The sequence below is a fragment of the Snodgrassella alvi genome, assembly GCF_002777745.1.
Classification (GTDB): domain Bacteria; phylum Pseudomonadota; class Gammaproteobacteria; order Burkholderiales; family Neisseriaceae; genus Snodgrassella; species Snodgrassella alvi_D.
On record NZ_MEIO01000029.1, the window covers coordinates 1 to 57671 of the forward strand.

Sequence of the window (57671 nt, forward strand, 5' to 3'; positions counted from 1 at the left end):
TACTATAAGTAATGCAAACGATGTGCTAGACGGGGGTGCAGGCAATGATACTCTGTATGCGTATGGTGGAGATGACATACTGATCGGCGGTACAGGAAATGACAGACTTTACGGTGGAGAAGGAAATGATACCTATGTATTTGCCAAGGGGCATGGTCAGGATTTTGTTTGTGATAGTGATGGTAAATCAGATACGATTCAATTTCTGGATGTGAATTTTGATGAAGTTAAGTTCCGCAAGAATGGTAATACTTTAATTATTTATGGCTATAACGAAGGAGATTCAATTGAAGTAAGAGACTTCTTTTATGCAGGTGATAAATATGCCATAGAAAACTTTGTATTTAAGGATAAGACGGTTACTCTGGAACAATTTCGGAAAGGGGGTATGATATTATATGGTACCGATGGTAATAATGAAATTGATTTCACAATCGGTAAAGCAATAATTTTTGGAGGTAATGGCGACGATCTCATAAGTGGGGGAAATGATGATACTATTCTGGATGGGGGAAATGGAAATGATAGTATGCAAGTTAAAGGTGGAAATAATATTTTGATGGGAGGAGATGGCACAGATACTCTCTATACTAATTATAATGGAAATAATATATTTATTGGGGGGTTAGATAACGATTATCTTTCCGGTGGTGGTGGAAGTGATGTATATATTTTTTCTAAGGGCCATGGTCATGATTTTGTCTGGGATGGTAAGGTTACATTGCAGGGTGATAATAGCAAGGAAGATACAATTATATTTACAGATGTAAATGTAGCTGAAGTTACATTCTGTAAAAAGGGAAATACATTGTTTCTTGTGGGCTATAATGAAGGCGATTCAGTAGAAATCAGAGATTGTCTCTCTAATGATTGTAATAACTGGGCTGCAGTTGAAAAGTTTGTTTTTAAAGACCGGGTGGTGACAATTTCGGAGATAAAAGCTGCATTTAAAAATAATAATAATAAAGATGGTAATTATTATATTTATTTTGCAAGCAGCATAAAACATAATGACGAACTTGGTTATCCTTTGGTAACCAGTCAAGTTCAGCAGCTTGTTAATGCAATGGCTGGTTTAAATACAAATGCAATTGATGGTATGCAAATGTGTGAATTATTGAGTCAAAATGGCTTATTAGATAATTTTGCAACTTATTTTGATAAATAATTTAAACTCAATAAGTTAGATTTAAATTAAAACCTGTGATTAATCATAATCACAGGTTTTTTAATTTTTATAGATTTATTTATAAATACTTCATATCTAATACATAATTTGTTACTATTTAAGCAGATGAAATTCATGTGTGCATGGAGAATATGGTGTTATGTTTAATAATATAATCGTTAATATTTTGCTAATATTTGACGACCCCATTTTTTGGATAGTTAGCATTATCCTAATTATTTTACTTTTACTCTTATGCATTGCTTGGATACTAAATAAGGTAATGGATTTAGGGGAAGCGCATCCAAAGCCGGCAAAATATAGCTTGATTATTCTTGTGTTAGTATCAATGGTGGCTGGTGGCTTTAAAATACGGGATTTATATTATGAAAGACCACCGTATCATTTCTGGAGTGAATTATTAAAGAAAAATCATAAACCATTCAATGTATCACAAGAAGAATTTGAGGCTAAAAACAGAGCTGGATATTGTTGGCGGGATAGGAAATACTATAGCAAAGAAGAGCTTTGGCATAAAGCAATAAAAAGTTTAACTGGGCGAATGATATATGAGAATAATTTGTTTTGGGATAATAAAGTATTAGATGCTGAAGGTAAGCGAAGCTGGACATCTGCTGATTGCGAACGTTGGAATAGTTGTAAAGTATGGCGAGTGCCTGTAAGTTTAACTAATCAAGAGTTTAAAGCTTATATAGGAGATGGGGAGCATTATCGTGAAAAAGTTGATGGGCTAAAAAATGCTGAAAATGTGCAGACCTATATGTACACCTCGGATAAAAACTATATTAATGATGAGTTTCAATTAAAAGATTTTATTCTAATACATGATAACATTGAAGGGACTACTATATATGGTAAGAATTGTTGTAGTATATTAAATAAAACAGAATGGTCAGTGATAAGAAAAAACTATAATTTATACTTTGTTAAAAGTGAGATAGGCACATTTGTGGAAGAATCGAAAATCCCTGAAGATTTAAATATTAATTCGTGGGGAATTGGTAATTTCTATTTAAGCGTTACCAATTTTACAATTGGAGATAAACGTGAATTACTTGATAAGCCAAATAATGTCTTTTATTTAAATAATTGTGGCGATATTTTATACAAGCCATTTTATTTTACGCAATGAATTAAATTTTTTAAGTCTACTAAAATAAAGAATATTATGGTAAATATATTATATTTTAATTAATTTAGATTTTTTTATTTGTTCATCTCAAATATAACACAGTAGGAGTATTAACATGGTTTATGACGCGAATGCAGGTAAAAATTTAGTGGGTGAAGATGAGATTCTGGCGAGATACTTATGAAGCACCGTTACCTTCAGAATTAGTTGATGATAAGTGGATACGAGATGCGAATGCTGTGGGAGACGCTTTGATGATCGATGCACAGGAATATATGACGCAAAGCGTTGGGTAGTTTGTATCGACGGCTGATTTTAAATTCTAAATAGCTTTTATAAGCAATAGTTCTTTCAGTGTATTAAAGAAATAAAATTTGTTACTATTTAAGCAGATGAAATTCATGTGTGCATGGAGAATATAAAGGAATGTTTTTGATATTTGTAGGAATTATTGTAATCACTTTTTTCTTACCCCTATGTGGCGTTTGGATTCTGGTTAAACTAACGGATTTAGCAAAAGCGCATCCAAAACCGGCGAAATATACATTAATAATCATGTTTATGATATTAATGGTAGCAGGTGGCTTTAAAATACGGGATTTATATTATAAAAAATCACCATATTACTTCTGGAATGAATTAATAAAGAAAACCCCCAAACCAAACGATATTACACAAGAAGAATTTGAGGCTAAAAACAGAGCTGGGTATTGCTGGCGGGACAGGAAATATTATAGCAAGGAAGAGCTTTGGTATAAGGCGATGAAAAGCTTAACTGGGCGAATGATATATGAAAATAAATTTTATTGGGACAATAAGGTAGTTAATATTAATGATGATTTTTTACCAACTGAAGAAGAATGTGCAAGGTGGAACGGTTGTAGAGTCTTCAAAATTTCGATGAATCCAGATAAAGAAAAATTTCTTAAAGCGAATATTGAAAATAAATCTGATTTTTGGAAAGGCATTGACATATTAATTAAACATAATGAAGCGCAAAGCTTTATATTTGCATCGGATAAAAATTATGTTAATGATGATTTTAAATTAAAAAACTATATTCTGATACATAAATTGGATAATCCAGCTTATCTTTCTGTTTATGATAGTAATAGCTGCTGTACTGTTTTAAATAAATCAGAATGGTCATTGAGAAGAAAAAACTATATTTTAAAAAATGCTGGAATTGATACAGCAGCATTTATGCAAGAATCTAGAATTCCCATGGATATAAATATTAATTCTTGGGGCATAGGTAATTTCTATTTTGATGTTAGATATTCTTACTTAATAAGTGTCACCGAGTTTGTAGCTGGAGATAAACGTGAAATTCCTAAAGATACAAGGGAAGTGTTTTTGTTAAATAATTGTGGCGATATTTTATATAAGCCCTATTATTTTGTACCAAATCTTACTCAATAGTACTAAATAGTGTTTGGACTATATTATAAATAAGGTTAGAGTTTGCGCAAATATGAGGACAGGTTTTATATAATCATTATATTATTTTAATGTAGCAGAATAAAAATTTCTGGATTGATTGCTGCTGTATAAATTTTAGGTAAATAAAATATAATTTATGTTAATATAAATATATCTGCTTGAAGCAGAATCCTTAAATATTTAGTACAAGGAGTGTATACATGTTTTATGAAGTAAATGCCGGAAAAGAATTAGTAAGTGTGGATGAAATTCTGGCCAGATATTTATGGAATCAGAAAACAGCACCGTCACCTTCTGAACTAGTTGATGATAAATGGATACGCGATGCAAGTGCTGAGGGAGATGCTTTGATTATCAATGCACAGGAATATATGACGCATGGGGGTGGGCGGTTTGTATCAGCAGTGGATTTTAAATTTTTTAGAGACTTTTTTTCTTCAGAATTTTCAGCTGGTAGTTATGATTTTGTTTCTATGTGGAATAAAATGAAAACTGATCAAATTATTAAGTCAGATAAAGATTTTAAAAATATTAAAGATGAAGTATTTAAAACCTCTATTAGTCAATATGATACTGCTGTTGCGTCAAGTGATTTTGTAACCCGTGCCTTTATCTTTGGTTCAACAAGCTTTACTATTGATTTTGATTCAATAAAATTTGTGGTTAAGGAAGACGGTTCCAAGGAAATACAAGGATTAAAAATAATTCCATGTGAAGATAATTTTGACTTTGATGGTAAAGGATGGAAAGCAAATATATTTAATAAATTATATAAAGAAAAAATTGACCCATATGGAATAGGTAGAAAAGTACCAATTAAATTTACAGGAGATGTACCTGCGGTTACGGTAACAGATAAAGATTTTACTAAATTGAAAATTGAAAAATTTGTTTTTGAAAAAATTAATGATGAGACAAAAGTAGGGGGGTGGGGAGCAAATTTCGCTATAATACAATATCTTATATCAATTTCTCCTTCAGTTAGATTTATTGATTCCCGCGGTAGAAAAGTGGTTTATGATGGTAAAGATAGATTTCATAAAGGTTCCCTGACGCCGGCAGAACCTATAGATGAAATGGATATGATTTTCAATAATTCCTCAGCTTTAATTGGTGGTGGTGGTGAAGATGTTTTACAAGGTGGTTATGGTGATGATTTGTTAATGGGGTCAAGTTCTTGCTCCATTGAAAAAGATATTCTTATGGGTGGCGATGGCTATGATACTTATATCGCAGACAAAATGGATGTGATTGAAGATTCTGATGGTAAGGGGCAGATATTTAATGTAGATGGAAGTACTTCAGTTGCTAATAAAAAAATATTAACCGGAGGTTTTCATTATAAGAATGATCCTGAGCATACTTATTATGGCGGTGGGAATAAATATTACTGGGATGGTGGAGATTTAATAGTTAATGATGGATTAAGGGTTAAAAATTTTAAAAATGGAGATTTAAATATCCGGCTGATAGAAAGAGGAAGTGAAAGAGGGAAAGATGATACTCGGCCAGATATCAAGGAAGCGGCGAAAACTGTATCACCTGTTGTTATTGATATGAATGGCGACGGAGTAAAAACCAGTGCTAAAGGCAAGCATGTTTATTTTGATCATGATGGCAATGGCTTTGCAGAAAATACTGGCTGGGTAGACAGTAATGATGCGTTACTGGTTTTAGATCGCAATCAAAATGGCCAGATTGATGATGGACGGGAACTTTTTGGTAACAATACGCTACTGGTTTCGGGTAAAAAAGCGAAAAATGGTTTTGAAGCTTTGGCTGAATTTGATGAAAATCATGATGGAGTAATTGACGCTACAGATTCTGTGTGGTCGAAATTGCAGCTATGGCAGGATAAAAATCAGAATGGCGTGGTTGATGAGGGCGAGTTGTCAGCACTGAGTGCCAGCCAGATTACGGCAATCGGGGTTAATTATAAAAATAAAAAGGTCAAAGATGCGCATGGTAATGAGCACAGGGAAACAGCAAAGGTTACGTGGGCTGATGGGCATCAGACAGATGCAACAGATGTGTGGTTTGACACGGAGCCGAGTGATGCGTTTAACACTGAGAGTATTGAGATAGATAAGGATATAGCCAAATTACCTTATGTGCGGGGTTTTGGTAATGTACTGGATTTGCATTCTGCGATGCAGAAGGATGCAGTACTGAAAGATATGGTTAAATCTTATCTGGCTGCTGATGCAAAAACGCGTGATTCGATGCTGGATGAGCTGATATACCGCTGGACGGGTTCAAATCAGATTGATCCTGCTAGCAGGGGAAGTTATATTGATGCTCGGCGGCTGGTGACTTTGGAAAAGTTAACTGGTTCGGACTACCGGCAGAGTTGGAATTACGGAAGTCCAAACCCTTTGGAACAAGCTGCACTTAAGCTGATTGCTGAGTTTAATGATTTTGCCGAATATGTTTCTGCCAGTTTGTTGGCAGAAGGAGTATATAAAGAGCTGTTTTTCCCGATCATTCTGGCGCAATGGAATGCTGAACAGCAAAAAATCGGATATGACTACTCTAAGCTGAATCAGGAGATTGCAAGATTAGTTGAAAATAATCAGCTGGCTGAAGCTAGAGAGCTGATAAAAATTGATAAGAATCTGGGTAAATATAATAGTGCAATGCGGGAAAGGCGGCAAGCCAATCTATTAACAGCAGCTGGTGCTAATGGATTAATAGCTCAACTTTATGGAGAGACTGATAATATTTTTGTTAGTACAAGTGGAAACGACAGCTTTAATGGAAACGACTGGCATAAAGATCGCTATCTGTTTCGCTCAGGCCATGGGCAGGATGTAATAAAAGATTTTGGATATGTCCATGAAAAAAATAGGCGCAATGATTTATGCTTTGAAGGAGCGAAGCTGGCTGATGCACAGTTTGTACGTGCGGGCAATGATTTAATTATCAAAGCGTATGGAACGAATGATTCAGTAACTTTATTAGATTATTTTAATAACAGCAGGAATTGCGCATTTAATTTTGTATTTGATGATGAAACGATTACTTATGAAGAGTTGGTGAGTCGGTATACCTTTATTCAAAGTGGAGATGATGGAGATAATAAGATTACCGGTTGGTGGGGTAAAGATATTATTAATGGCGGAGCCGGCAATGACATTCTAGAGGGAGGAGAAGGTTACGATATCCTGATAGGGGGTACAGGCAATGATATCCTGAAAGGAGGAGATTGGCATAAAGATCGTTATGAATTTGAGGCGGGGCATGGTCAGGATGTGGTTAAAGATAATGGCCATAATTCAAAAGATTATCTAAACGATCGTAATGATCTGGTATTTAAAGGAGCCAAGCTGGCAGAAGCAGAATTTATTTGTTCTGGAATAGATCTGATTATTAAAGCGTATGGTTCAGAGGATTCAGTAACCTTACCGAATTTTTTTAACACTGATTATCAATATAGTAGAGCATTTAATTTTATATTTGATGATCAAAGTGTTACTTATGAAGATCTTTATGCATACCCACTATTGGGCGGAAATGGCAATGATATTCTGAATGGTGGAGATGGCAACGATATTATGGATGGCAGAGGCGGTAACGACACCCTGATAGGAGGAGCGGGGAATGACATTTTATGGGGTGGAGATGGCGATGATATTCTGAATGGAGGAGAAGGCAATGATATCCTGAATGGCGGACGTGGTTACGATATTCTGAATGGAGGTTCAGGAAACGATATTCTGAATGGAGGCGACGGGCATAAAGACCGTTATGAATTTGAGATTGGGCATGGTCAAGATGTGGTTAATGATTGTGGTTACGACTCAGAGTATTATCGAAAAGATCGTAATGACCTTGTATTTAAAGGGGCCAATTCAGTAAATGCAGAATTCATTCGGTCTGGAAATGATCTGATTATTCGGGCATATGGATTAGCAGATTCGGTAACCTTGCCAGATTATTTCAATAATGACAATCGTTATAGCAGAGCATTTAACTTTATATTTGATGATCAGAGCATTACTTATGAAGACATCAAAAAAGACTATTTTTTCACTGAAAATGGAGACGAAAAAGACAACATTATTACGGGATGGTCTGGCAACGATATTCTGAATGGTGGTGCTGGAAACGACACTCTATGGGGAGAGAATGGTAACGATATCCTCAATGGAGGAGAAGGAGATGATATTCTGAATGGCGGAGATGGTAATGATGTTCTGAATGGAGAGGACGGAGATGATATTCTGAATGGCGGAGATGGCAACGATGTCCTGAATGGAGGAGAAGGAGATGATATTCTGAATGGCGGAGATGGTATCGATATTCTGAATGGTGGTGCTGGAAACGATACTCTGAATGGCGGCGATTGGTGTAAAGATCGTTATGAATTTGAGGCTGGGCATGGCCATGATGTGATTAATGACCTTGGCTATGCTTCGAAGGATTATCAGAACAATCTTAATGATGTAGTATTTAAAGGAGCCAGGCTGGCAGACGCAGAATTTATTCGCTCTGGGAACAGTCTGGTTATTCGAGCATATGGATCAGAAGATTCAGTGACACTGCTGAATTATTTTGGTAGTGGTGAATATTATAACAGGGCAGCGTTTAACTATATATTTGATGATCAAACCATCACCTACGAAGATGTTTATAATAATTATATTTTTGCTTATAACGGGGATGAAAAAGATAATACTATTTGTGGTTCTAACGGAAAAGACATTCTTAATGGCGGAGCTGGCGATGACAGTCTATGGGGAGCAAACGGAGATGATGTTCTCAATGGAGGAGCGGGTAATGATATTCTGAATGGAGGAGAAGGTTACGATATTCTGATTGGAGGCACTGGCAATGATATTCTGAGAGGAGGTGATAATCATAAAGACCGTTATGAATTTGAAGCGGGACATGGTCAGGATAGGATTGAAGATGGTGGTTCCTATTCATACTCTACTAATAATGAAGTGGTATTTAAAGGAGCCAAACTGGCAGATGCAAAATTCAAGCGATCCGGATATGATCTGATAATTCAGGCATATGGATCAGAAGATTCAGTAACTTTTCCGGATTATTTCAGATATGGATCACTGCTTACCGCAGCTTTTGATTTTATATTTGATGATAGAAGCATAGGTTATTATGGCCTCTTAAGAGAAAAATTTGAAATTATTCAGGATGGCAATGAAAATGATAATGTTATGTCTGGCTGGGATGGAGTCGATATTATAAACGCAGGAGCAGGCAATGACACTTTATGGGGTGAAGATGGTGACGATGTTCTGAATGGAGGAGCCGGCAATGATACTCTATGGGGTGGAAATGGTTATGATATTTTGAATGGAGGGGCTGGTGACGATATCTTAAATGGAGAAGCTGGTTACGATATTTTAAATGGAGGTGCAGGAAACGATATTCTGAATGGGGGTGATTGGAACAGAGACCGTTATGAATTTGAAGCGGGCCATGGCCAGGATATAGTTAATGATCTAGGTTATGATATAAAAAATGCATTTGATCATAATGAGTTAGTATTTAAAGGTGCTAATCTGGCCGATGCTGAATTTACCCATTCTGGCAAAGATCTAGTGATCCGAGCGTATGGTTCAGCAGATTCTGTAACGTTACCGGATTACTTCAACGAAAATTGTGATACCAGATCATTTAAATTTATATTTGATGATCAAACCATAGATTATTTTTATTTAATAGAAAATTCTATAATTGTTCATAAGGGTAATGAAAATAATAATGTTATTAATGGCTGGTGGGGAAATGATATTCTTATCGGAGGTACAGGAGATGATGTTCTAGACGGTGGCTATGGCTACGATATTTTGAATGGCGGTGCAGGAAACGATATTCTAAATGGAGGTAACTGGCATAAAGACCGTTATGAATTTGAGGCTGGCCATGGTCAGGATGTGGTTAATGATTTAGGTTATATGGATAAAAAAAATAAAGATCAGCGTAATGATTTAGTGTTTAAAGGTGCTAATCTGGCCGATGCTGAGTTTATCCATTCCGGCAATGATCTGATTATTCGAGCGTATGGATCAGCTGATTCGGTGAAGCTGCCGGATTACTTCAATAATGGCAATAAATACAGCCGTGCGTTTAATTTTGTATTTGAAGATCAGAGTGTTTCTTATGAAGAGCTGAAGAAGAAACGTGCCTTTATTTTAGCTGGAGGCGGAAAGGAAAAATACAGTGTTAATTTTAATCTTGGCACGGATGTTGATGTGCTGAGTTATGGAAATTTTTCTGTTTTCGATGCTGGTTATGAACAGGATGTTGCTAATACTGTAGCAGGTACTTCTGCGCAGCAAGGTGGTTCTTGTGCAGGTGATTGGGATGATTCTGCTGCTAAGGTTCAGACTTTGTTATCAGCTATGGCAGGATTTACTACTGGTATTGAGGGTGGGTTAAATTCTCCAGAACAGATGTCTCATTCGACTCAAATGGCCAATATGTCAGCTTATTGGGGTAGTTGATGAGTTTTAAAGTTTTTATTTAAGAATTTATTTTCTTTAAGCTGTATTTAATTAAAAAATCCTTAAACATGATTGTTTAAGGATTTTTTTGATTGGTGGTTATGTTTTATATCAAAACCGCACAGCCTTGTGCCGGATCACTGTTGCGTGCTGCTATGGCGTCTTCTACGGTCATGCTTAAAGCTTTGGCTACACCAGTGCCATAATCTGGGTGGCAGGCATTGCAGTTGCGGATATGGCGATATTTGATGAAATCCGGTGCATCGCCCATGGCCCGTGCTGTGTTTTCATACAATACTTGTTTTTGTGTATCGCTCATGAGGTTAAAAAGGGCACGTGGCTGGCTGAAGTAGTCGCTATCATCTTCATGAAAGTTCCAGAAATCGGCATCGCCATTGATTTTGAGTGGAGGCTCTCTGAATTCTGGCTGTTCCTGCCACTGGTGAAAGCTATTGGGTTCGTAGTGGGGCAGGCTGCCGTAATTATTGTCTACACGGGTGGTACCATCGCGATGATTGCTGAATACGGGGCAGTGTGCTTTGTTTACGGGAATTTGGTGGTGGTTGACGCCGACACGGTAGCGGGCTGCATCCGCGTAGTTATATAAGCGTGCCTGTAATACTTTGTCTGGTGATACACTGATTCCGGGTACGAGGTTGCTTGGTGCAAAGGCTGCCTGTTCGACATCAAGATAGTAGTTGTCTGGATTGCGGTTTAGTTCGAATTCTCCAACTTCGATAAGCGGGTAATCGCCATGTGGCCACACTTTTGTCAGATCAAATGGATGATAGGGGACTTTTTCTGCATCGGCCTCGGGCATGATTTGGATATACATGGTCCATTTGGGAAAGTCGCCACTTTCAATGGCGTTGTAGAGGTCGCGCTGATGGCTGTCCCGGTCTTGTCCCATGATGTTGGCAGCTTCTTCGTCGGTAAGGTTTTTGATGCCTTGTTGGGTACGGAAATGGAATTTAACCCAGAAGCGCTCTTTATTGGCATTGATGAAGCTAAAGGTATGTGAACCGAATCCATGCATGTGACGATAGCTGGCTGGGATGCCGCGATCAGACATGGTGATGGTGACCTGATGAAATGCTTCGGGGAGTAGTGTCCAGTAATCCCAGTTGTAAGTAGGGCTGCGCAGATTGGTGCGGGGATCGCGTTTAACTGCTTTGTTTAAGTCGGGAAATTTACGCGGGTCGCGCAGGAAAAATACTGGGGTGTTGTTGCCAACTAAATCCCAGTTGCCTTGTTCGGTGTAAAAACGCATGGCAAAGCCGCGTATGTCGCGTTCTGCATCGCCACCACCGCGTTCGGCCGCTACTTCGGAGAAGCGAACGAACATTTCGGTTTTTTTGCCAATCTGGCTAAATAGTTTGGCGCAGGTATACTGGGTAATGTCATGTGTTACGGTAAAGGTACCAAATGCACCTGAACCTTTGGCATGCATACGGCGTTCGGGGATGACTTCGCGGACGAAATTAGCCAGTCTTTCGTTAAGCCATAAGTCCTGAGCTAATAGTGGGCCACGGGGTCCGGCTGTGAGACTATTCTGGTTATCAGATACAGGGGCACCCTGATCTGTAGTGAGATGGGTAACTGGACATTTTTTTATGTCATGGTTCATGGTAAAGCTCCTTGTTAATTTATTATTAAAAAAGGCCTTTACTACTTTTTGGCTGCGTAAAAGATTATAGACTTTATAAAAAATATTAATGTTAATAACTTGTTATTTTACATTTTATTGAAAATGACAATTATATTTAATATTTGTCAAATTTTTTATATTTGAATGTTTGCTTTTTAATTTGTTTATTTGCTATTGGTAGGCGGAAATAAATTAACCAGCCTGTTCAGGCTGGCTGGAAGTAGATGGGATTATTGTTGCTTGACAATAATCTGAATTAGTAGATTAGACTGAGAAAGATGAACCGCAGCCGCAGGTAGTGGTGGCATTTGGGTTGCGGATGACAAATTGAGAACCGTGCAGGCTTTCAGAGTAGTCAATTTCTGCACCGATTAGATACTGATAGCTCATGGGATCAATCAGGAAAGTTAAACCATCTTTTTGGATTTCAAAATCATCATCATTAACGATTTCATCAAAGGTAAAGCCATACTGGAAACCCGAGCAACCACCTCCCGTTACAAATACCCGCAGTTTCAGGTCAGGATTGTTTTCTTCTGCAATCAGATCTTTAACTTTAGTGCAGCAGCTTTCTGTAAAGATAATTGGTGTTTCAATGTCGGTATCTGACATGGTTTGATCCTTTTGGCTAATATGTATAGACTGGATTTTCCATCTTGCTGGCAATTTATGGCAAGAGGGGAATAAGTTTTAATCCGCTGGTTTCATCCAGTCCGAACATGATATTCATGTTCTGGATGGCCTGTCCGGCTGCGCCTTTAACCAGATTGTCAATCACAGATAAGATAATCCATGTGTTATTCTGGGGAGCAGGCTGTACGCTGATGCGACAGAGATTAGCTCCGCGAACGGAGCGTGTTTCTGGCATGCTGCCAGCCGGCATTACATCGATGAACGGGCTGTTACGATAATAGTCGGCAATCAATTGATATGGATTGTGACTATCTTTGGTTTGTATATATATGGTGGCATGCATGCCGCGAATCAAGGGGGTAAGGTGGGGAATAAAAATGAGGTTGTTACCCATCTGAGGCTGTAAAAGATTAAGAGTTTGTCTGATTTCGGGTAAGTGTCGATGACCACTGATACCATAAGCCTTGAAGTTGTCGCTACATTCAGCAAACAGATTACTTGTGTCTGCTTTGCGGCCTGCACCGGATACGCCAGATTTGCAATCGGCAATCAATAGCTGGTTATCTGCAAGGCACTGTTGTTGTAATAAAGGAAGTAAGGGTAAGCTAACGCAGGTGGGGTAGCAACCAGGATTAGCTACGAGCTGAGCCTGAGCTATGGCGGTACGATTGAGTTCGCATAAGCCATACTCAGCTTTTGTTACCCATTCAGGGCTACTATGGGTAAATGGATACCATTCTTGCCAGAGTGCTATATTCTTGATGCGGTAATCTGCGGATAGATCAATTACTTTTACGCCCTGAGCCAGTAGGGGCGGAGCCTCCTGCATAGCGATGCCGTTTGGTGTGGCAAAAAATACGATGTCACACTTATTGAGGCTGGCTTGTTCCGGATGTTGAAAAACAAGATGATTATAACTACTACGCAAACTGGGAAAATAGTCGCTCAGTGTTGTTCCTGCTGCACTACGGCTGGTAACTGCGATTATTTCTGCGGCCGGATGTTGTGCCAGTAAGCGTAATAATTCTACACCGGTATAACCTGTGGCGCCGACAATACCGATTTTGATACTCATATATTTTCTTTCATAGTTTTTACGGTTAGCTTTATTAGTTAAATAACTACCTGTGCACCCAGTTCGACTACACGATTGGCTGGAATATGATAGTAATTACTTGCGGTGGCGCTATTTTTATACAACCATTTGAAAATTCGGGCGCGTAAGCGACCCATGTTGCCATGTTTGGTTTTGGCTGCGACCACGATGCTGTCATGGGAAAGGAAGAATGATGTCTCCATGGTATTGAGGGTGATACCCTGTTCAGCCATTAAGGTCAGAATATGGCCGATATTGGCTGTTTCTTGAAAGCCATAGTTCGCAATTACTCGGGTAAAGCGCGGGCCAATCTGTTTCATGGCGACGCGTTCATTGTCGGTAATATGAGGCACTTCTTTGGTTTTGATGCTAAGTAAAACATTGTAGCTATGCAATACTTTGTTGTGTTTGAGGTTATGCAGTAGTGCCCGAGGAACGCTGAATGGGTCAGATACCATGAATACGGCATTGCCAGAGATAATCTGTGGCGGATAATTGTGTAGATTTACGACAAAGTCATCCAGTGAGAATTCTGTGTTCTGCTGGGCTTTGTGTAGTTGTAACTGTCCGCGACGCCATGTGGAAAATAATGTGACTACAATCAGAGCTATCATTAATGGGAACCAACCGCCGTGAATTAGCTTGAGCAGATTGCTGCTGAAGAAAACTAAATCGAAGCACAGGAATGCTGAGGTAAGCAGCAGTGCCAGTGGAATTGGCCAGTGCCAGTTTTTAATCATTACTACACAAAACAGGCAAGAGGTGATTACCATGGTGCCGGTAACGGCAATTCCATAGGCTGAGGCCAGATGTTCTGAGTCGTGAAAGACGAAAACTACTAAAGCTACTGCTACAAGTAACAGCCAATTAACCAATGGCAGATAAATTTGGCCAACTTCTTCGTTATTGGTATGAATGATATTCATGCGTGGTGCAAAGCCAAGCTGAATTGCCTGACGTGTCAGGGAGAAGGCGCCCGCAATCACGGCCTGACTGGCAATGATGGTCGCAAAGGTAGCCAGTATGATTAAGGGAATCAGTAGCCAGTGCGGGGCACTCAGGAAAAACGGATTATTGATTGCTGCCGGATTGTGCAGAATGAGTGCACCTTGTCCCAGATAGTTGATGATAAGGCTGGGTAAAACTATTTTTACCCAAGCGGTTTGGATGGGCTGGCGGCCGAAATGCCCCATATCTGCATATAAGGCTTCTGCTCCTGTTACGGCCAGTACGACACAACCTAGTCCGATAAAGCCATCCCAGCCGTGGCTGATAGCAAACTTAATGCCGTAATAGGGGTTGAAAGCGAGAATAATTTTAGGAGCCTGCACTATCTGGTACAGACCTATCAGTGCAACGGCGCTAAACCACAGCAGCATAATCGGGCCGAACAGTGTACCAATTTTATGTGTGCCTTTTTTCTGAATCAAAAATAGTGCAAACAGAATCACCAGTGCTATTGGCATTACATATGGCCGGAAGCTTTCCTTTATTACGGTTAGGCCTTCTGCGGCTGAAAGCACGGATACGGCCGGAGTAATCATGGCGTCACCGTAAAAAAGTGCAGTACCTGTAAGCCCCATCATCATTACAATCCATGCAGGTTTGCCTTTCAGATGCCGCATTGCTTGCTGCATAAGTACTACAACACCACCCTCGCCATTGTTATCTGCCCGCAGGATAAATAAAACATATTTGAGAGTAACAATCAGTAGCAATGACCACAGGATTAGTGAGATAAAACCTAATACGTTTGCCTCTGTGGGTGCTATTGTAGAAGCGCGAAAGCTTTCTTTTAAGGCATACAGCGGGCTTGTGCCGATATCGCCATAAACAATACCCAATGCAGCAAGTGTCATTGCAGTATTGGCAGAAAACTGTATACGCATTTATTTGCCTCTTCATATGGTTGTTAGGTAATGCAGTTTAGTCTTAACGTTAAGTTTAGCCAATCCCTTAAATGTGGGTTTTTATAGATTTTTTTTGTTTAGTAGCCGTGGCTGATGGTGGCTGATTCAGGCGGTTTTTGCGTGTGTGTATTGGTGATGAAAATACCATTTTACTTTTAGATGAAAGTAAAATGGTGTGTGATGAATTTCATTAAGGAATATATTATTCATTATATTATTGATTAACAAGTGGTTATAATAATGGTGTTGGGAATAAGTATACAGAGTGGTGGATGCAATTGATTGATATGTTTACGCTAATCAATATTAATGTTTGATATAGATAATGGCGGGTGGTTTCTTTTTTTTCAACAATGGGTTAAAATAAAGAAATTTTTCGAATTATTGAGAAATGGCCCTGAGGCCATTTTTTTGTTTTTACGGAGCACAGATGGATATTCAGGGCATTTTAGAAAAAACTTTGCCGGGTCTGGGCTATGAGCTGGTGAATTATGAATTGACTGCGCAGGGGGATTTGCGTGTCTTTATTGATAAGGCAGAAAGCGGTATTTCTCTGGATGATTGTGTCGCAGTCAGTAATCATTTAAGCCGGGTATTGGCGGTAGAAGATGTTGATTATCAACGTCTGGAAATTTCTAGCCCCGGTTTGGATCGTCCGCTAACCAAACCGGCTGATTTCAGGCGCTTTGCCGGACAGTTGGCCAAGATTAAAACTCGTTTGCCCATTGATGGGCAGAAAAATTTTATTGGCCGAATTAATGACATAGACGAGAATGATTTGATCAGTATCACGCTGGAAGAGGCTAATGAAGTACGTCGAGCCAAGCGTGCTGCGGTTGCCGCAGGTAAAACAGTTTTAATTGAATGGCAAAATGTAGATAAAGCACGTTTGAAGCCAGAATTTGATTTTTAAATTGAATTTTCATATTGTTGTAAGCACAGGCTTGCAAGGAGAATTAAATGAGTCGTGAAATTTTGCTACTGGCTGAAGCTTTGGCGAGTGAGAAAAACGTAGATACAGAAGTGGTATTCAGCGCACTGGAGTTTGCTCTGGCCAGTGCGGCAAAGAAGAAAACTGAGCGTGAAAATATGGATGTGCGGGTGATTATCGACCGCAATACTGGTAGTTACAGCAGTTTTCGCCGCTGGCTGATTGTGGCAGACGAGGACTATACCTATCCAGATATTCAGAAAACCATTGAAGAGATTCAGGAAGAAATTCCAGAAACGACATTGCAGATTGGTGAATATTATGAGGAACCAATTGAAAATGTGGAATTTGGCCGGATTGGAGCTCAGACTGCCAAGCAGGTTATTTTGCAGCGTATCCGTGACGCCGAGCGTGAGCAAATTTTAAATGAATTTTTGCAACGCAAGGATAGTCTGGTTTTAGGTACAGTTAAACGTGTTGAGCGGCATGGTGCAATCGTAGAAATTGGTCGTCTTGAAGCATTGTTGCCACGCGACCAGATGATTCCGCGGGAAAACTTCCGTAATGGTGACCGGGTGCGGGCTCTGTTTTTGCGGGTAGACCAGATTGGTAACCGTAGTCAGGTAATTCTGACCCGTATTTCGCGCGAATTCCTGCTAAAACTGTTTGAAATGGAAGTGCCGGAAATTGAAGACGGCCTGCTGGAAATCAAGGAGGTAACCCGTGATCCGGGCCTGCGTGCCAAAATTGCGGTGAAATCTAATGATGCCCGTATTGATCCGCAGGGTACTTGTATCGGGGTGCGTGGTTCACGTGTGAATGCAGTAACGGAAGAGCTGGCTGGTGAGCGCATTGATGTGGTGCTGTGGTCGCCGGAAACTGCCCAGTTTGTGATTAATGCACTGAGCCCGGCTGAAGTAACGCGCATTCTGATTGATGAAGATAATCATTCAGTTGATGTGATTGTGGCTGAAGATCAGCTGGCACTGGCTATCGGACGCGGCGGACAGAATGTACGTCTGGCAGCGGAACTGACTGGCTGGCAACTGAATATCATGACTGTGGACGAGGCACAGGAGCGCCACGAAGCAGAAGATAAAGCAGTACGTGACCTCTTTATAAATAATCTCGGCGTGGATGAAAATGTGGCTGAGGTACTGGTGCAGGAAGGATTTACCAGCCTGGAAGAAGTGGCGTATGTGCCTGTTCAGGAAATGCTGGAAATTGAGGGTTTTGATGAAAGTACGGTAGAAGAGTTGCGTAACCGTGCCCGTGATGCCATTTTGACCCTTGCCATTGCTTCTGAGGAAAAGCTGGAGCACATGGACGAAGAGCTGAAAAATCTGGAAGGTTTGGATCAGGAAATGCTGCATGATTTGGCCAATGAGGGGATTAAAACCCGTGATGATCTGGCTGAGCTGTCAGTAGATGAGCTGATTGAGATTACAGGCATTGATGAGGAAACCGCCAAGAAAGTGGTGATGGCAGCACGCGCCCACTGGTTTGACGAAGTATGAGGGTACGCGAATGAGTAATCAAATAACTGTAGAACAATTTGCCTTGGAGCTGCATTTATCAACTACAAGGTTGCTGGAGCAGTTGGCCGAAGCTGGGGTACATAAACAGGCAGCATCAGATAAACTGACTGCTGCTGACAAAAAACAGTTGCTGGTTTATTTAAAGCAGTCTAATGGTAGTCAGTCTGCCGGTCCCATCACGCTGAATCGTAAAAAGCCGGCTGAGAAAAGTACGGTTGGTGGTGTTGAAGTTGAAACCCGCCGGCGGCGGCGTATTGCCGTGCCGCCTGAAGAACTGGAAGCCAAAACGGCAGAAGAAAAAATGACATCTTCTCAACCAGAATCAGAGCCGGTAAAGGCAGATACTGAAGCTGAGGAACAGGCGAAAAAAGCTGCTGCCGAGCAGGCTGAAGCGCGGCGCAGGGAAGAATCTGCGGCCGCAGCAGCAGCTGAGGCCGCACGTTTAAAAGCAGCGGCTGCGGCCAGTAAAACCGAACAGAAAACGAAAGTGGAGTCTGTGCAGACAGAAGTGGTAAAACAGGAAGTGAAACAGCAACAAACTGAAAAACAGCAACCGACTGCTGCAACTAAGCAAACAGCTGAAGTACCTGCTGACAAAAAAGCAGCAGACAAGAATGAGCAGCATAAATCTAAACGCAACCGTAACCGTAATGCGAAAAAAATTGATTTGGCGGCATTGGTGGCAGAAGCGGCTAAACCTATTATCAGTCCTGAAGAGCAGGCTCAGCGCGATGAGGAAGCACGACGTGCCGAAGCTATGCGCGCGCATCGTGAAATGTTGCTGAAACAGAAGCAGGAACGTCAGGCACGGCGCGAAGCAGCCAAACAACAGGCTAAGGAAGACAGTAAGGCTGCCAGTGAGCAGAAAACTGCCGAAGTACGCTCAGCTAAGCCGAGTGAGAAAAAACCGGTAACCAGTAGTAGTACACCTAAGGCTGCTGAATCGGCTGAATCAGCCGGACGGCGCAAAAAGGAAGAGCAACGCCGTCAGCGTGAAGATGATATGCCGAAAGGAAAATCTGCACGTGGTGGTAAAAACCGTCGTTCAGCGGATGTGGTTAATGCAGAAGACAGTCGCAGACGTGGTGGTAAGAAAGGTGGCAAGAAGCAGCTTAAGCTTGAACCAAATCAGCATGCTTTCCAAGCGCCTACCGAACCTGTAGTACATGAAGTACTGGTGCCGGAAACGATTACTGCTGCCGAACTGGCACACAAAATGGCGGTTAAGGCTGCGGAAGTTATCAAAACCCTGATGAAGATGGGTATGATGGTTACCATTAATCAGTCATTGGATCAGGAAACAGCACTGATTGTTGTGGAGGAAATGGGGCATATCGGTAAAGCGGCAGCAGCAGATGATCCTGAGGCATTTCTGGATGAGGATACAACTGTTACTGAAGCAGAAGCCTTGCCACGTCCACCGGTAGTTACAGTAATGGGCCATGTGGATCATGGTAAGACTTCTCTGCTGGATCATATTCGCCGTGCGCGTGTAGTACAAGGTGAGGCAGGTGGTATTACCCAGCATATTGGTGCCTACCATGTTGAAACTCCTCGTGGTGTAATTACTTTCCTGGACACTCCGGGACATGAAGCGTTTACGGCTATGCGTGCCCGTGGTGCTCAGGCTACAGATATCGTTATTCTGGTAGTTGCTGCTGATGACGGGGTAATGCCGCAGACTATCGAAGCAATTGCTCATGCCAAAGCGGCTAAAGTGCCATTGGTGGTGGCCGTAAATAAGATTGATAAAGAAGGCGCCAATCCGGAACGTATTCGTCAGGAATTAACGGCACACGAAGTAGTGCCAGATTCCTGGGGTGGTGATGTACAGTTTATTGATGTTTCAGCTAAACAAGGTACCAATATCGACGCCTTGCTGGAAGCAGTATTGCTGGAAGCTGATGTGTTAGAGCTGAAAGCACCTGTAGATGCTGCCGCTAAAGGTATTGTGGTGGAATCACGTCTGGATAAAGGACGTGGTGCAGTAGCTACTTTACTGGTACAAAGTGGTACTTTGCATAAAGGTGACATAGTGCTTGCAGGTACAACTTTTGGACGTGTACGCGCTATGGTGGATGAGAATGGTAAAACCATTACTGCCGCAGGTCCGTCTATTCCGGTAGAGATTCTGGGTCTGTCTGATGTACCTAATGCTGGTGAGGACTTCATTGTACTGGCAGATGAGAAAAAAGCTCGTGAAATTGCTCTTTTCCGTCAGGGCAAATATCGTGATGTACGATTAGCGAAACAGCAGGCAGCCAAACTGGAAAACATGTTTAACAACATGGGTGAAAATCAGGCACAAAGCTTGCCGATTATTATCAAAGCTGATGTTCAGGGTTCCTACGAAGCTTTGGCAGGTAGTTTGCGAAAACTGTCTACTGATGAAGTGCGCGTTGATGTACTGCATAGTGGTGTAGGTGGTGTGAGTGAGTCTGATGTAAATCTGGCGATTGCTTCTGGTGCTGTTATTATTGGCTTTAATGTACGTGCTGATGCAACTGCGCGTAAGTTGGCCGAACATGAAGGAATTGAAATCCGTTATTACAACATTATCTATGATGCTATTGATGATGTGAAAGCAGCTTTAAGTGGTATGCTGGCACCAGAGCAAAAAGAAAATGTGATTGGTATGGTGGAAATCCGTCAGGTCATTACGGTATCTAAAGTTGGCAATATTGCTGGTTGTATGGTAACGGATGGTTTGATCAAGCGTGATTCGCATGTTCGGTTAATCCGTAATAATGTGGTTATCCATACAGGTGAGCTTTCTTCATTAAAACGCTTTAAAGATGATGTCAAGGAAGTACGTCAGGGCTTTGAATGTGGTTTGATGCTGAAAAACTTCAATGAAATTATGGAAGGCGATCAGCTGGAGGCTTTTGAAGTGGTTGAGGTTGCCCGTAAGCTTTAAGGGTACCTGAAAGTGTTATCAGGCAGCCTGAATATTTTCCGGGCTGCCTGAATTATTGGCCATCACAGAAAGGAATGATTATGCGTAAACCCCAACGTGGTTATGCACGTCAGGATCGTGTAAAAGAACAGATTATGCGTGAACTGGCCGAACTGGTGCGTATTGGCCTGAAAGATCCCCGAGCAGGTTTTATTACGATTAATGAAGTTGAAGTTACTCGTGATTACAGCCATGCCAGTATTTACTATACAGTATTGGATGATAGTACTCGTGCTGTTACTGAAGAAGCACTGGAACATGCCAAGGGCTATTTACGCAGTGAGCTGGCACGACGAATAACTTTATTCCGTACACCTGAGTTGACATTTATTTATGATGATTCTCTCGAACGGGGCATGAGTATTTCGCATTTAATTGATAAAGTAGCTAAAGAAAAACCAGTTGATGATTAAAGTAGATAATTAAAAAAGAGATTGATCAATTATGATCAATCTCTTTTTTAATTATGTTGCAGATATGGCTAAAATTAAAATGCCATATTAGCGTCCATAGTAAACTGTAATGGAAGCCTGAGCAATGGCATGGCTATTAACCACGAATCCTGTGTAGCTGGTAGTTACATCTGTAGGCAATTCAATTTTGTCGGTGTCTAAGGCATAAATGGTAAAAATATACCGATGTGCCGGGGTGCCTTCCGGCGGGTAGAAACCGGAATAACCTAATGTTCCAATCTCATTGCGCAGCTGACGTGAACCGGCGGGTAAATTCTGGCCATTTTCAGCTCCAGCATTTCGTTTCAGCTCGGTTAAGTCTTTGGGCAGGTTGATAGCCATCCAGTGCCACCATCCAGCGCCGCCAGTGGGTGCATCAGGGTCATGACACTGAATCGCAAAACTTTTGGTTTCCGCTGGTGCGTTTTTCCATACTAGAGCAGGGGACTGATTATCACGGTCACTTTGATAGGAGGAATCAACGGTATCACCATTTTTAAATTCTGGACTCGTTAAGGTAAATGTATTTGTCATTGTTTCCTCAAAAGCAATCGATATTATTGATGGTAGGTTAATTTTGCAATATGAAATGTGTAAAGTCAATGTTACTGTGTTAGCGATTTATAAAAATTAAAGGTGCTGATACAGTGATTTGTTAGGTCAGTTGCACTGATATGGGGCAGTTACCATCTCAAAAATATTTATTCATTTGACTATGTAAAATGTAGTAGTTTGATTTTGTTTAAGTCAGTGTAACTGTCTTCTAAAATAGTACAGCATAAAAGTAGAAAATTCTCTTTATTAACCCACTGAGGATTTAAACATGCAAAAAAATGACTGAACATCAGATGTAGCTATTGTAAAGAAGCTGAAGCCGGCGTTCCTGTTAAAGAGCTTTTCCGTAAACATGGTATGGGGAATTCAATTTTCTATAAATGGTGTGATGAATACGGTGGTATGGAAACCTCAGATATCAACACTTAAAGCAACTAGAAGCTGAAAATCATAAGCTTAAACAGATATTTGCTGAACTGGGTTTAAAATCACAGCTTCAGGAGGAAATCATAAAAAAGCTATAGTGCCAACTCAAGCACGTAAAGCCTGGGCTGTACAACTGCAAGAAAGTCATTCTGTTACTATTTGCATGGGCTGTGCTATTGTTGGCTAAAGCCGCTGTGCTTACTATTATCAGCGTAAGTTACCGGATGATTCGGTGATTATGTCTGTACTAACTTTGGGGTATTTACAATTGTTTTGCTAGGTAGGCTTCATTAATCTGAATGGCAATTTATTTAATATTGAGCTGAGAAGTGAGAGTACACATTTGAACTGATTCTATCGCAGGGTGATGCACTAAAAGTTAGATTTATGTTGATTCCAAAGGCAAAGTACATGGGCAACTTGTAAAGGAAGCTTTAATTTAGGTATGTATACAAAGCATTAGCTGAAAATTATCGGAAACTGGATCTAATAGCCGGTTTAACTATGGAATATTTTTTATTTATATATATTTGTCAGTATTTATCATTTTGCCGGTAGAAAGGTGGGGTAGTTCATATTATGCTGTTATTGCTAAAATATAAAATATTATTAATTATTTAATGGTTGTATTGAGATTATGATGACTAAAGAGTTATTACCTTGGGTGTGTATTTCTGGTTTTATGCTGGATGAAACGTTATGGGATGATATGTTATCCAGTCAGGCTGCACCCCAGTCTGTGAAATGTGTTTCATTGGCAAATGGGGACAGTATTGCAGCAATGGCAGATATTATTGCGGCTAGTGCGCCGGAGAATTTTGTGTTGGTTGGGTTTTCGCTTGGAGGGTATGTTGCACGAGCACTAGCAGCCAAATATCCGCAGCGAGTAAATGCTTTGGTATTGATTGCTACATCATTACGCGAGGATACACCTGAGCAACGGAACGCTAAGCTTAATTCTTTACAAATTCAGCAACATCTGCATTTTCGCGGTTTAGGAAAGAAGGCCATTGTTCAGACCTTACGGCCGGATAATCAAAATAATCAGGTGCTGATAAACCGAATCCGGCACATGAGTGAACGTTTGGGGTTTGATGTTTTAAGCAGGCAATCGCTGTTAAATCGAGCAACACCAGATGATCAGAAAATTTCCTGCCCGACTCTGATTATTGCAGCTGCACAGGATCAAATGCGTTCTTTGGATGAGGCACAAGAATTACAGGAATTTATACCGCAGGCGAAACTGAAGATAATTGAGAATAGTGGGCATATGTTGCCATTAGAACAACCAGAAGTATTGGCAGAAACAATATCAGGCTGGATACAGCAACTTTAATCTGGCTGAATTCTAAACAATCAATCGCCAGATCTAAGCTTAGGTGCAGCACTGCTTATGTCCGGTATATTATTGATTGTGGTTGATTAGCTATTATTGTCGAATACACTTGAATTTTGCACATTTTGTTTCAGCCATTTCTGTGCTGTCTGTGTGTCATTAAAATATTTAGGTCTTTGCAAAGTTAACAGATTAGCAAAGCGGGCACCGAACCGAATCCAAATATCACCAGTGACAATGGCAGTACGACCAAAATCGTGCGCATGCTGGCGTAAAAATCTAAGATGTTCTAAAGCCATATCAACGGTAAAATCTTTCATTTGGCTTAGATCAAGCAACAGATTGGGCAATTGTGCTTGCTCAATGGCTTTTAATAAGGCTTCTTCTAACTGCCGAAAGTCTTGTAGTGTAAATTCGTTGTGTAGAACAACATGCAAACCGTAGCTCTGTTCATGAATAGAAATCATATATTTGCCTTTGATGATTGGGGCACTATTACTGCGTTAGATTGACTATGTTGAGCAATATCATACTAACAGATAAATATATTGGCTATGATTCTTTTGTTTATGGCTTGATTTTAGGCTGAAAATGCTAATGTCTGTGACATATATGCAACCAAACTATGGAAATTTGAATATTATTAGTTTGTTTCAATTGAAAGTCTGAAATAAACAGTACTATAGTTTATTGACGTAAAATAAAAAACAGCTTTCAGTAGTGAAAGCTGTTGATTTTATGAAGTGCCAGAGTCGATTATTTTTTGGAAACGGTTTCCGGATTATCTGTTATGGTTGCAAGAGTAGCTGAGGGAACAAAACGGTAAAATACTTCACCATCCTGTATATACCCCAGTTTGTCGCGTGCCATTTCGTTTATCGCATCTTTCCCGTTCGCAAGGTCTTTGATTTCAGCAGTCAGGGCACGATTGCGCTGTATCAGGGCTTCATTACTTGCATTTTGGGCAATAACGCTGTTTTCCAGTTTCCACATATCATGCCAGCTACCGTGCCCTATCCACAAGTTGTATTGTAAACCGGCCAGTGCGAATAACAGTACCCAAGTTACCCACTTCATTGTATTTGCCTATTAATATTGCCTGTAGCCGGATTAGCTAAGCTGATAGAACGCTTTTTTGCCCGGATAGTAGGCAGCAGTACCTAGTTCTTCTTCAATCCGTAGCAATTGATTGTATTTAGCGATACGGTCAGAACGAGAGAGTGAACCGGTTTTAATTTGCATACAGTTCGTACCCACGGCAAGATCGGCAATGGTACTGTCTTCGGTTTCTCCGGAACGATGACTCATTACGCTGGTATAGCCTGAACGTTTGGCCAAATCTACTGCTTTAAGTGTTTCAGACAAAGTGCCGATCTGGTTTACTTTAACCAGTAGTGAATTGGCTAATCCTTGAGCAATGCCTTCATTCAGAATGGCCGGATTGGTTACAAATAGATCATCACCGACTAGCTGGACTTTTTTACCTAAACGTTCGGTTAACAGCTTCCATCCTTGCCAGTCGTGTTCGCTCATACCATCTTCAATAGACACGATTGGATATTTGTTAACCAGTTCAGTTAAGTAGTCTGCGAACTCGGCACTGGTCAGTTTTAGACCTTCCGCAGTTAAGGCATAATGTCCGTCTTTATAAAATTCGCTGGATGCGCAGTCAAGAGCCAGTACAATGTCTTTACCGGGAATGTAGCCGGCTGCTTCTACCGCGGATAGAATCAACTTGATTGCATCTTCATGGCTAGCTAAATCTGGGGCAAATCCGCCTTCGTCGCCGACACTAGTAGACATGCCTTTATCATTGCATAATCTTTTCAGGTGATGGAACACTTCGGCACCACAACGCAAGGCCTGACGGAAAGATTCCGCACCCACAGGCATAATCATGAATTCCTGAATGTCAAGACTGTTATTGGCATGTGCGCCGCCATTAATAACATTCATCATAGGTACAGGCATGGACATTGGACCGGCACCACCGATATAACGATATAACGGTAATCCAGCGTCTTCGGCTGCCGCACGCGCCACGGCCAGTGATACAGCCAGAGTAGCATTGGCTCCAAGACGGCCTTTGTTATCAGTACCATCCAGATCAATCATAATCTGGTCGATGTAGTTTTGTTCGCTGGCATCTATGCCAATAAGCGCCTGTGCAATTTCATTATTAACGTTTTCTACAGCTTGTAATACGCCTTTACCCAGATAACGCTGTTTATCACCATCGCGCAGCTCCAGTGCTTCTTTTTCACCGGTAGAGGCGCCAGAAGGCACAGCAGCTCTGCCCATTACGCCTGATTCAAGCAGAACATCGCATTCAACGGTAGGATTACCACGTGAATCAAGTATTTCACGCGCAAAGATGTCAATGATTGCACTCATGCAAGTCTCCAGATTTTTTAGGTTTTATATTGTTGTGCAGTAAATGGTACGAACAATAAGCCTGCCAGACAGCATCTTGGCTAGGTTGTTAAACTTTGTATTATACCGAAGGCTGAGTATGTGAACAGGGTAATTTACACTTGGTTTGGGCAGGATACTGCAAAAAAGCAGCTATGTGTTGCGCTAATAAATTAAAACGGTTGATAGTGTGGTTAGATTACCAAGTAACTGGCCTGAGATTATTAAATGTATGGGTGCTATTTAGCTTGACTGTCTGGGGTTTGACTGGTCGTCATTTGTTATCAGATTAAAGATGGCAAAATATCTGTTGCTATCTTAGTTAAAAGTCTTTCGTAAGGTAGGCACTGCTGTAGCAGACAATATTAATTATACTCAACCTTAGAGGCTATGCTGAAGCCCAGCAAGCAGGGGCTGATGGTGATTATGCCTGATGCAACCGGTTAAAAGGAAGATATTGTCGATTTATCAGAGAATCCATGTCTAGAGTGATAGATGGTGGTAAGGATTACTGCTGGCAGAATAGTCTTATGAAGACTGTTGAATCTAGTGTACTCACTAAAGCGTGTGGAGATGGAGGAAATAAAGTGTGGCAAAATTTTATAAAAGAAAATGCTGAATTGACTGCTCGTGTTGCTAAAAATATTAATATTGCCTCAAATGATTTAGTGGTTGTAGCTTAATTTGATACTGGCGGCACTTTCTATCCAAATATCCGCAATTCAAAATATTCAGCAACTGATGTAATTCTTATGGCTGATAGCGAATGAAATGGGGAAAGTGTCATGAAACGATTTACGACCAGTTTGGCGAACTCTTTTGATGAATAAATGAAATTTACTGAACAGTATTTTAGGGGGAGAAGAGTTGATGGTAAAAGAAAACGGGATATTGCAGATATTTATACTGCTGTAACGGGCTATAGACACAAAAGAGGGGTGAGGGCATATAAATTAGATAAGATCTGCGATTCCAATAATGATGGGAATATAGATAAAAGTGAGCTATTAAAAATTGTTGTTTCTCAAAACCAACAAATGCAGATAAGAAGCAATAGTGTGAAAAACGACAATAGAAAATAAGTTGATGTTAATATAAGAAATTGACGTAAAAACATTCTCAGGCACATTAAGCGGTAATGCTGTAGCGGCGATGAAAAAACTACAAAACTACACATTTAATCAACTTGGGACTTCAATGGCATGAAAAAATTATTTGCAATTTTTTTACTACTACCATTTTTAGCGATAGCTACAGGTTTTAGAACAGTCGTATCAGGGAAAAAGCTAACCTAGGTTGAGGCAAATTGTGCTGGCGTGTCTTTTTCAAAAAATCGCAAGAGCGCATCAATGTATGGTAAACAAGGGTTTGAGTGCTCTCCCGATATAGAATTGCGCGTGAAATGGCTAAATGGCAATACAGTAATGTTGGTGGAAAAGTTCAAAAAAACAAAAGTGCACCTCCTCATGTTTTTGTAATGCAGTTTCAGCCGTTGAACGGGAATAAAGTTACCGTTAAAGATATTTGGGCAGGCTAGGGTTCTTACCTGGACGAGATTCAAAAGCACACAATAAAATAATTTATTAATTTGTAGAATAAATCACTATAAAGGATAAGAAAATATGGGGTGGAGGTATCGCAGAACAATTAAGCTTGCTCCCTGGTTAAAAATTAATGTAGGTAAAACAGGGATTACTAGTGCAACGATAGGAAAGCGTGGAGCAAGTATAAATATTGGTCGTAAGGGGACGTATGTGAATTTAGGCATCCCAAAGACGGGATTAACCTATCGAAAAAAAATAAATTCGGCGGGGGCTGGTGTTATGAAAGTGAGTAAAATAAACCAGTTAGAAAAATTAGAAAAACTATACCTGAAGGGAAATATTTCTGATTCAGAGTATCAGCAATTACGGGCTGATATTTTAGGATATGCGTGCACGGTGAAACAAGTCCAGAAGAAAGGGTGTTTGACTTCCTTGTGGACATTAATGAAATGGGCATTTTTAATTTGTTTCTTGCTGGTTGGGTATTTTATTTATCATGACAATCAACCATCGAAGAAAGCGTCTACTGAGGAATTAATTAACCTCCCACCCTCCAACACTATTCAGGAAGAAGTAATTGCAAGATATCCTAGAAAAGATGGTGACTTGAAAGAATTAGATGTAGATAAGAGTAAGAAAGAAGTAAAATCGCTTGATAACTTGTTCTAAAGCTTGATTCTATTGCGTTAGAAAGGGAATAAATGAAGAAATTAATTTTGACTGGTTTAACGTGTTTAATTACAGCTACATCTGTATTTGCAAAAGATTTTGACTGGGAACAAATCGCCCATACCCCCGATGGTTTTATCTTATATGCAGATAATAATTTTTATGAAGGTCAGGATTTTGCGTGGGTAATAATCAAGGAACCCAAACCCTTTAAAACGCCAAAAAGTAATTTTGCCGATTCCACAATGCTCAAAGTTTATGTAAATTGTGAAAAAAATTTAATGAAGATGGCTGATACTGCTTATTTAAAAAATAACAAAGTTATCGAGACTGATAATGATGTTAAAGCGAATGCATATAAAAAAATTAGGGCAGATACAATGTTCTCAGTCATTGCAGATTGGTATTGTTCATTTTGATTTATGGGTTGCAACTTAAATAAAATTTTGATTCTACATAAGGAATTTTTTATGTCTAAGCCATCTTTAACAAATGAGCTTACTCGCTTGTATGAATTGCTGGAGAAAGGAGCGATTACACAGGAAGAGTACGAGGAACATAAGGCTTTATTATTAAATCAAGCCCGTAGCTCATCCTCACAGAATGATGATTACAGTAATCCGGTTCAAAGTAAACCGGCGCCTGAAATGCCGCAAATTATCATCAACCAAAGCTCGTCAGCGGCCGCATCATCCAGTGCAGCAGCCGTAGCTAAAAATGGAGGTTGTTTAAAAAGTATCTTAGCGGCAATTGGTTTCTTGGTTGTAATTGGCGTACTTCTAGAAACATGTTCTAGTAGCAGAAAGACAACATCCAATACTCCCGCACCAGAACCAGTAGCTCAAAATATTGCTAATACGAATAATCAAGAGTCTGCTCAGGAAAATATGCAGACGGCACTACAAAGCGCAAAACAAGAGAATACAGCAGTAAATAATGAAATAAATGCCTTATGGACAGACATGGATGCAGATATACGCAACCATTTAAAGCCTCAGCAGCTTACATGGAACCGTCAAAAGAAAAAACAGTGCCAGACAAACCAATATCCTACACCGGAACAAAATGAAATAGCGTATTTAAACTGTGAGACGGATATAACGCGTACACGCATTTCTGAACTGGAAATACTGGAACATCAGCTGTATACGGAAGTAAAGGAAGCGAAATTACAGAAAGTAAAGCAGGAAGCGCATGATTCATTAGAAGTACTACAAACAACGTGGAACACTATACCCGAATCGATTAAAGATCAGTTGAGTACAAACTTTAAAAACTGGACCAAGAGTGCGGATAATGAATGCGATTCAGCAAAGCCGGCTGATACGCAGGTGCAAACAGATATCAATCGGCACATCTGTATAATAAAACTGGTAAGAGCTAAGACTAAAGAGCTTGAAGGATACAAAATCTGATCTTGATTCTATAATGCAATCAGCCACTCTTAAAGAGTGGTTTTTTAATGTGAAAAGCCCGTAAGGTTGAAAATTTATCATGTAACTGTTCGGATTTCTGAACAGCAGGGTAGCTCTCAGGCATTTGCATAATAGCTGTTTTTTTATGAAGAGGGATTTCCTAATCTTGTTAGGGAAGAGCAAAAATTACGTTGTTATATGGTAATTCGTTGTCAATGTGGTAATAGTGTTGGTCTTATTTCTGTAATGAAAGCTAATAAATAGGAATACAAACAATGTAAGGAATTTAAAAATAATAATCCAAATCATTATGTTAGCTAATTGAAGAAAACGATTGCTATTCGGATAGACGAGGAAAGTACCCACTATTAAAAAAATGGTTGAAGAAGCAAGCATTACTTATCAATTAGTTTTAAAGGATTGTGCTCCTAATAAATATAAGCCTGATTGAAGTTTTAATGAGTTCTACGTGCGTATTTGATGCAGGATTTTGGTGTAAACAAAATATCTTTTATTGTTAGTGTGTTAGTAATTAATAGTGTGTTTTGTGCTATTTTGTTGTGAATTTTGTTTGACAGTTAGGCATTGATTGAGTATAGTTCGCTCTTCTCTTTGGAGAGTTGGCCGAGTGGTCGAAGGCGCTCCCCTGCTAAGGGAGTATACGGGCAAAACCTGTATCAAGGGTTCGAATCCCTTACTCTCCGCCATATTCAAAAAATCCCTGAATTAATTTCAGGGATTTTTTATTTGCTTAAAGGATATGACATAAATAAGTGTATATCCATTAGTGAGCCTGATTAATTTACCAGTTTATCTATTATTTTATAATAGTTTGAGGCGTAGGCTTCTTTACCTGTTTCATTTGCCAGCATATTTTGTTTTTTGTCAATAAATTTAATGCTTTTATTGTATATTTATGTTAAATTAAATAATTGATTACTATTATCATTCAAATGCTGAAGTTTAAATAGTTTATTTGGATTTTTGCTGGAACAATAATTATCAGGAGTCTATTTTCGTATGCGTAAATCGGTTCACTATTCTTTTTCGCTGGCGTTACTTTCCACTTTAATTTCTCCATTATATGCTGCAGAAGCAGAATTAGAAGATGTGGTGGTGACAGCTTCCGGGTTTAAACAGCAGGCTAAAAATGCGGCCGCATCGATTACTGTGATAAATGCTAAAGAGCTGGAAACAAAGGAGTATCACGATGTGACTGATGCACTGCAAGATGTACCCGGTGTAGTGGTGACTGGTGGCGGCAGTACAAAAGATATCAGTATTCGCGGTATGTCTGGTGCGTATACGATGCTGCTGATTGATGGTAAACGGGTGAATTCGCGCGGTGTTCGTCCTAACTCTGATGGCCCTGGTATTGAGCAGGGCTGGATGCCACCAATTTCAGCTATACAGCGTATTGAGGTGATTCGTGGTCCGGCTTCGGCTTTATATGGCTCAGATGCAATGGGTGGAGTAATTAATATTATTACTAAGAAAACGGCTGCGGACTGGACTGGCTCAATTAAGGCGGGTGCAACAATACAGCAGCATAGTAATAGTGGAAATACGCTGCAAAGCAGTGTCTATGTCTCTGGTCCTTTAATTGAAAACCGGTTAGGGATCCGTGCCAGTGGGGGATATTCTCACCGTGATGAAGATAAATTCATCGGTGGATATAAGGAACAACGTATGCGTGATGGTGATTTTGTGCTGTCATGGACACCAGATGATAATAACACGGTTGATTTTGAAGTAAGCCGAAGTTTGCAGAATCGCAATGGTAAGGTAGGTAAAACGATTGATACTGCACCACGCAGGGGCAGAAAACCGACTGACGATTACACTCTGTATGATCGCAATCAATACAGCATTACTCATCGTGGCTATTACGATAATATTGATACGCAGTCATATATACAGCGTGAGGAAAACGATAATCCTTCACGTGATATGCATGAGAAAAATACGATTTTTAATACTCAGACCCAGTTTCGCTTAAATAAGCATACGCTGAGCGTTGGCGGAAGATGGCAGCGTGAGGAATTGAATGATGCAGGAAATCAGCTTACGATTAATGGGCGGCGCTTAACCCATCTGGAACGTGATTCTTGGGCAATTTTTGGGCAGGACGAATGGCGTATTGTACCAACTTTTGCTCTGACTAGTGCGGTGCGGCTGGATCATGATGAAAATTATGGTTCCGAGATAACGCCAAAACTATATGGTGTGTGGACGCCGAACAAGGAATGGACAATCAAGGGTGGTTATTCACGTGGTTATAAAGCACCCGCTTTACGCGCTGCTTCAGATGGCTGGGGGCAGGAAACTGGTGGTGGTTACTCTAATGGTCTTATTGTGGGTAATTCAAACCTGAAGCCGGAGAAATCAGATAATATTGAAATCGGTTTTAACTGGGATAATAACCGTAATCTGTCTGCCGGAGTGACTACTTATTATACGAAGTTTAAAAATAAGATAACAGAAGTGCGGACCTGTCAGGGTAAAGCCGGTTCGAATGCCTGCTCATGGCGTAATGAATATTTTGATTTTATCAGTCAGCGTGAGAATGTGGACAAGGCGGTATTACGCGGTGTGGAAGCAACGTTTGGCTGGAAAATTACCCCTAAAATTGACTGGTCTGCGAATTACACCTATACACGTAGTGAGCAAAAGAGTGGCCAGTTTAGTGGTAAGCCGCTAAATGAGATGCCGAAAAATATGTTTAATACGACGCTGAACTGGAACGCGAATGAAAAATTCTCAAGCTGGGCGAGATGGAATTTCCGTAGCAGAACTTCAGATTATCTGTCACGTACTTCAATGGCAATTGGTAAGCCGTCGTACAGTTTTGTAGATACCGGTCTGGTATTTAAACCGAAGAAAGATGTGATGATAAGTGGTGGTGTTTATAACATCTTTGATAAAAGGGTTGATCAGAAGGATTATGGCCGTACACTGGATGGCCGCCGCTATAATATCAGTGCACAAGTTAATTTTTAAGTTGCTGAGTTATTGTTGCATCAGGGGGGTAATTCCCCCCTGTTTTTATTTTTATAATATAACTGGATTGAAACAAGCTGGATTTAAGTTGTTACTAACTGCTTAGATACTAGTGGTCAGTGCGGATTTAAAAAAGTTGTATTATTGCTGACTACTACTAATAATTTTGTATATAGGCGGTATCAGGATTTTGTATTCAAGCCGGCTCTAGGCTTATTACGAGAAAAGAATTCAGAATAATATTGATTTTTTGAAATTCAGCCTTGTACTGGAATAATTTTATGTATATTTTCACTGGTGATAGCGGCAATATCCTGCCAGTGACAATTTCGCAAGCTGGCTATGATTTCTGCAATCTGACGTAAGTTATCTGGGCTATTATTCTGATGTGGTAGCGGTGACATATATGGTGCATCGGTTTCAATGACCATGTGCTGTAAAGGCAATTTTTCGGCGATGAGGCGAATTTTTTTTGCCTGTGGACGTAATAATAGAGAACCGACGCCAATCAGAAAGCCTTGTTTTATCCATGCCTGAGCTTCTTCCATGCTGCCAGAGAATGCGTGGGCAATACCGCCATAGGTAAACCGACAGCGTTTGATGCTATGTAAGCAGGCGTCGGTAGCATGAACATGATGAATGATGACAGGTCGCTGTGCGGTTTTTGCCTGCTGCAACTGGGCTTCAAAACAATTTATCTGTAGATTTTTCTCAGCTACACTATGTGCACGCACAAAGTCCAGACCGATTTCACCTACCAATGCCTGTGGGTGATGATATAACAGTTGTTCGAGCTGGCTAAGTGCTGATTCGTTATAACTGGTTACAAACCAAGGATGAATACCGATAGCGGCACATATCTGAGGATATGATTGTGCCAGCTTGAGGGTGATTAACCAGTCATCTGGGCAAGTGGCAGGCACAAGGAAATGGTTAATACTTTTTTCCTCAGCCCGTTGCAATACTTGTGTCAGGTTGTCTACAAGCGGGCTGTGATTGAGATGGCAATGGCTGTCGTAGAGCATGATGTAATGAAAAACACGAGCCTGAAGCTCGTGTGGATAGTTAATTGGTATTAGTCTTGCGGCTGTTCTCCGTCACTATTGTGACTGTTTTCCAAATCTGCTACAGGAGCTATTGCATCATTTGCTGGCGGCTGTTTGGCCGTTTGCATGGAAGGATGCTGTTTGGCAATAGCCTGCTCTTCTGGTGACACTTCACCTTTGAAGCGATTGTTCAGGTCAAAACGTTTACCTCCGCGTGCCAGAGATTTAATATACCGTGGCCGACGGCAGTGGTTGGCTAGAACACGTGCAATTAAGGTACCGTCATACTGAGGCAGGGCAGTGATTAGATCCTGATCAATGCCAATTGCCAAAGGTTTGAAGTGTTTAAATACATCGTATTTACGATAGATATGCTCGGCAATCATGTAGGTTTGTTTTTTCTTGCTCATGGTTTGCACAGCAGATTTCAGTGCTGCACCCAAAGCGGTTTCTTGACTCATAAGGTTACTTCCTTGTGGTTTATGGCCATTTCAGAAAATTAAGAATAAACTAATTAACTGATTTCTGGTGATAACTTTGCAGTTATGGCTATAAAAAATAATATCTATGTATTGGGGTCAGTTGAGGGATGGTGGGCAATGTCTGGTGTTTCAACACTAATATCAGCGTTCTGGGCACGTTGGCGTAATGCATGATCCATTAGTACCAGTGCGAGCATGGCTTCGGCAATCGGTGCAGCACGCAGGCCAACGCAAGGATCATGGCGACCATGGGTGGTGAGTATAACCGGCTTGCCATGAATGTCGATAGAGTGGCGTGGTGTGGCGATGCTGCTGGTTGGTTTAATAGCCAGATTAATATGTATGTCCTGACCGCTACTGATGCCGCCTAGTATACCACCGGCATTATTGGATAAAAAGCCTTCCGGTGTTAATTCGTCACCATGTTCACTGCCTTTTTGGCGGATACTATCAAATCCGGCGCCAATTTCAACGCCTTTAACCGCGTTGATACCCATCATGGCATGAGCTATGTCTGCATCAAGACGATCAAATACAGGTTCACCTAACCCAACCGGAACATTGCGGGCAGTAACATGTAGTTTCGCACCGACGGAGTCGCATGCTTTACGTATGCTATCCATATATTGTTCCAGTTCTTCAATTTGGCTGCGGTTAGCAACGAAAAATGGATTGTCGTTTATATAGGCATAATTTTCAAAAGATATGCTTTTTTCGCCAATCTGAGTGACATAGGCAATAATTTCAGTATTGAAGCGCTCACGTAACCATTTTTTTGCGATTGCCCCTGCGGCTACACGTGCCGCTGTCTCACGTGCCGAGCTGCGACCGCCACCGCGATAATCGCGTGTACCATATTTATGCCAGTACGTGTAGTCTGCATGTCCCGGACGGAAACGCTGGGCAATATCACTATAATCCTTACTGCGCTGATCAGTATTTCTGATTAATAATCCTATTGGTGTTCCGGTGGTTTTGCCTTCAAATACTCCAGAAAGTATCTCAACGCAATCTGCTTCGCGACGTTGCGTTACATGGCGGCTGGTACCAGGTTTACGCCTGTCTAGATCATGCTGAATATCGGCTTCACTAAGGAACAATCCGGGGGGACATCCATCTATGATGCAGCCGAGTGCGGCACCATGGCTTTCGCCAAATGTGGTAACAGTAAGGATTCGTCCAAAAGTGTTGCCAGCCATAGGTTTTACTCTTACTTTTTGAGTGACAAATTTAAGGTTATTGCTCAGTTTAGCATGGTTTATACGGTTTAGGCATAATTTGTCTGGTGACTAATTTGTTTTTGTAGCAGATGCATTGATATGGCTAAAAATTTACCTGTTTTGCTGGAGTTTTTGCCTGTTACAAAAGTTTTTATTATTGATGTTATTAGAATTATTGTTAACTTATATGCTATTGTTATGGTCACATAAAAATTATTATAACCAGAATGAGGTTTAAACTGGAATAAAGGCTGTTTAGTAATAGGCAGTATCTGTGTGGTTATTTTAATCGAGTTGCAGCTTCTTTTTTCTGTGAGGATAACTTTGCCGCAGGCTGGTTGGACTGCTCTGTGCCTGCAATAACAGGTGGGTCTGATGGTACAGATTTGGTTTTAATTGGGAAATAGATTGAAGTCCCCAGACCAAAATTATGATTGCCACCGCCTATACCTACGGCTACGTTGGAAGGCATACCTACGCTACAGGCGCTAAGCAGTGCTAAGGCAAAGAGGGAAACGGGTATAAGTTTCATGGTTTTTTCTGAAAAAAATTGATGTTTTTATTATAAAACTTTCTGGCTGTCTCGCGAATAAAATTGTTTTGTTTGAGCAGTGAATGCAAACGATTATTTGTTGTTTGAATTTTTGTTGTGCTATCTTTAATGATATTGTAATAATGTGATTTTGCAGAGGAAGTTTGAGATTAATCGACAGACAGAGTATATAGATAGCATCATCAACAAAGTTTTAATAAGTATTTTATTATTTTCAATCATTTATGCTGCATAGATGTTTTGGTATTATTAAAATATTCAACCATTGCCATTGGAAATTACGCAAAAACGTTGTCTGATATTTTATTAGGGTTTATGTATTATTTACTGTTTAAATTAATTGGCTCTAGCTTGTTATTGATAAGATTATAATATCTTCTTTTGTACCTATCTTTACTTTCGCTTACATCAGGATCGGCTAATATTCCAGAAATAATAATCAAACTACTATCTGAATGGTATTCTATTGAAAACTTGTTCTCTCCATTTTCATCTTCTATTAAATAAGCATTAGGTAAAGCAATAACTGTGTTAGAAAGTAAATTTCTGATTTCTCCACAAATTGCACCACCGCCACACCCATAAACCTTAACTAAATATTTATAAGCAAAGTTTGCATTTTTTATTTTTGCTTTAGTTTTAACAGAGAAATCAGCAAAATTTAAATTAGTATTGGTTTTATTTTGATTGGCGTTGGTGTAACCAGATGACAATAATAAAAAAGATAAAATAGCGAACTTAAATATTTTCATTTTATCTCCAATTGCCATTTTTAGATTTTATCGAGGTTTCAACCACTTGATTAGGTAATATCCGTGTTGAATTCAAGCTGTCGCTTTGGTAATCAGATGAGCTTTTTGATGTGTTCTCGATTTAATAGACTATGCGTCTTACGATCAGTTTTGTGTTACCCGACCAGTTAATAGTTTAATTTTAACAGACCGGGTTTTGTGTTTGCTGTGATGCAGATTAATGCTTAATTATAGGGAGCAATGCTTTGGGCTACACTGGTTAATCCCTGTGCCAGAGCTTTAACCATATTACTGTAACCGTTACCTTGCTGGGCAATGCGGACGTTAAAATTCTGTCCGGTTTCATTAGTACCCTGCCAGCTACTGTAGCCATTAATGTAGATATAACCATCGTAGCTGCCCTGAAAGGATTGGATATAAACAGTCAGTGTAGCTTTGGCTTTGTTCTCTGGGGTAAACAGATAGCGAGTACTTTGTCTGTTCAGTTCATTGGCCAGTGCCAAGCTGATTTCATTACCCAGATCGTCTGCCCATAAATGTTGCTGGGCAAAATGCAGGGTAGTTGGGCTGTCCTGATAAATCAGATTACCTTGATTGAGACGCTCAGCCAGTATGACTTTAAGTTGAACAGGAGTTTTCTGGCTAGTGGCAGGCAGCTGATAATTACTGCCGGGTAACTGGTAATAGGTTATCGAATTGCCGGCACAGGCACTAAGTGCCAGAGTAGCGGCGCAGACAATTGGTAGCAGGATTTTCATTATCTGGCTCCTTTGGGCTCTGGATCATGCCCGCGGCGGTTGAAAATGAGAGCATTAGGTTGCTGTTTTAAGGTTTTTAATGTTGGCTGTGCCTCTTTTAGCGTACTATCAATGCTTTTCAGAGTCTGCTGAATATCGCCATATAACGGGGAGGTGCTGGATACACCTTGCAGGGTGGTACGAAGTTCTTTCAGAGTAGCTGTCAGCTCAGCCGGTAGTTGCTGAGTTTTGTTTTGTGCCAGAATTCGGTCTGCGCTGGCTAAAGTAGTTTTCAGTTGTGCAAGTGTACTGTCTAGCTGATGCATGGAATGCTCAATTGGCAGGTTGTTCAGTTTGGTTAATAGGGCAGATACCTGATTCTGAATCATATCGAATCCGGTATTGCTACTACCGATTACGGTATATCCCTGATAGTGTGCTACTGGTTTGAGTAGCGACTTACCGGCTGGAGCCTGAGTGAGGCTAATATACTGATTACCTGTAAGCAAATTATCTTTTTCCAGTGATGCGGACAGCCCTTTATTAAGTGCCTGTTGGATTTGCTGCCGCCAGATATTATCATCCTGTTTGCTGGCATTGATTTCCATGCGTTCCGGTTCGATGCGTAGGCGTACTGGTACCCAGCCATGCTGGAATAACTTATGGCTGTCATTCAGGGCAAAATAGGGTACGTCGGCAACAGAACCGATGTTTATTCCCTGATACTCTACCGGAGCACCAACGCTCAGACCGCGCACCGATTGCTGAAAAAATACCACGTAGTATTGCGCGCGGTTGGTGGGCTGATTATCCAGTTCGCGTTCACTATTGTACAAAGTAAATTCGGTATTGTTATCAACAGGCTTACCTTTACCTTCAAACATGGTTTTGAATACAATGGCTCCAGAGAGCAGGGCTGGCAGTGGAGCGGAATCAATATGTACACCACCGCCTGATGCGGTAACCTGAATGCCGGTTTGTAACCAGAATTTAACTTTGTCGCCAATCAGGCTGTCGTACGGGCTGTTTATATAAACCTGATAGTGGACGCTGTTGTCTTTGGGGTCAAAATAGGCTTTTTCAATTTGTCCGGCACTGATGTCTCCATAAAGAACGGGACTGCCCGGGGTTAGCAGCTTATCGCTGTGGCCTTTTAAGCTCAGACGGATACCGCTTTGGGAAATGGCGCTGACCGGGGGTAAATCTGCTACGGTAAAAGTTTCAGCCTTTTCTTTACTATGGCCGGGAGTAAAGGCAATGTAGGAACCGGATACCAGAGTATTAAGGCCGGTAATGCCACTTTGGTCTATGCGTGGCTTGACAATCCAGAACTGGGTATCTTTACGTAGCATATCTTTAACATCGGCACTCATCTGTGCTTTAATTTGTACCCCTTTTTCATCTGGACTGATGCCGATTGAGGTGACTTTACCAACGGTAACATTCAGAACTTTGATTGCTGTTGAGTTAATTTCAATTCCATCTGCATCGTTAAGATATAGAGTAATTTCTGGTCCTGTATGGCGCAGATGCTGGATCAATAGCCATGCTCCCGTTAATAATGCCAATATTGGAATAGTCCACACCAGAACATTAAATGGTGGAGTATGTTTTACTGTAGCAGCAGTCTGCGTAGTTTCATTTTCTGTTTGGCTCATGATGAATGCCTTTTGGTACTACTTTTATGATGAGATGGATGTTGTTTTACCTCATCCCAGATTAAGCGAGGGTCGAAACTGAGTGCTGATATCATGGTTAAAATAACTACTGCGCAAAAATAAATGGTGGCAGAACCAGGTGTCACCTGTGCCAATGGTGAGGAAAATGCTGACATAAGTATGATAACAACGAATATATCAATCATTGACCAGCGTCCGATTGATTCAGTAATGCGATATAACACAGTTAATTTGCGCGCAGACATCAGTGGCCGATAAGTAGCTGAGTAGAGCAATATCAGCATGGAGAGGATTTTCAATACAGGAATGGCCATACTGGCGCTGAAAATAACCACTGCTATGAGTACATCACCGTCATTCCACATGTATTCGATACCATCAAGAATGGTACTGGCAAGATTAGTACCCGGGGAGCGGGTTATCATCATGGGCAGTAAATTGGCCGGGATATAGAAAATAATGGCAGCCAGTAAAAATGCCATGCTGATGCTCAGGCTTAAAGGTTTACGCTGGCTTAAGTAGGAACCACATACGTTACAGACATTCTGAGTATCTGACTGTTTAAACAGGCAGTAATTACAGTTGATGGTATGTGCATTATGGGTTTGTAATATTGGATCATTCCCAGTCAGACGCTGAATCTGATAAAAAATCCAGTGTTCAGGCACACCCTGAGAGGTGCGGATAAGCAGAATAGCCAATACCATCATAAACCAGAAAGCCAGCCCGAAATGTATTTGTGCCATACCACTGATTTTAATATAGGACACCAGCGTAGCAATATAAAACACATCTACCATGATCCAGTGACGCAAACGAACCAGTGTACGGGTGGCGTATAACATGCCCGGTAATACTTGCTGATAACGCAGCCCGGTATAGACGTACAGGCATAGGAGCAGAAACAGTACTGGTGAACCAAAAGTCAGAAAAAACATGATTTCCGCCAGCAGGGAATAATCTTGCTGTGCCAGTGTTGCTACCATATAGGGTATGGTTAATTCCACATGTATGCCAAACAAATCTATACTCATGTATAACTGAGTGTACACAATGGCCATGATAATCAGTGAGGCTATAGCATAAGCTGTCGGAGTATCCAGCGGGTGTGTTTCAATTCGTACAAGGTGCTGTTTACAGCGCGGACACAAGGCAGATTCGCCTGGTGTCAGGGTTGGAATGGATAAAGACAGGCCACAGCAGGGGCAGCCAACATGATGGGCAGGCAGGCTGCCGATAGGCAAGTTGGTTGATGAATGTGGCGCCGATTGTATGGAACGGTAGCTCAAAATATCAAGTGTCAGTTGTGAAGGCAGCTGTAAAAAAATAACTTAACAGAGAATTTCCCTGTTAAGTTTAATATACGTAATTTGAGTCTAATGTGCAATTGGCTTATAACGCAGCAAGTACAGCATCACCCATCTGGCTGCAAGAAACTCGTTGACAGCCTTCTTCAAAAATATCATTAGTACGCAAGCCTTGTGCCAGTACTTTACCCACGGCCAGTTCGATTCTTTGCGCTGCATGCTCATTATTCAGGCTGTAACGCAATAACATGGCCAGAGAAAGTATGGTTGCTAACGGATTGGCCAGATTCTGACCAGCTATATCAGGAGCTGAACCGTGCGAGGGTTCATACATGCCTTTTCCTGTTTCGTTGAGAGAAGCAGAAGGTAACATGCCAATAGAACCGGATAACATGGATGCCTGATCAGAGAGAATATCGCCAAAGATATTACCGGTGACAATCACGTCAAATTGCTTAGGTGCTTTTACCAGTTGCATGGCCGCATTATCTACATACATATGGCAGACGCTGACATCAGGGTAATCTTTACTCATATCCGTGATGATTTCACGCCACAGTTCGGTAGTTTCCAGTACATTGGCCTTATCAACGGAGCACAGTTTCTTATTGCGCTTTTGTGCTGCCTCAAAAGCAATTTTTCCGATGCGGCGGATTTCACTTTCACTATAACGCATGGTATTGATGCCTTCGCGTTCCCCGTTGGGTAAAGTATGAATGCCGCGTGGCTCGCCAAAGTAGATATCACCAGTTAATTCGCGCACAATCAGTATATTCAAGCCAGAAACAACTTCCGGTTTCAGAGTGGAGGCATTGGCCAGCTCAGGATACAGAATCGCCGGACGCAGATTACCAAAAAGGTTAAGATCTTTGCGTATAGCCAACAAGCCACGTTCAGGACGCATTGGACGTTCCAATTTGTCATATTGCGGTCCACCGACTGCACCGAGTAATACAGCATCTGCCTGACGACAGATATTTTGGGTAAATTCAGGGTAGGGATGACCATATTCGTCATAGGCAGCTCCCCCTAATGGAGCATACTGATAATCTGCGTCCAGCCCATCTGCAATAAGTTTATCTAAAACGCGTACAGCCTGCGCAATGATTTCCGGTCCGATACCATCACCGGGAAGGATTGCAATGTGTTTGCTCATTTTATTCTTTCTGCATGTCAATTAATAGCTAATGATCCTGAGGCCATTAGTCAGTTTATCTGGATAAGTTGAAAGTAAAAATTTGTTTGATTTGATTAGAGCTGGTACAACCAGGGTTGCTGTTGCTGGTGTTTGACTTCATATCTTTTGATGGCATCTGCATGTTGCAGGGTTAAGCCTATCTCATCCAGCCCATTGAGCAAACAGTGCTTGCGGTGTTCAGTAATCTCAAAGTGGTAGGAGTTTCCATTGGGTGTGCTAACAGTTTGCTCTGGCAGATTAATGCTGAGCTGATAGCCTTCCTGTGCAACAATTTCTTGAAATAGCTGGTCAACCACTTCTTCAGGCAAAATAATTGGTAACAAACCATTTTTGTAACAGTTATTAAAAAAGATGTCAGCAAAAGAAGGGGCAATGATGGCGCGGAAGCCATAATCATCCAAGGCCCATGGTGCGTGTTCACGGCTGGAACCACAACCAAAATTTTTACGTGTGAGCAGGATATGTGCACCCTGATAACGCGGCTGGTTGAGAACAAAATCCGGGTTTAAAGGCCGCTTGCTGTTATCCATCCCGGGTTCGCCGTGATCCAGATAACGCCATTCATCGAAAGCATTGGGACCAAAACCGCTGCGTTTGATTGATTTCAGAAACTGCTTTGGAATAATTGCATCCGTGTCTACATTGGCACGATCCAGAGGTGCTACCAGAGCAGTAAGGGTAATAAAAGATTTCATGCTGGGATTTCAGTATTGTGTAGTAAATGATTGAATTGAGAGCAAGCCCTGACGGGCTTGCGTACTGTTACATTTCTGAGCGTACGTTGTCAGAAGCATTACTTACGGCCTGACCGCCGGAAGAAATATCGCGACCGAAACCAGAAACGGTATGACAACCAGCCAGAAAACCAATAATGGCAATACTTAAAAGCATCAGTTTTTTCATGATTTTATCCTTGGTATGATTATCTGTCGGCTGCATTGGACAAGTGCTGACCACCAGCCCTTACGTCTTGTCCCATTCCATGAATTGTGTGACAACCAGAGAGTACAGCCATAACCATTGCAGCAATAAACAACATTTTTTTCATGCCTTACTCCTTATACAAAGATAAAAGTTAACAAATTCAATCAGAACTACATGCTTATCATGCACTTACTGGCCTAAAACTGCAAGTTATTCACTTTATATTTGTCGCACATCGGTGAAATGTCCGGTAATTGCTGCTGCTGCTGCCATGGCCGGACTAACCAGATGAGTACGGCCGCCATTGCCTTGTCGACCTTCAAAATTGCGGTTGGATGTTGAAGCACAGCGCTCCTGTGGTTGCAGGCGGTCTGCATTCATGGCCAAACACATTGAACAGCCCGGTTCACGCCATTCAAAGCCGGCCGCAGTAAAGATTTTATCCAGACCTTCTGCTTCTGCCTGTTGTTTAACCACACCCGAACCGGGCACAATCAATACCCTTTTAACATTAGCAGCTTTGTGATGTCCTTTTGCAACTTTGGCAGCAATGCGCAAGTCTTCAATGCGGCCATTGGTGCAGGAACCGATAAACACCACGTCAACCGGAATTTCATTTACTGGTGTACCCGCAGTTAATCCCATATATTGTAAGGCACGTTGCATACCTTCGCGTTTAACCGGATCAGTTTCTGCTGCCGGGTCTGGTATTCGTTTGTTTATCGCAATAACCATTTCCGGTGAGGTTCCCCATGTTACCTGAGGTTCTATATCCGCTGCGTTAAAGTGATAGGTTTTATCAAAATGTGCGCCTTCATCAGACACCAAAGTCCGCCAGTAGTTGACAGCCTGTTCCCATAATGCATCCTTAGGTGCAAAATGACGGCCTTTAACGTAATCAATGGTTGTCTGATCTACAGCTATCAAGCCGGAGCGGGCACCGGCTTCAATTGCCATATTGCATAATGTCATGCGCCCTTCCATTGACAGGTTGCGTATGGCTTCACCTCCAAATTCAATTGCATAGCCGGTTCCGCCAGCCGTACCAATCTGGCCAATGACATATAAAGCAATGTCTTTAGCGGTAATCCCGGGCTTGAGGGCACCATTAATTTCGATCAGCATAGTTTGTGACTTTTTGGCAGTAATACACTGTGTTGCCATCACATGTTCAACTTCAGATGTGCCGATGCCATGGGCAAGTGCTCCAAATGCGCCATGTGTGGATGTATGCGAATCACCGCATACTACAGTCATGCCCGGTAAAGTAGCGCCTTGTTCCGGGCCAACAACGTGGACAATTCCTTGATTAATATTTTTAAATGGATAATATTTCTGTACGCCAAAATCGTGAATATTCTTATCCAGCGTATTAACCTGAAGTTTGGATATAGGGTCAGTAATGCCTTCATCCCAATTATCTGTAGGAGTATTATGATCCGCGGTGGCCACGATGCTTTGTTCACGCCAGAGCGAGCGGTGTGCCAGTTTCAGGCCTTCAAAAGCTTGCGGACTAGTTACCTCATGCACCAGATGACGGTCGATATAAAGTAAAACTGTGCCATCTGCCTGTTCTTGGACAATATGGCTATTCCACAATTTTTCATACAGGGTTTGTGCTTTCATTGTAGTAGCTTTGTTTTGTTATGATTTATGTGTGAAGAATCTTAATACCGTTAAGGCGGATTTACAAGCATTTTGTCTAAAAAATAATATCAAACAAATTTAAGCAAATATCTGAGCTAAATTTAGACTAAATGTCCAAATGGATAAATCAGATTGCTTTAATCATTTTCTGATAACGACTATATTTACTGTTTTCTGCTTAATTGTCGTTTATTGTTATAATAATATCTGCCATGTGAAGCAAAATGCTGTGTGTGAATGTAGAAAGGAATGAAATATGAGTTTACCGGATGTGGCCGCAGTGCATCGTATAGAATTGCAGAATTTTGAACGTGCAATTTTAGCCAGACAAACACAGATTGAGTCATGGTTTCGTGCTCAATGGCGACATCATCGCGCTCCTTTTTATGGATCAGTGGATATTCGCAACAGCGGATATAAATTGGCCAGTATCGACATGAATCTGTTTCCCGGCGGTTTTAATAATCTGAATCCTGTTTTTCTGCCATTGGCATCGATAGCTGCACAGGATGCGGTAGAACGTGCCAGTGCTGAGGCACAGTCTGTATTATTAATCCCTGAAAACCATACACGGAATACTTTCTATCTGCAAAATGTTTATGCGTTGTATTCTGTATTACGACATGGCGGTTTAAATGTTCGTATAGGTACCCTAAATCCTGAAATTAATCAGGCAACCACTCTTGAAACTGCCCTTGGTGACAGCATCACGCTGGAACCAATACAGCGGCAGGGAAACCGTTTGCAGCTGGCCGATGGTTTTACACCTTGCATGGTATTGTTAAACAATGATTTATCTGGCGGGGTGCCAGAAATTTTACAGGGTTTGGAGCAGATATTACTACCACCAGTGAAAGCCGGCTGGACCACGCGGCGTAAAAGTAATCATTTTCATGCCTATAACCAAGTTGCTACAGAATTTGCTCAGTTGGTAGGCATAGATGAGTGGACAATTAATCCCTATTTTGAAGTATGTAGCGGTCTCGATTTCACAAGCCATGAAGGAGAAACCCGACTGGCCGAAACTGTAGAACGGCTCTTGCAGCGTATTCAGCACAAATATGATGAACTAGGGATTCAGGATAAGCCTTTTGTAATCGTTAAAGCAGATGCCGGTACTTATGGTATGGGCGTGATGAGTGTGCATTCTGCAGATGAAGTGCGCGGACTTAATCGCAAAAAACGCAATAAAATGGCTAAAATCAAGGAAGGGCTGGAAGTTAGCGAAGTAATCGTGCAGGAAGGTATCTATACTTATGAAACACTGGATGGCGCAACTGCCGAACCAGTGGTATATATGATGGATCGGTTCGTCGTTGGTGGTTTTTACCGCGTTCATCAGGATCGCGGGCCAGATGAAAATTTAAATGCTGTAGGCATGCATTTTGTACCACTGAACTGTAATATTGCCTCACCGGAAATAGAAAATGCCGAAGAGGAAACAGCAAGCAAACGCGAATTTAAGCCGTGGGGACAGCTAAGCATACCGCAGGCTAAAAATATTGCTCAGGCTAGTGATTGCGAAAGTACACGCTTGTATGTTTATGGCGTACTGGCCAGATTATCCTTACTGGCCGCAGCTATTGAGCTGGAAAATATGCCCGAACCGGCTGTTTAGTTTGACTGGACTGCTTTAACAGTATTGCTGCGCTGATTCCAGGGATTCAGGAAATCAGCTTCAGTTTTAATAAATTGCTAATTGATAAAGTAATATACATAATGAAAAAAACTCGAGTATTAACCGGCGTTACCCCTAGTGGAATACCACATCTGGGCAATTATGTTGGTGCAATTCGCCCGGCGATTCAGGCCAGCCTCAATCCTGATGTGGAGTCATTTCTGTTTTTATCAGATTATCATGCTCTGATTAAATGTCATGAACCAGAAAAAGTGCACGAATCCACACTAGCTGTGGCTGCAACCTGGCTTGCCTGTGGTCTTGACCCGGAACGTACCACTTTCTATCGCCAGAGTGATATTCCCGAAGTAATGGAATTAAACTGGATTCTCACCTGTAACACGGCTAAAGGCCTGATGAACCGTGCGCATGCTTATAAAGCAGCCGTGCAGGATAATGTAGAAAAAGGGCAGGAAGATACAGATCACGGTATTGAAATGGGACTGTTCTGTTATCCAGTACTGATGAGTGCGGATATTCTCATGTTTAATGTAAATAGAGTACCGGTGGGGCGAGACCAGATTCAGCATCTGGAAATGGCACGTGATATTGCCGCTCGTTTCAATCATCGTTTCAAACCGCTGTTTACATTGCCGGAAGCCCAAGTTGACGATAATGTTGAAACACTCGTGGGGCTGGATGGCCGTAAAATGAGCAAAAGTTACAACAATACTATTCCGCTTTTTGATTCCGAAAAGAAATTGCAGAAAGCAGTTAATAAAATTGTCACTAATCTGAAAGAACCTGGCGAAGCAAAACAGCCAGATGAAAGTCCGCTGTTTGATATTTACAAGGCATTTGCTACGCCAGCAGAAACTGAGCAGTTTACGCAAATGCTTGCAGATGGACTGGCCTGGGGTGAAGCCAAAAAGATTCTGGCAGCAAAAATCAATGAAGAATTGGCTGAAAAACGTGAACGCTTCGCACAGCTAAATGCACAGCCTGCACTGATTGAAGATATATTGCAGGCTGGTGCAGTAAAAGCACGCCAGCAGGCACGGCCGCTCTTAGAAGAAGTACGTGAAGCAGTGGGTATCCGTTCATTAAAATAGAGTACATTTTATCCGGCTGTGAAAATAGCTTCCCAGCCGGATAAAAACTCCGACAGGTAAACTCAATGAAAATCCTATTTATTGCCGACCCGATGGCAGGTTTTAAAACCTATAAAGACACCACATATGCCATGATGCGGGAGATGGCCAGACGCGGCTGGAAACTGTTTCATACATTAGCCAGTCAGTTGAGTGTGCAGCAGGAATGTGTGGTGGCCAGCGCGAGCGAGTTCAGCTTTACTGATGCCAGAGATGAGCATGATCATGATTGGTTTAATTCGCTACCGCCACAACAATGCCCACTGAATGGTTTTGATGCGGTTATCATGCGCACTGATCCGCCTTTTGATATGCAGTATCTGTATACCACCCAGTTGCTGACACTGGCTGCTAAACAGGGGGCATATGTGTATAACAGTGGTCAGGCAATGCGTGATTTTAATGAAAAGCTGGCCATTCTGGATTTTCCCGAGTTTACAGTTCCAACACTAGTTACTACCCATGCGGCTGATATACGGGCGTTTCTAAATGAATATCACGACATTATTATCAAGCCGCTGGATGGAATGGGCGGTATGGGTATCTTTCGCTTAAAACAGAACGACCCAAATATAGGCAGCATTCTGGAAATGCTGATGCGTCTGGATAGCCGCACCATCATGGCGCAACGTTATATTCCCGAAATTGTTCATGGCGATAAACGCATCTTAATCATCGGCGGCAGAGTAGTGCCATATGCACTGGCACGTATCCCGCAGCAAGGAGAAACACGTGGTAATCTGGCTGCGGGCGGCAGAGGCGTAGCGCAGCCACTAAGTGAACGTGATCAGCAGATTGCAGAAACACTGGCTCCAGAACTGGTACGAAGAGGCATTTTACTGGCTGGTCTGGATGTTATTGGTGATTACCTCACCGAAATCAATGTGACCAGCCCAACTGGTTTTCAGGAAATTACCAAACAAACCGATTGCGATGTGGCTGCATTATTTGCCGATGCAGTGGAAGAAGCTGCGCGCTTGCATGGTTCACCGGTATAGTTTTATATATTTTATCAATATTAAATATCCAGGGAGATATATTCCTATTATGTCGGAAAATAACAATCAATACGCCACAAATATTAAAGGTAAAAAAGGTTTACGCCGTATATTTAATGCTTATGGTTATTCTCTGGCCGGTTTGAAAGCTGCCTGTAGCGAGGCGGCTTTTCGTCAACTGCTGTTATTAAATAGCGTATTGATTGTACTGGTATTCGTGCTGGATTTTTCTATTCTGACGCGAATGGTATTGATTATGGCTTCATTTTTAAGCTGGATTGTTGAGCTGTTCAATACCGCTATAGAGGCTGCTGTAGATCATACTTCGCTGGCTAAACATCCATTGGCAAAACGTGCTAAAGATACTGCATCGGCTGCTCAGTTGTTAACAATGCTATTACTGATTATCTTATGGTCACTGGCATTATGGCATGATAATCCGCTTAACTGGTTTTAGACATAACAGTGTTTCTGTTGGAAAAATTTGTACATGCAGTTACTTAATCACTGCTTAGAACGAAACATTGCAAAATGTATGCGATACGAGAGTAGACAATGCATTTGCTGATTATTTTATAGCGTTTACTAGGTGATTTATTACAGAATTTATCGCGCAGAAGTATTAAAACCTGAGATTACAAATTTATCAGGAATATCATTGCAGATTCTTGCACTCTGTTGGATATTTAAATGTTCCAAGCCTTCAGCTCATTTCTACCTATGCTTATGAGACCTTTTAAATAGTACCATAATGCAATGGTGATAACTGAATAAAATATACATATTGAAATCATAAATCATAAATCATTTAAAACAAGTGTTGAGCGTAAAAGGTAGCTTTAACTATACTTTTATTCATGTTCTAAGTTTAAATTCAACCATAAAAGATATCTAATGGTAATCAATGTAGATGGTGTTAATGGCTATTTAGAGACAATGCGTTGCCTTTAATCTAGAACCTAACCATGGCTGTTATTTTTCGCTTGAATTATTGGAGCATAGAGGTAATTTTAGCAATATCTCAAGACAACATTTTCAAGCCTTGGTTGACAGCAAAGGTAAGTACCAAGACAGAATCTTATAGCATATGCACCTCGGACAGATAACAGTGGAACAATTCACGCAAATAATAAAAGAATGTGGTTTAAACTTACTTGTTTGCTAATGATATATAAGGAAAACAATGCATAATGGATACGTGGTTTTATTGATGTATTAGCAGCAATAAAGCTTACATGCTATTTATATGAAATCCACATTTCTCTGCCATTTTCCGTGCAATACATTGATGTGATTTAGTTATCATCCATCATAATGAATATTATTTGCTCCATTTTGAGTTTAATAGTTAGTCAAATTCCAATACGGAAAATAATATAAATATTGAACTGCAAACCTACACTCATGCCTACAGTTACATTGCTATCCAAACAGCTCAATATAAACCTGTAACTTGTTTCTCCTGCAACTTTTAGTAGGACGATATTTAATAGGGTTATTTTGCCTATACTTCTGAAATTAGTGTAGCCATTTATTATGTATTTAGAATCATTATAGCTACGATTAAATCATAATTTTAAGGTTCTAAATCAACCTGAAAGCAACAGGCTGATAGATTCTGATGATCGCGAAAGGATTAATAACGATATTTCTAATCTTAGTTATTACTATTTCTATAATAATTTTTAAAATAACAATAAATAGTTCTACTTTAAATCAAATTAAATAACTTAAAAGAATACAGGCAGCAAAGTCACAGAAGTACATTGTATTTATTAATTGCAGTAGCGTGCTGGTATATTATCTATTAAGAAAAAATATACCGTTTTTATAAGGTATAGATAGCTATCATCTCTCCTTTATCCGCCATGAATTCAATGTAATCCTAGCCAGTCTGATTTTAAACATTCCTAAAGAGGAAACAGCGTTATCACACTGAAAGTATAGTTCGGCAATTTTAGTTTTTTCTGAAGCATACGTTTTACTGGATTGAATTTTCTCACTTTAGAATATCAAACACAGTTAAAATACTTGCTTTTATCGTTTAGAATCATTAATCTATATAGATATTTACAGATTACTTCTTCACAGAACTTATCGTTATCACTATAAATCGGTATCATAGACGCTTAAACCTGTTGTGATAACGGATTGAATGGTATATGACTAGATTAAAATTTACCAAAATGCATGGTTTGGGTAATGACTTCATGGTGATAGATGGCATTAACCAGAAGTTTGACCCAGTCACAGCACCCATTGCTACTTGGGCACATCGCCATACCGGTGTAGGATTTGATCAACTTCTACTGATTGAAACACCGCAGACAACGCAAGCTGATTTTCGTTATCGTATTTTTAATGCGGATGGCTCAGAAGTGGAGCAATGTGGTAATGGTGCACGCTGTTTTGCCCGTTTTGTTTACGACAAAGGCTTAACCAATAAGCAACAAATTGTAGTAGAAACGGCCGGCGGACTGATTGTGCCGCATTTAAATGATGATGGTACAGTAACAGTGGATATGGGTGTTCCCTTATTTGCGCCTGAGCAGATTCCGTTTGCAGCCATTGATGAAGAAGATACGCAGCGTATCAGCCATCAGCTTGTTGTTGGAACTGATATAGTTAACGTGACCTGTATCAATATGGGTAATCCGCACGCCGTCATGGTTGTAGAAGACATCGATACTGCACCAGTACATAGACTGGGCGCAGCGATTGAACATCACCGACAGTTTCCACAGCGAGTTAATGTGGGATTTATGCAGATTCAGACACCACACCAGATTCGCTTGCGTGTCTTTGAGCGCGGCGTTGGCGAAACACAGGCCTGCGGCACTGGTGCGTGTGCTGCGGTAGTAGCTGGAATCAGTCTGGGCTTACTGGGTGATGATGAAGCAGTGCAGGTAAATTTACCCGGTGGGCAGCTATCGATTAGCTGGCAGCAGCAGCCGGATGCTCATGTCTGGATGACAGGTCCGGTGCAGACAGTATTTGAAGGGGAGGTTAATTATTTATGAGTATTAATGAAGCAGAAGTACGTGCTTTTTTGCATGCACAGCCGCAATGGCTGTACGAACATGCTGCCGAGTTTAATTTGCGCCCGATTGAAAGTAAGATATTGTCATTTCATCAGGGCAAGATGCAGGTGATGCAGCGTAAAACCGAAAAAATGGCTTCACAACTGATTCAAATGCTGGGGGATGCCGATGCAAATCATACTCTAATGACTAAGTTTATGGCCTTTAGTCAGCACCTGCTTACCGTAAATACACTGGCACAGTGGCAGCGGGCAGTCAGAGATGGGCTAAAAAATGAATTTGCTTTATCTAACTATATTCTGAAAATTGTTACCGATATACCGAAAAATGTCCGCGTACCTGCAACTTTACTGGCTGAAGACAAAATTAAAGCCATTAGTAAGAAGTTAACCGCCCCAGAGTGTGGTGTCATACCGGTAGCTGCTTTTTTAGAATTATTGCCAGCCCAGCCACGTTTGGAAAGTTTTTTGCAATTACCATTGCGCTGGGAAGGTCAAACGCTTGCAATTCTGATTATTGGTCATGAAGATGAAAAGCATTTTGCCCCCGATATGGCTACCGAATGGGTAACAGCTATGGCTGATAATATGGCTGCTGTTTTGGCTCGTTTGCTGAAACTGGTACGTTAATGGGTATGCTAATAAGTTATGCTTTTGTGCTGGTATATGCTGTACTCTTTGTGTGGCAGTGCTGTAAATATGAGCTTCATGGCTGGCTGGCAGCATCAGTAACAGTTTGGTTGGTTCTGGTTAATATAAGTAGTGAGATTTTGCCGGATATCGCTGGTCCTTTTAAGCCATTAAATTCGTTTCTGGTGCCTGTGTATGTTCTGCTGGGGTCATGTTTCGTCATGCATCAAGGCGACAAATTTAAGAAAAGCCCATATCTAACAATGTTACTTTACAGTAGCTGGTTACAAATTGGTACATTGGTTATTTGTTTGGCTTTAATAATGTGCTTGGTAAAAAAAGCCATTCTACTTGTCCCTTTGCTGGTAAGTTTATGCCAGATGTTTGCTTGGCAACCCATTTTCTGGATCGGCACCCAGTGGATATTGATGATGATGATGTTTTATCGTAGTACTGATAAAGAACAATCAATATGGCGTTTACAGACTTTGCTGCTTTTCAGTTTGTTTGCACAACTGGCGTATATGATATTAAGTTTTGGAGGAAAATTGTAATCAAGATTGATGATTATCAGTCAGGATACTTCCTGTTATTTGAAACAATAATGCAACAAAAAAGCCAGACTTTCCAGTCTGGCCTTTTTGATTTTTGTGTGCTTATTCAGAAGCAGCAGTAGCTGAAGCTTCAGAAACAACAGCAGGAGCAGAAACTTCAGAAGCAGGAGCAGCTACTACTTCAGAAGCAGGAGCTACTGTTTCTGAAGCAGCAGGAGCAGAAACTTCTGAAGCAGTAGAAGCAGCAGGAGCTGCTTCTTCTTTATTACAAGCAGCCAAGAACAAAGACATCAGGGCAGCAGCAGCTAACAAAGATTTTTTCATGATTATGTACCTTAATCTGTATCAAAAAGTATTACTTTAATGATGGAAGTCCAGTTTTTGCACACTACATCGTTTTATCAATAAATAGCTATAGTGCGCATAACTTGTGCAAATCGAATTATGCCCCGCCTTGCAAACTAATGCAATCAGCCATACGTGTATTTTTGTTAAATAAGCAGGTCGGCAAAGTTTGCTCTCTGACTACAAATGCTGTTTGACGCTGTATCCGCATCCCTGCGCAATAACAGGTGATGGCTATAATTGAAAATATAAAATATTGATAAAATTTAATAAAAGTAAATGGTATTAAGCAATAATGTTACAGTTAAATACCTACCTGCAAGAATTATTAAAACACACATTAGTTGTTTTTTTACAACAAATTTGCATATTTGTGGCATTATTCACTCACATAAATTTTTAGCAGTTATAAAGCAGAATACTTATTTCATATTTGAAAAAGTGGTATCGGATTTTTATCGATTGTGGCTGTACAAAAAAGAATTTTTATAAATGATTTTTTGCATATTCTGCCAGCAGTTAAGTGGAGATAAGCTTAAATCTGTTAACTAATCACATTGTGTATTCAGCTTAGTATTACTGATAGCGTAGCTGTTCAACAACCAAATAGCAGGTGATGGTAATATTAATTGAGGTTAACTATTTATTTTTTAAAATGTATTTGGCGTTTGGTTTCAATATCGAAACATTGAGAATTGTTGAATAAATGAGATGCTCAGAATACGAATTTTAATACGGAAGTACTGCGTATTATTTCAAATGAAGTTTGGCTCATGGCTGAGTTTTACTGACTCTGGTTAATACACTTCAATCACTCATCCGAGTAGTTTCAAATTCCTTGCAATAATAATTTTGTCTATATAGTGCTGATGTGCCTGTATGCAGTTGGTTTACCTATCTTTATTCACATCTAATTCTATTTACATTGGTTATTGAACTGTTTGTACAAGCTAGTTAAATTAAAAAGCATTCAATTTCCGTAGCCACTGTTACATGCCAATGTTCGCTATAATTACAGATTCAGAATATCAGGCATGCGCATATCGGGCATGCTGGCTGTTTTTAATTTTCTTTGTTTTAATGCAGGAAGCTTACCATGACAGAAACCGTTGAACGCGAAAGCATGCAGTATGATGTTGTGATTGTTGGTGCTGGCCCGTCTGGTTTATCTGCTGCCATACGCCTGAAGCAGTTGGCAGCTCAACAGCAACGTGACATCAGTGTGTGCGTAGTTGATAAAGGTTCTGAAGTGGGAGCACATATTTTGTCTGGGGCAGTTATCGATCCGCGTTCTTTGTCTGAGCTGATTGAAAACTGGCAGGAAAAGGATGCGCCATTGTCTTGTCCTGTCAAAGAGGACAGATTGCTGTTTCTAACTCAGAAAAAAGCTTACAGACTGCCCACACCGCCAAGTTTTAACAATCATGGTAATTATATTATTAGTCTGGGAGTATTCTGTCGCTGGTTGGCGCAGCAGGCAGAAGAACTGGGTGTGGAAATTTATGCTGGTTTTGCAGCTGCTGAAGTACTGTATCATGCTGATGGTTCAGTACGTGGTATAGCTACTGGAGATATGGGGTTGAACCGTGATGGTAAGCCCGGGAATAATTATCAGCAGGGCATGGAATTATTGGCGCAGCAAACCATTTTTGCGGAGGGCTGCCGCGGTTCCCTGACCAAAACCCTGATCCAGCGATTCGCATTAAACAAAGATTGTCAGAATCAGACATACGGACTCGGCATTAAAGAGTTATGGGAAATTGCGCCAGAAAAATCCAAACCAGGAACCGTAATACATTCAATTGGCTGGCCACTGGATCAGCAGACATATGGCGGTTCATTCCTGTATCACCTGAATGACAATAAAGTAGCTATAGGATTTGTAATTGGTCTGGATTATCAGAATCCCTATATGTCACCTTTTGCTGAAATGCAACGCTATAAAACCCATCCTGCCATTCGGGAAGTACTTGAAGGTGGCAAGCGTATTGCTTATGGTGCGCGTGCATTAAGCGAAGGTGGGTTGCAAAGTCTGCCCAAGCTGACTTTTCCCGGTGGAGTGCTGGTTGGTGATACCGCAGGCTTTCTGAATGTACCGCGTATCAAAGGGATCCACGCTGCCATGAAATCGGGAATGTTGGCAGCAGAGGCTGTGATTGATGTATTGAATGCAGAAGGTGCTGATGATAGTGGTAACAGTGAAGCTGTAAGATATAGTGAATTATTCAGAAAGAGCTGGTTATATACTGAATTGCATAAAGTTCGCAATATGCGGCCTGCATTCAAATGGGGACTGTTTGGTGGTCTGGCTTATAGTGCAATTGAAGAATATCTATTCAAAGGTAAAACACCATGGACACTGCGCCATCATTGTGCCGATTATGCGTCTTTGCGTAAAGCACAGGATTGCCAACCTATTGATTATCCTAAAGCCGATGGTAAATTAACCTTTGATCGCATGAGTAGTGTTTTTCTGGCTGGAATCAGCCACGATGAAAACCAGCCAGTACATTTAAAGCTCCATAACCCAGAGCTGGCTATTAGTGTCAACCATCGTGAATATGCCAGTCCTGAAACCCGTTATTGCCCTGCTGGGGTGTATGAAATTATTGAAAAAGCAGGAGAACCGCATTTGCAGATTAATGCGCAAAACTGTGTACACTGTAAAACTTGTGATATCAAGGATCCAACCCAGAATATTAACTGGGTTTGCCCGGAGGGAGGGAGTGGTCCCAATTATGCGGAAATGTAAATCTTAAAATCCGCTTATGTTATAAATTCTGAGAGAACAGGCTGACAACAGTATTATTGTCAGCCTGTTTAACGTCAATGTTCGCGTTCATGAAAAAATGTGTAGGTAGCATCATGAAACAGTTCCACCTGAGGATTTTCTTCATACTGCAATTCTGCAATTTCGTTATCGAAGGCTGCGCGAATAGACTCAGTAGCCAATTCCGCTATATCAGCCGGTAGTGCCCGTAATAAGCCTTTCAGTGCAGTAGCCAGAACACGATTTTGCATGATTAAGGCTTCGTTACTTTCTTCTAAAAACTCAATACGCTGTTCGATTGTATTCATTGTTTAAATCCTAATTTAATTGGGCAAAATATACATTATTTTAGCATTTTAACCTATAAAAGTTGTTATAATTACCAGATATAGCGCACCAAAAATCATGTGCAGCCAGTTTAAAATATACCGGGATAACGAGAAGTGAGGGCATGGTGAAGAACCAGTATGAACAAGAAAATCAATTTGTTTTTACTCTGAGTGAAGATAATCCGCCTAAACAGCCGCCTGTCGTCAGGGCGAATGCCAGTGCAGTAAAAAAGCCGACAGACATAATGCCCGAATGGGAACGCAGTCTTGAACAGTTGCGACAGCACAAAAAAAAGCAAGGTGGCCAGTTAGTTCGCCCTGAAGAAGCAAAAACAGCTAATCCAGCAATAGTGGCAAGCAAAACCAGACGGCAGGAACAGGGATTAAATGTGCCATCTGCGGTAACAGGTACTGTAGGCGGTCACCGCGCACGTGCCACGCCTGATCCTAGAAATAAAAATCTGTCTCAGCCTGATAATGAAATTTTACTTGATCCTGTGCAGCGGGAGCAGGTATATCGTGCCTATCTGAAACAATGGCAGCAGCAAAGTATCTTAGAAGCGCAACAACAGGAATCTGCTTTAAATGATACAGCTTTACTGATTCAGGAAGACTGGCTGGCTGCACAGAACTGTTTACAAAGTGCACCCATCGATAAAACTTTACCTTCGAGCTGTACTATTCGTCTGAAAGGCAAACAGTCTACTATTTTACAAACAGATACCAATCAGAGCGGTACTGATGATAAGCAGCTGCCTGATGCAGATGAACATAGCCAACCTGTTATTCATGTACACATGCATGTAATTGAACCACGCGGAACGGCCAACAGAGCAGTGGCCTGTATTTCCGAGCAGGCATTATTGCAGCAATTAAGTGAGAAATTACGTCCCCATCTGGCCGATGTACTGGCAGGTATGGTACGTGTAGCAGTACAAAAACATACCGCCGGGCTGGTAACAACTTTGCAACGAGAATTACTGGCGGAAGTGCCTGCAGCAGTAGAAGATGTATTGCAACATAATCTGGAGAAAGTGATGAACAATTTTAAGAAAAGACAACGCTAAAAGTTGATGTTATTCTGCAGAATTTGTATTTATTTGGTGAGAAAGATTTATTTTCTGCTTTATAATGACAAAAGAGTAATTACATTTTCATCAGTTTAAGCCTGTTAGCCAAAAAAAAATCAAGAATTTATATTTAAATTATCATATTTATTTAGTGAAATTGATTTTTGCTTTGATAAAATAGGTGTTTAAATACATGATGATATTTTCCTGCCTGTTTTATCACATACCAGTACAACTATTTATTTTCCAGACTGCTCCTGCTTTTGTATCGATTTGCTACCGTGGAAAAGCTTGAATACATTCAGTCAATAATAGTGAACAAATAGCAATTATGCTATACTGCGTACCATTCAAATTAAATTCAGCCTAATATGCCAGTATAGCTCAGTTGGTAGAGCAGCGCACTCGTAACGCGAAGGTCGTAGGTTCAAGTCCTATTACTGGCACCATTATTGTTAATAAAATCAATTGATTGAATTCTATTTGTGTCAATCTTGTGACAATTAACTTTTAAAAAAAACTGTTTTGGGGTATTGTATGCGCTCCCAATTAGTTGATTTTTATATATGGCTTCCATCTTCAAACGCGGGGACAAATATACTGCGCGCGTCCGCCTTAAAGGTAAAGAAGTAACCAAAACGTTCTCTACGAAAGCCGAGGCGCGCGAATGGGCAGTACAAACAGAATCAGATATCAATAGCAGACGACTAGGATTGACGCCGAAGAATATTACTGTTGGCGACCTTATCCGTCGATATTTGTTAGAAGTAACGCCTTTGAAGCGAGGGCATAGAAATGAGCATATTAGACTTAACCTAGTACTAAAAACTGATCTGGCCAATGTTCTTGTCTCTGAATTAATG

The 57671-nt window shown here is 40.8% G+C and carries 50 protein-coding genes and 2 tRNA genes (1 of these 52 running past the window's edge); 29 read left to right on the forward strand and 23 right to left on the reverse strand.

Annotated elements, in window-relative coordinates:
* From BHC51_RS04135 to BHC51_RS13165, 4 genes are all read left to right on the forward strand, one after another.
* Positions 1-1168, forward strand: a 1168-nt coding sequence (locus tag BHC51_RS04135) for a calcium-binding protein (RefSeq protein WP_143558755.1), incomplete at its 5' end; no start/stop codon positions are given.
* A 283-nt stretch (positions 1169-1451) separates the two neighbouring features.
* Positions 1452-2321 (forward strand): hypothetical protein, encoded by an 870-nt coding sequence (locus BHC51_RS04140; protein WP_143558757.1) that lies wholly within the window; start codon positions 1452-1454, stop codon positions 2319-2321.
* Positions 2322-2726: 405 nt separating this feature from the next.
* On the forward strand, positions 2727-3743 hold the full coding sequence (locus BHC51_RS04145; protein ID WP_143558759.1) for a hypothetical protein: 1017 nt from the start codon (positions 2727-2729) through the stop codon (positions 3741-3743).
* A 425-nt stretch (positions 3744-4168) separates the two neighbouring features.
* Positions 4169-10237, forward strand: coding sequence for a calcium-binding protein (locus tag BHC51_RS13165; protein WP_180296425.1), 6069 nt, complete (start codon positions 4169-4171; stop codon positions 10235-10237).
* Between the two features lie 106 nt (positions 10238-10343).
* Here the strand turns inward: BHC51_RS13165 and BHC51_RS04165 are convergent, their stop codons facing one another.
* The 4 genes from BHC51_RS04165 to BHC51_RS04180 form a co-directional block, all read right to left on the reverse strand.
* Positions 10344-11864: a catalase gene (locus BHC51_RS04165; RefSeq protein WP_100100401.1), complete on the reverse strand. Its 1521-nt coding sequence runs from the start codon at positions 11862-11864 to the stop codon at positions 10344-10346.
* A gap of 285 nt (positions 11865-12149) precedes the next feature.
* On the reverse strand, positions 12150-12497 hold the full coding sequence (gene erpA, locus BHC51_RS04170; RefSeq protein WP_100100402.1) for an iron-sulfur cluster insertion protein ErpA: 348 nt from the start codon (positions 12495-12497) through the stop codon (positions 12150-12152).
* 55 nt (positions 12498-12552) lie between these two features.
* A complete protein-coding gene (gene argC, locus BHC51_RS04175) occupies positions 12553-13593 on the reverse strand; it encodes an N-acetyl-gamma-glutamyl-phosphate reductase (RefSeq protein WP_100153394.1) in 1041 nt (346 codons plus the stop codon).
* Between the two features lie 38 nt (positions 13594-13631).
* Entirely contained in the window at positions 13632-15503 is a 1872-nt protein-coding gene (locus BHC51_RS04180) for a potassium transporter Kup (protein ID WP_257384766.1), read from the reverse strand.
* Positions 15504-15954: 451 nt separating this feature from the next.
* On the opposite strand from BHC51_RS04180, the gene rimP reads away from it, so the two are divergent.
* The 4 genes from rimP to rbfA all read left to right on the forward strand — a co-directional run bounded on the left by rimP (position 15955) and on the right by rbfA (position 21362).
* Positions 15955-16437 (forward strand): ribosome maturation factor RimP, encoded by a 483-nt coding sequence (rimP, locus tag BHC51_RS04185; RefSeq protein WP_100123927.1) that lies wholly within the window; start codon positions 15955-15957, stop codon positions 16435-16437.
* Positions 16438-16484: 47 nt separating this feature from the next.
* On the forward strand, positions 16485-17972 hold the full coding sequence (gene nusA / locus BHC51_RS04190; RefSeq protein WP_100100405.1) for a transcription termination factor NusA: 1488 nt from the start codon (positions 16485-16487) through the stop codon (positions 17970-17972).
* A 10-nt stretch (positions 17973-17982) separates the two neighbouring features.
* Complete coding sequence (gene infB, locus BHC51_RS04195; RefSeq protein WP_100153395.1) at positions 17983-20910, forward strand: translation initiation factor IF-2; 2928 nt, start codon at positions 17983-17985, stop codon at positions 20908-20910.
* Between the two features lie 80 nt (positions 20911-20990).
* A complete protein-coding gene (gene rbfA / locus BHC51_RS04200) occupies positions 20991-21362 on the forward strand; it encodes a 30S ribosome-binding factor RbfA (RefSeq protein ID WP_100100407.1) in 372 nt (123 codons plus the stop codon).
* A gap of 87 nt (positions 21363-21449) precedes the next feature.
* On the opposite strand, the gene BHC51_RS04205 is transcribed toward rbfA, so the two are convergent.
* Entirely contained in the window at positions 21450-21935 is a 486-nt protein-coding gene (locus BHC51_RS04205) for a YbhB/YbcL family Raf kinase inhibitor-like protein (RefSeq protein WP_100100408.1), read from the reverse strand.
* A gap of 309 nt (positions 21936-22244) precedes the next feature.
* On the opposite strand from BHC51_RS04205, the gene BHC51_RS13260 reads away from it, so the two are divergent.
* Both BHC51_RS13260 and BHC51_RS04215 read left to right on the forward strand, forming a co-directional pair.
* Complete coding sequence (locus BHC51_RS13260) at positions 22245-22385, forward strand: transposase (RefSeq protein WP_373885679.1); 141 nt, start codon at positions 22245-22247, stop codon at positions 22383-22385.
* A 634-nt stretch (positions 22386-23019) separates the two neighbouring features.
* Entirely contained in the window at positions 23020-23718 is a 699-nt protein-coding gene (locus BHC51_RS04215) for an alpha/beta fold hydrolase (protein ID WP_218965846.1), read from the forward strand.
* Positions 23719-23804: 86 nt separating this feature from the next.
* On the opposite strand, the gene BHC51_RS04220 is transcribed toward BHC51_RS04215, so the two are convergent.
* The 3 genes from BHC51_RS04220 to eno form a co-directional block, all read right to left on the reverse strand.
* Complete coding sequence (locus BHC51_RS04220; protein ID WP_100100409.1) at positions 23805-24185, reverse strand: SpoIIAA family protein; 381 nt, start codon at positions 24183-24185, stop codon at positions 23805-23807.
* 289 nt (positions 24186-24474) lie between these two features.
* Positions 24475-24795 (reverse strand): cell division protein FtsB, encoded by a 321-nt coding sequence (gene ftsB, locus BHC51_RS04225; protein ID WP_100100410.1) that lies wholly within the window; start codon positions 24793-24795, stop codon positions 24475-24477.
* 33 nt (positions 24796-24828) lie between these two features.
* Entirely contained in the window at positions 24829-26112 is a 1284-nt protein-coding gene (gene eno / locus BHC51_RS04230; protein ID WP_100100411.1) for a phosphopyruvate hydratase, read from the reverse strand.
* 497 nt (positions 26113-26609) lie between these two features.
* Between eno and BHC51_RS04235 the strand changes: the two genes are divergently transcribed.
* The 8 genes from BHC51_RS04235 to BHC51_RS04265 all read left to right on the forward strand — a co-directional run bounded on the left by BHC51_RS04235 (position 26610) and on the right by BHC51_RS04265 (position 32758).
* Positions 26610-26813, forward strand: coding sequence for a hypothetical protein (locus BHC51_RS04235; protein WP_100153396.1), 204 nt, complete (start codon positions 26610-26612; stop codon positions 26811-26813).
* Positions 26814-26960: 147 nt separating this feature from the next.
* Positions 26961-27212, forward strand: a complete 252-nt coding sequence (locus tag BHC51_RS04240; protein WP_100153397.1) for a hypothetical protein — start codon at positions 26961-26963, stop codon at positions 27210-27212.
* Positions 27213-27532: 320 nt separating this feature from the next.
* Positions 27533-27667 carry a hypothetical protein gene (locus tag BHC51_RS13020; RefSeq protein WP_257384767.1) on the forward strand — a complete coding sequence of 45 codons (135 nt, stop codon included), beginning with the start codon at positions 27533-27535 and terminating at the stop codon, positions 27665-27667.
* A gap of 85 nt (positions 27668-27752) precedes the next feature.
* The gene (locus BHC51_RS04245) at positions 27753-28343 is read left to right on the forward strand and encodes a DUF4236 domain-containing protein (RefSeq protein WP_100153398.1); all 591 of its coding nucleotides are present in this window, start codon (positions 27753-27755) and stop codon (positions 28341-28343) included.
* A gap of 32 nt (positions 28344-28375) precedes the next feature.
* Positions 28376-28762, forward strand: a complete 387-nt coding sequence (locus BHC51_RS04250) for a hypothetical protein (protein WP_100123934.1) — start codon at positions 28376-28378, stop codon at positions 28760-28762.
* A 51-nt stretch (positions 28763-28813) separates the two neighbouring features.
* Positions 28814-29758, forward strand: coding sequence for an SHOCT domain-containing protein (locus tag BHC51_RS12640; RefSeq protein ID WP_180296426.1), 945 nt, complete (start codon positions 28814-28816; stop codon positions 29756-29758).
* Positions 29759-30372: 614 nt separating this feature from the next.
* Positions 30373-30465: transfer RNA gene (locus BHC51_RS04260), tRNA-Ser, on the forward strand.
* A gap of 313 nt (positions 30466-30778) precedes the next feature.
* Positions 30779-32758, forward strand: a complete 1980-nt coding sequence (locus tag BHC51_RS04265; RefSeq protein ID WP_100100416.1) for a ligand-gated channel protein — start codon at positions 30779-30781, stop codon at positions 32756-32758.
* Positions 32759-33015: 257 nt separating this feature from the next.
* On the opposite strand, the gene BHC51_RS04270 is transcribed toward BHC51_RS04265, so the two are convergent.
* The 13 genes from BHC51_RS04270 to leuC all read right to left on the reverse strand — a co-directional run bounded on the left by BHC51_RS04270 (position 33016) and on the right by leuC (position 44282).
* Positions 33016-33783 carry a TatD family hydrolase gene (locus BHC51_RS04270; RefSeq protein WP_100153399.1) on the reverse strand — a complete coding sequence of 256 codons (768 nt, stop codon included), beginning with the start codon at positions 33781-33783 and terminating at the stop codon, positions 33016-33018.
* A gap of 50 nt (positions 33784-33833) precedes the next feature.
* Positions 33834-34265, reverse strand: a complete 432-nt coding sequence (locus tag BHC51_RS04275; RefSeq protein WP_100153400.1) for a ProQ/FINO family protein — start codon at positions 34263-34265, stop codon at positions 33834-33836.
* A gap of 104 nt (positions 34266-34369) precedes the next feature.
* Positions 34370-35485 (reverse strand): chorismate synthase, encoded by a 1116-nt coding sequence (gene aroC, locus BHC51_RS04280; RefSeq protein WP_100153401.1) that lies wholly within the window; start codon positions 35483-35485, stop codon positions 34370-34372.
* A 301-nt stretch (positions 35486-35786) separates the two neighbouring features.
* Entirely contained in the window at positions 35787-36038 is a 252-nt protein-coding gene (locus BHC51_RS04285) for a hypothetical protein (RefSeq protein WP_100153402.1), read from the reverse strand.
* Between the two features lie 341 nt (positions 36039-36379).
* A complete protein-coding gene (locus BHC51_RS04290) occupies positions 36380-36811 on the reverse strand; it encodes a hypothetical protein (protein ID WP_100100421.1) in 432 nt (143 codons plus the stop codon).
* A gap of 224 nt (positions 36812-37035) precedes the next feature.
* Complete coding sequence (locus BHC51_RS04295) at positions 37036-37569, reverse strand: PqiC family protein (protein WP_100153403.1); 534 nt, start codon at positions 37567-37569, stop codon at positions 37036-37038.
* Positions 37569-39206 (reverse strand): intermembrane transport protein PqiB, encoded by a 1638-nt coding sequence (pqiB, locus tag BHC51_RS04300; protein ID WP_100153404.1) that lies wholly within the window; start codon positions 39204-39206, stop codon positions 37569-37571. The genes BHC51_RS04295 and pqiB overlap by 1 nt, the downstream gene beginning before the upstream one ends.
* Positions 39203-40471, reverse strand: a complete 1269-nt coding sequence (locus BHC51_RS04305; protein ID WP_257381721.1) for a paraquat-inducible protein A — start codon at positions 40469-40471, stop codon at positions 39203-39205. The genes pqiB and BHC51_RS04305 overlap by 4 nt, the downstream gene beginning before the upstream one ends.
* A gap of 148 nt (positions 40472-40619) precedes the next feature.
* Positions 40620-41690 (reverse strand): 3-isopropylmalate dehydrogenase, encoded by a 1071-nt coding sequence (gene leuB, locus BHC51_RS04310; RefSeq protein ID WP_100100425.1) that lies wholly within the window; start codon positions 41688-41690, stop codon positions 40620-40622.
* 95 nt (positions 41691-41785) lie between these two features.
* A complete protein-coding gene (leuD, locus tag BHC51_RS04315; RefSeq protein WP_100100426.1) occupies positions 41786-42427 on the reverse strand; it encodes a 3-isopropylmalate dehydratase small subunit in 642 nt (213 codons plus the stop codon).
* 67 nt (positions 42428-42494) lie between these two features.
* Positions 42495-42635: an entericidin A/B family lipoprotein gene (locus BHC51_RS04320; protein WP_100100427.1), complete on the reverse strand. Its 141-nt coding sequence runs from the start codon at positions 42633-42635 to the stop codon at positions 42495-42497.
* A gap of 19 nt (positions 42636-42654) precedes the next feature.
* Positions 42655-42780: an entericidin A/B family lipoprotein gene (locus tag BHC51_RS04325; protein WP_100100428.1), complete on the reverse strand. Its 126-nt coding sequence runs from the start codon at positions 42778-42780 to the stop codon at positions 42655-42657.
* 95 nt (positions 42781-42875) lie between these two features.
* Entirely contained in the window at positions 42876-44282 is a 1407-nt protein-coding gene (leuC, locus tag BHC51_RS04330; RefSeq protein WP_100100429.1) for a 3-isopropylmalate dehydratase large subunit, read from the reverse strand.
* A 277-nt stretch (positions 44283-44559) separates the two neighbouring features.
* On the opposite strand from leuC, the gene gshA reads away from it, so the two are divergent.
* The 7 genes from gshA to BHC51_RS04365 all read left to right on the forward strand — a co-directional run bounded on the left by gshA (position 44560) and on the right by BHC51_RS04365 (position 52294).
* A complete protein-coding gene (gshA, locus tag BHC51_RS04335) occupies positions 44560-45921 on the forward strand; it encodes a glutamate--cysteine ligase (RefSeq protein ID WP_100100430.1) in 1362 nt (453 codons plus the stop codon).
* Positions 45922-46022: 101 nt separating this feature from the next.
* Positions 46023-47033, forward strand: coding sequence for a tryptophan--tRNA ligase (gene trpS / locus BHC51_RS04340; protein ID WP_100153405.1), 1011 nt, complete (start codon positions 46023-46025; stop codon positions 47031-47033).
* Between the two features lie 65 nt (positions 47034-47098).
* Entirely contained in the window at positions 47099-48070 is a 972-nt protein-coding gene (gshB, locus tag BHC51_RS04345) for a glutathione synthase (protein ID WP_100153406.1), read from the forward strand.
* 49 nt (positions 48071-48119) lie between these two features.
* Complete coding sequence (locus BHC51_RS04350; protein WP_100100433.1) at positions 48120-48527, forward strand: diacylglycerol kinase; 408 nt, start codon at positions 48120-48122, stop codon at positions 48525-48527.
* A gap of 1705 nt (positions 48528-50232) precedes the next feature.
* Positions 50233-51090 carry a diaminopimelate epimerase gene (gene dapF, locus BHC51_RS04355; RefSeq protein WP_100123948.1) on the forward strand — a complete coding sequence of 286 codons (858 nt, stop codon included), beginning with the start codon at positions 50233-50235 and terminating at the stop codon, positions 51088-51090.
* Positions 51087-51740 (forward strand): DUF484 family protein, encoded by a 654-nt coding sequence (locus BHC51_RS04360; RefSeq protein ID WP_100123949.1) that lies wholly within the window; start codon positions 51087-51089, stop codon positions 51738-51740. Before dapF ends, BHC51_RS04360 begins: the two co-directional genes overlap by 4 nt.
* Complete coding sequence (locus BHC51_RS04365; protein ID WP_100100436.1) at positions 51740-52294, forward strand: hypothetical protein; 555 nt, start codon at positions 51740-51742, stop codon at positions 52292-52294. Before BHC51_RS04360 ends, BHC51_RS04365 begins: the two co-directional genes overlap by 1 nt.
* A 102-nt stretch (positions 52295-52396) precedes the next feature.
* On the opposite strand, the gene BHC51_RS04370 is transcribed toward BHC51_RS04365, so the two are convergent.
* On the reverse strand, positions 52397-52618 hold the full coding sequence (locus BHC51_RS04370) for a hypothetical protein (protein WP_100100437.1): 222 nt from the start codon (positions 52616-52618) through the stop codon (positions 52397-52399).
* A gap of 1117 nt (positions 52619-53735) precedes the next feature.
* Here BHC51_RS04370 and BHC51_RS04375 point away from each other — a divergent pair.
* Positions 53736-55391 carry an electron transfer flavoprotein-ubiquinone oxidoreductase gene (locus tag BHC51_RS04375; protein WP_100153407.1) on the forward strand — a complete coding sequence of 552 codons (1656 nt, stop codon included), beginning with the start codon at positions 53736-53738 and terminating at the stop codon, positions 55389-55391.
* A gap of 74 nt (positions 55392-55465) precedes the next feature.
* Here BHC51_RS04375 and BHC51_RS04380 read toward each other — a convergent pair whose 3' ends face one another.
* Entirely contained in the window at positions 55466-55717 is a 252-nt protein-coding gene (locus tag BHC51_RS04380) for an NGO1151 family protein (protein WP_100153408.1), read from the reverse strand.
* A gap of 143 nt (positions 55718-55860) precedes the next feature.
* On the opposite strand from BHC51_RS04380, the gene BHC51_RS04385 reads away from it, so the two are divergent.
* The 3 genes from BHC51_RS04385 to BHC51_RS04395 all read left to right on the forward strand — a co-directional run.
* A complete protein-coding gene (locus BHC51_RS04385) occupies positions 55861-56805 on the forward strand; it encodes a hypothetical protein (protein ID WP_100153409.1) in 945 nt (314 codons plus the stop codon).
* Between the two features lie 376 nt (positions 56806-57181).
* A tRNA-Thr gene (locus BHC51_RS04390) sits at positions 57182-57257 on the forward strand.
* Positions 57258-57374: 117 nt separating this feature from the next.
* Positions 57375-57671, forward strand: partial view of a tyrosine-type recombinase/integrase gene (locus tag BHC51_RS04395; protein WP_100153410.1) — the 5' end (the start) only. Its footprint extends 693 nt past the window's final position; 297 of the gene's 990 nt are visible here — the first part of the coding sequence; its start codon is at positions 57375-57377; its stop codon lies beyond the right edge, outside the window.

Coding starts and splice junctions, on each gene's coding strand:
- BHC51_RS04140 (WP_143558757.1), top strand. CDS start 1,452: ATGGATTTAGGGGAAGCGCATCCAAAGCCGGCAAAATATAGCTTGATT.
- BHC51_RS04165 (WP_100100401.1), bottom strand. CDS start 11,864: ATGAACCATGACATAAAAAAATGTCCAGTTACCCATCTCACTACAGAT.
- erpA (WP_100100402.1), bottom strand. CDS start 12,497: ATGTCAGATACCGACATTGAAACACCAATTATCTTTACAGAAAGCTGC.
- argC (WP_100153394.1), bottom strand. CDS start 13,593: ATGAGTATCAAAATCGGTATTGTCGGCGCCACAGGTTATACCGGTGTA.
- BHC51_RS04180 (WP_257384766.1), bottom strand. CDS start 15,503: ATGCGTATACAGTTTTCTGCCAATACTGCAATGACACTTGCTGCATTG.
- rimP (WP_100123927.1), top strand. CDS start 15,955: ATGGATATTCAGGGCATTTTAGAAAAAACTTTGCCGGGTCTGGGCTAT.
- nusA (WP_100100405.1), top strand. CDS start 16,485: ATGAGTCGTGAAATTTTGCTACTGGCTGAAGCTTTGGCGAGTGAGAAA.
- infB (WP_100153395.1), top strand. CDS start 17,983: ATGAGTAATCAAATAACTGTAGAACAATTTGCCTTGGAGCTGCATTTA.
- rbfA (WP_100100407.1), top strand. CDS start 20,991: ATGCGTAAACCCCAACGTGGTTATGCACGTCAGGATCGTGTAAAAGAA.
- BHC51_RS04205 (WP_100100408.1), bottom strand. CDS start 21,935: ATGACAAATACATTTACCTTAACGAGTCCAGAATTTAAAAATGGTGAT.
- BHC51_RS04215 (WP_218965846.1), top strand. CDS start 23,020: ATGATGACTAAAGAGTTATTACCTTGGGTGTGTATTTCTGGTTTTATG.
- BHC51_RS04220 (WP_100100409.1), bottom strand. CDS start 24,185: ATGATTTCTATTCATGAACAGAGCTACGGTTTGCATGTTGTTCTACAC.
- ftsB (WP_100100410.1), bottom strand. CDS start 24,795: ATGAAGTGGGTAACTTGGGTACTGTTATTCGCACTGGCCGGTTTACAA.
- eno (WP_100100411.1), bottom strand. CDS start 26,112: ATGAGTGCAATCATTGACATCTTTGCGCGTGAAATACTTGATTCACGT.
- BHC51_RS04235 (WP_100153396.1), top strand. CDS start 26,610: ATGTCTAGAGTGATAGATGGTGGTAAGGATTACTGCTGGCAGAATAGT.
- BHC51_RS04240 (WP_100153397.1), top strand. CDS start 26,961: ATGAAATTTACTGAACAGTATTTTAGGGGGAGAAGAGTTGATGGTAAA.
- BHC51_RS13020 (WP_257384767.1), top strand. CDS start 27,533: ATGGCTAAATGGCAATACAGTAATGTTGGTGGAAAAGTTCAAAAAAAC.
- BHC51_RS04245 (WP_100153398.1), top strand. CDS start 27,753: ATGGGGTGGAGGTATCGCAGAACAATTAAGCTTGCTCCCTGGTTAAAA.
- BHC51_RS04250 (WP_100123934.1), top strand. CDS start 28,376: ATGAAGAAATTAATTTTGACTGGTTTAACGTGTTTAATTACAGCTACA.
- BHC51_RS12640 (WP_180296426.1), top strand. CDS start 28,814: ATGTCTAAGCCATCTTTAACAAATGAGCTTACTCGCTTGTATGAATTG.
- BHC51_RS04265 (WP_100100416.1), top strand. CDS start 30,779: ATGCGTAAATCGGTTCACTATTCTTTTTCGCTGGCGTTACTTTCCACT.
- BHC51_RS04270 (WP_100153399.1), bottom strand. CDS start 33,783: ATGCTCTACGACAGCCATTGCCATCTCAATCACAGCCCGCTTGTAGAC.
- BHC51_RS04275 (WP_100153400.1), bottom strand. CDS start 34,265: ATGAGTCAAGAAACCGCTTTGGGTGCAGCACTGAAATCTGCTGTGCAA.
- aroC (WP_100153401.1), bottom strand. CDS start 35,485: ATGGCTGGCAACACTTTTGGACGAATCCTTACTGTTACCACATTTGGC.
- BHC51_RS04285 (WP_100153402.1), bottom strand. CDS start 36,038: ATGAAACTTATACCCGTTTCCCTCTTTGCCTTAGCACTGCTTAGCGCC.
- BHC51_RS04290 (WP_100100421.1), bottom strand. CDS start 36,811: ATGAAAATATTTAAGTTCGCTATTTTATCTTTTTTATTATTGTCATCT.
- BHC51_RS04295 (WP_100153403.1), bottom strand. CDS start 37,569: ATGAAAATCCTGCTACCAATTGTCTGCGCCGCTACTCTGGCACTTAGT.
- pqiB (WP_100153404.1), bottom strand. CDS start 39,206: ATGAGCCAAACAGAAAATGAAACTACGCAGACTGCTGCTACAGTAAAA.
- leuB (WP_100100425.1), bottom strand. CDS start 41,690: ATGAGCAAACACATTGCAATCCTTCCCGGTGATGGTATCGGACCGGAA.
- leuD (WP_100100426.1), bottom strand. CDS start 42,427: ATGAAATCTTTTATTACCCTTACTGCTCTGGTAGCACCTCTGGATCGT.
- BHC51_RS04320 (WP_100100427.1), bottom strand. CDS start 42,635: ATGAAAAAACTGATGCTTTTAAGTATTGCCATTATTGGTTTTCTGGCT.
- BHC51_RS04325 (WP_100100428.1), bottom strand. CDS start 42,780: ATGAAAAAAATGTTGTTTATTGCTGCAATGGTTATGGCTGTACTCTCT.
- leuC (WP_100100429.1), bottom strand. CDS start 44,282: ATGAAAGCACAAACCCTGTATGAAAAATTGTGGAATAGCCATATTGTC.
- gshA (WP_100100430.1), top strand. CDS start 44,560: ATGAGTTTACCGGATGTGGCCGCAGTGCATCGTATAGAATTGCAGAAT.
- trpS (WP_100153405.1), top strand. CDS start 46,023: ATGAAAAAAACTCGAGTATTAACCGGCGTTACCCCTAGTGGAATACCA.
- gshB (WP_100153406.1), top strand. CDS start 47,099: ATGAAAATCCTATTTATTGCCGACCCGATGGCAGGTTTTAAAACCTAT.
- BHC51_RS04350 (WP_100100433.1), top strand. CDS start 48,120: ATGTCGGAAAATAACAATCAATACGCCACAAATATTAAAGGTAAAAAA.
- dapF (WP_100123948.1), top strand. CDS start 50,233: ATGACTAGATTAAAATTTACCAAAATGCATGGTTTGGGTAATGACTTC.
- BHC51_RS04360 (WP_100123949.1), top strand. CDS start 51,087: ATGAGTATTAATGAAGCAGAAGTACGTGCTTTTTTGCATGCACAGCCG.
- BHC51_RS04365 (WP_100100436.1), top strand. CDS start 51,740: ATGGGTATGCTAATAAGTTATGCTTTTGTGCTGGTATATGCTGTACTC.
- BHC51_RS04370 (WP_100100437.1), bottom strand. CDS start 52,618: ATGAAAAAATCTTTGTTAGCTGCTGCTGCCCTGATGTCTTTGTTCTTG.
- BHC51_RS04375 (WP_100153407.1), top strand. CDS start 53,736: ATGACAGAAACCGTTGAACGCGAAAGCATGCAGTATGATGTTGTGATT.
- BHC51_RS04380 (WP_100153408.1), bottom strand. CDS start 55,717: ATGAATACAATCGAACAGCGTATTGAGTTTTTAGAAGAAAGTAACGAA.
- BHC51_RS04385 (WP_100153409.1), top strand. CDS start 55,861: ATGGTGAAGAACCAGTATGAACAAGAAAATCAATTTGTTTTTACTCTG.